General features: G+C 56.7%; 54 protein-coding genes and 1 pseudogene (1 of these 55 running past the window's edge). 39 read left to right on the top strand and 16 right to left on the bottom strand.

What is annotated here, in order from left to right; genetic code table 11:
* The 3 genes from H8E27_11860 to H8E27_11870 form a co-directional block, all read left to right on the top strand.
* The coding region (locus H8E27_11860; GenBank protein MBC8326308.1) for a glycosyltransferase family 4 protein at positions 1–570 on the top strand (570 nt) is incomplete at its 5' end.
* Entirely contained in the window at positions 567–1328 is a 762-nt protein-coding gene (locus H8E27_11865; GenBank protein MBC8326309.1) for a glycosyltransferase family 2 protein, read from the top strand. The genes H8E27_11860 and H8E27_11865, both read left to right, overlap by 4 nt.
* Positions 1325–3202: an ABC transporter ATP-binding protein gene (locus H8E27_11870; protein MBC8326310.1), complete on the top strand. Its 1878-nt coding sequence runs from the start codon at positions 1325–1327 to the stop codon at positions 3200–3202. The genes H8E27_11865 and H8E27_11870 overlap by 4 nt, the downstream gene beginning before the upstream one ends.
* Before the next feature lie 14 nt (positions 3203–3216).
* On the opposite strand, the gene H8E27_11875 is transcribed toward H8E27_11870, so the two are convergent.
* Positions 3217–4107: a serine/threonine protein kinase gene (locus tag H8E27_11875; GenBank protein ID MBC8326311.1), complete on the bottom strand. Its 891-nt coding sequence runs from the start codon at positions 4105–4107 to the stop codon at positions 3217–3219.
* Positions 4108–4423: 316 nt separating this feature from the next.
* Here H8E27_11875 and H8E27_11880 point away from each other — a divergent pair, with 316 nt between their 5' ends.
* The 10 genes from H8E27_11880 (at position 4424) to H8E27_11925 (ending at position 20015) form a co-directional block, all read left to right on the top strand.
* Positions 4424–6157 (top strand): TolC family protein, encoded by a 1734-nt coding sequence (locus tag H8E27_11880; protein MBC8326312.1) that lies wholly within the window; start codon positions 4424–4426, stop codon positions 6155–6157.
* A 19-nt stretch (positions 6158–6176) separates the two neighbouring features.
* Positions 6177–8459, top strand: a complete 2283-nt coding sequence (locus tag H8E27_11885; GenBank protein MBC8326313.1) for an efflux RND transporter periplasmic adaptor subunit — start codon at positions 6177–6179, stop codon at positions 8457–8459.
* Between the two features lie 16 nt (positions 8460–8475).
* Positions 8476–9204 (top strand): ABC transporter ATP-binding protein, encoded by a 729-nt coding sequence (locus tag H8E27_11890; protein ID MBC8326314.1) that lies wholly within the window; start codon positions 8476–8478, stop codon positions 9202–9204.
* Between the two features lies 1 nt (position 9205).
* Entirely contained in the window at positions 9206–10915 is a 1710-nt protein-coding gene (locus H8E27_11895) for an ABC transporter permease (GenBank protein ID MBC8326315.1), read from the top strand.
* Positions 10916–11091: 176 nt separating this feature from the next.
* Complete coding sequence (locus tag H8E27_11900) at positions 11092–12843, top strand: HlyD family efflux transporter periplasmic adaptor subunit (GenBank protein MBC8326316.1); 1752 nt, start codon at positions 11092–11094, stop codon at positions 12841–12843.
* Between the two features lie 96 nt (positions 12844–12939).
* On the top strand, positions 12940–14163 hold the full coding sequence (locus H8E27_11905; GenBank protein ID MBC8326317.1) for an ABC transporter permease: 1224 nt from the start codon (positions 12940–12942) through the stop codon (positions 14161–14163).
* Between the two features lie 68 nt (positions 14164–14231).
* Positions 14232–15923, top strand: a complete 1692-nt coding sequence (locus H8E27_11910; protein ID MBC8326318.1) for a TolC family protein — start codon at positions 14232–14234, stop codon at positions 15921–15923.
* 9 nt (positions 15924–15932) lie between these two features.
* Entirely contained in the window at positions 15933–17633 is a 1701-nt protein-coding gene (locus H8E27_11915) for an HlyD family efflux transporter periplasmic adaptor subunit (GenBank protein ID MBC8326319.1), read from the top strand.
* A 93-nt stretch (positions 17634–17726) separates the two neighbouring features.
* Positions 17727–18932 (top strand): ABC transporter permease, encoded by a 1206-nt coding sequence (locus H8E27_11920; GenBank protein ID MBC8326320.1) that lies wholly within the window; start codon positions 17727–17729, stop codon positions 18930–18932.
* A gap of 192 nt (positions 18933–19124) precedes the next feature.
* A complete protein-coding gene (locus H8E27_11925; protein ID MBC8326321.1) occupies positions 19125–20015 on the top strand; it encodes a type II secretion system protein in 891 nt (296 codons plus the stop codon).
* Positions 20016–20145: 130 nt separating this feature from the next.
* Here H8E27_11925 and H8E27_11930 read toward each other — a convergent pair whose 3' ends face one another.
* Positions 20146–20523, bottom strand: coding sequence for a hypothetical protein (locus H8E27_11930; GenBank protein ID MBC8326322.1), 378 nt, complete (start codon positions 20521–20523; stop codon positions 20146–20148).
* Between the two features lie 123 nt (positions 20524–20646).
* Here H8E27_11930 and H8E27_11935 point away from each other — a divergent pair, with 123 nt between their 5' ends.
* The 5 genes and pseudogenes from H8E27_11935 (at position 20647) to H8E27_11955 (ending at position 26933) form a co-directional block, all read left to right on the top strand.
* On the top strand, positions 20647–21492 hold the full coding sequence (locus tag H8E27_11935) for a sugar phosphate isomerase/epimerase (GenBank protein MBC8326323.1): 846 nt from the start codon (positions 20647–20649) through the stop codon (positions 21490–21492).
* A 19-nt stretch (positions 21493–21511) separates the two neighbouring features.
* A complete protein-coding gene (locus H8E27_11940; protein MBC8326324.1) occupies positions 21512–22213 on the top strand; it encodes a DUF1080 domain-containing protein in 702 nt (233 codons plus the stop codon).
* Between the two features lie 183 nt (positions 22214–22396).
* Positions 22397–23215 (top strand): annotated as a pseudogene (locus tag H8E27_11945) (ThuA domain-containing protein).
* A gap of 6 nt (positions 23216–23221) precedes the next feature.
* Entirely contained in the window at positions 23222–25726 is a 2505-nt protein-coding gene (locus H8E27_11950; GenBank protein ID MBC8326325.1) for an NPCBM/NEW2 domain-containing protein, read from the top strand.
* A gap of 100 nt (positions 25727–25826) precedes the next feature.
* Positions 25827–26933, top strand: a complete 1107-nt coding sequence (locus tag H8E27_11955) for a c-type cytochrome (GenBank protein ID MBC8326326.1) — start codon at positions 25827–25829, stop codon at positions 26931–26933.
* Positions 26934–26983: 50 nt separating this feature from the next.
* On the opposite strand, the gene H8E27_11960 is transcribed toward H8E27_11955, so the two are convergent.
* Genes H8E27_11960 through nrdR form a run of 3 tightly spaced genes read right to left on the bottom strand, consistent with a single transcriptional unit; the run spans position 26984 to position 28330 of the window.
* A complete protein-coding gene (locus H8E27_11960) occupies positions 26984–27322 on the bottom strand; it encodes a histidine triad nucleotide-binding protein (GenBank protein MBC8326327.1) in 339 nt (112 codons plus the stop codon).
* Complete coding sequence (locus H8E27_11965) at positions 27322–27879, bottom strand: hypothetical protein (protein ID MBC8326328.1); 558 nt, start codon at positions 27877–27879, stop codon at positions 27322–27324. Before H8E27_11965 ends, H8E27_11960 begins: the two co-directional genes overlap by 1 nt.
* Positions 27845–28330 carry a transcriptional repressor NrdR gene (gene nrdR / locus H8E27_11970; protein MBC8326329.1) on the bottom strand — a complete coding sequence of 162 codons (486 nt, stop codon included), beginning with the start codon at positions 28328–28330 and terminating at the stop codon, positions 27845–27847. Before nrdR ends, H8E27_11965 begins: the two co-directional genes overlap by 35 nt.
* A gap of 260 nt (positions 28331–28590) precedes the next feature.
* Here nrdR and H8E27_11975 point away from each other — a divergent pair, with 260 nt between their 5' ends.
* On the top strand, positions 28591–28971 hold the full coding sequence (locus H8E27_11975) for a DUF721 domain-containing protein (GenBank protein ID MBC8326330.1): 381 nt from the start codon (positions 28591–28593) through the stop codon (positions 28969–28971).
* A 21-nt stretch (positions 28972–28992) separates the two neighbouring features.
* On the opposite strand, the gene H8E27_11980 is transcribed toward H8E27_11975, so the two are convergent.
* The 3 genes from H8E27_11980 to mntR are packed head-to-tail and all read right to left on the bottom strand — an operon-like array spanning position 28993 to position 30675.
* Complete coding sequence (locus H8E27_11980) at positions 28993–29802, bottom strand: SDR family oxidoreductase (GenBank protein ID MBC8326331.1); 810 nt, start codon at positions 29800–29802, stop codon at positions 28993–28995.
* 1 nt (position 29803) lies between these two features.
* Complete coding sequence (locus H8E27_11985; GenBank protein ID MBC8326332.1) at positions 29804–30178, bottom strand: metallopeptidase family protein; 375 nt, start codon at positions 30176–30178, stop codon at positions 29804–29806.
* Positions 30175–30675, bottom strand: coding sequence for a transcriptional regulator MntR (mntR, locus tag H8E27_11990; GenBank protein ID MBC8326333.1), 501 nt, complete (start codon positions 30673–30675; stop codon positions 30175–30177). Before mntR ends, H8E27_11985 begins: the two co-directional genes overlap by 4 nt.
* Positions 30676–30742: 67 nt before the next feature.
* On the opposite strand from mntR, the gene H8E27_11995 reads away from it, so the two are divergent.
* From H8E27_11995 to atpC, 10 genes are all read left to right on the top strand, one after another.
* Complete coding sequence (locus tag H8E27_11995; GenBank protein MBC8326334.1) at positions 30743–31798, top strand: pentapeptide repeat-containing protein; 1056 nt, start codon at positions 30743–30745, stop codon at positions 31796–31798.
* Positions 31799–31801: 3 nt separating this feature from the next.
* On the top strand, positions 31802–32641 hold the full coding sequence (locus tag H8E27_12000) for an HDOD domain-containing protein (GenBank protein MBC8326335.1): 840 nt from the start codon (positions 31802–31804) through the stop codon (positions 32639–32641).
* A gap of 211 nt (positions 32642–32852) precedes the next feature.
* Complete coding sequence (gene atpB / locus H8E27_12005; GenBank protein ID MBC8326336.1) at positions 32853–33791, top strand: F0F1 ATP synthase subunit A; 939 nt, start codon at positions 32853–32855, stop codon at positions 33789–33791.
* 82 nt (positions 33792–33873) lie between these two features.
* On the top strand, positions 33874–34074 hold the full coding sequence (locus H8E27_12010) for an ATP synthase F0 subunit C (GenBank protein MBC8326337.1): 201 nt from the start codon (positions 33874–33876) through the stop codon (positions 34072–34074).
* 50 nt (positions 34075–34124) lie between these two features.
* Positions 34125–34670, top strand: coding sequence for a F0F1 ATP synthase subunit B (atpF, locus tag H8E27_12015; GenBank protein MBC8326338.1), 546 nt, complete (start codon positions 34125–34127; stop codon positions 34668–34670).
* Positions 34671–34681: 11 nt separating this feature from the next.
* The gene (locus tag H8E27_12020) at positions 34682–35074 is read left to right on the top strand and encodes a F0F1 ATP synthase subunit delta (protein MBC8326339.1); all 393 of its coding nucleotides are present in this window, start codon (positions 34682–34684) and stop codon (positions 35072–35074) included.
* 21 nt (positions 35075–35095) lie between these two features.
* Positions 35096–36628, top strand: a complete 1533-nt coding sequence (locus tag H8E27_12025) for a F0F1 ATP synthase subunit alpha (protein ID MBC8326340.1) — start codon at positions 35096–35098, stop codon at positions 36626–36628.
* Positions 36629–36636: 8 nt separating this feature from the next.
* A complete protein-coding gene (atpG, locus tag H8E27_12030) occupies positions 36637–37521 on the top strand; it encodes an ATP synthase F1 subunit gamma (protein MBC8326341.1) in 885 nt (294 codons plus the stop codon).
* A gap of 38 nt (positions 37522–37559) precedes the next feature.
* Positions 37560–39008 carry a F0F1 ATP synthase subunit beta gene (gene atpD, locus H8E27_12035; protein ID MBC8326342.1) on the top strand — a complete coding sequence of 483 codons (1449 nt, stop codon included), beginning with the start codon at positions 37560–37562 and terminating at the stop codon, positions 39006–39008.
* Between the two features lie 8 nt (positions 39009–39016).
* Positions 39017–39430: an ATP synthase F1 subunit epsilon gene (atpC, locus tag H8E27_12040; protein ID MBC8326343.1), complete on the top strand. Its 414-nt coding sequence runs from the start codon at positions 39017–39019 to the stop codon at positions 39428–39430.
* 5 nt (positions 39431–39435) lie between these two features.
* Here atpC and H8E27_12045 read toward each other — a convergent pair whose 3' ends face one another.
* Genes H8E27_12045 through H8E27_12065 form a run of 5 tightly spaced genes read right to left on the bottom strand, consistent with a single transcriptional unit; the run spans position 39436 to position 45814 of the window.
* Positions 39436–41238, bottom strand: coding sequence for a DUF4340 domain-containing protein (locus H8E27_12045; GenBank protein MBC8326344.1), 1803 nt, complete (start codon positions 41236–41238; stop codon positions 39436–39438).
* Between the two features lie 8 nt (positions 41239–41246).
* Complete coding sequence (locus tag H8E27_12050) at positions 41247–42722, bottom strand: GldG family protein (protein ID MBC8326345.1); 1476 nt, start codon at positions 42720–42722, stop codon at positions 41247–41249.
* The gene (locus H8E27_12055; GenBank protein MBC8326346.1) at positions 42723–43475 is read right to left on the bottom strand and encodes an ABC transporter permease subunit; all 753 of its coding nucleotides are present in this window, start codon (positions 43473–43475) and stop codon (positions 42723–42725) included.
* Positions 43472–44413, bottom strand: coding sequence for an ABC transporter ATP-binding protein (locus H8E27_12060; GenBank protein ID MBC8326347.1), 942 nt, complete (start codon positions 44411–44413; stop codon positions 43472–43474). The genes H8E27_12055 and H8E27_12060 overlap by 4 nt, the downstream gene beginning before the upstream one ends.
* Before the next feature lie 39 nt (positions 44414–44452).
* A complete protein-coding gene (locus tag H8E27_12065; protein ID MBC8326348.1) occupies positions 44453–45814 on the bottom strand; it encodes a trypsin-like peptidase domain-containing protein in 1362 nt (453 codons plus the stop codon).
* A gap of 89 nt (positions 45815–45903) precedes the next feature.
* Between H8E27_12065 and H8E27_12070 the strand changes: the two genes are divergently transcribed.
* The gene (locus tag H8E27_12070) at positions 45904–47325 is read left to right on the top strand and encodes a DUF2851 family protein (protein ID MBC8326349.1); all 1422 of its coding nucleotides are present in this window, start codon (positions 45904–45906) and stop codon (positions 47323–47325) included.
* Positions 47326–47383: 58 nt separating this feature from the next.
* Positions 47384–49099 carry a hypothetical protein gene (locus H8E27_12075; protein ID MBC8326350.1) on the top strand — a complete coding sequence of 572 codons (1716 nt, stop codon included), beginning with the start codon at positions 47384–47386 and terminating at the stop codon, positions 49097–49099.
* On the opposite strand, the gene H8E27_12080 is transcribed toward H8E27_12075, so the two are convergent.
* Complete coding sequence (locus H8E27_12080) at positions 49035–49832, bottom strand: hypothetical protein (protein MBC8326351.1); 798 nt, start codon at positions 49830–49832, stop codon at positions 49035–49037. The two genes, H8E27_12075 and H8E27_12080, sit on opposite strands and share 65 nt — an antisense overlap.
* A gap of 77 nt (positions 49833–49909) precedes the next feature.
* Between H8E27_12080 and H8E27_12085 the strand changes: the two genes are divergently transcribed.
* Positions 49910–50656: a prepilin-type N-terminal cleavage/methylation domain-containing protein gene (locus H8E27_12085; GenBank protein ID MBC8326352.1), complete on the top strand. Its 747-nt coding sequence runs from the start codon at positions 49910–49912 to the stop codon at positions 50654–50656.
* Positions 50657–50697: 41 nt separating this feature from the next.
* Here H8E27_12085 and H8E27_12090 read toward each other — a convergent pair whose 3' ends face one another.
* A complete protein-coding gene (locus H8E27_12090) occupies positions 50698–52050 on the bottom strand; it encodes a DUF839 domain-containing protein (protein MBC8326353.1) in 1353 nt (450 codons plus the stop codon).
* Between the two features lie 83 nt (positions 52051–52133).
* Here H8E27_12090 and H8E27_12095 point away from each other — a divergent pair, with 83 nt between their 5' ends.
* Positions 52134–52811: a hypothetical protein gene (locus H8E27_12095; protein MBC8326354.1), complete on the top strand. Its 678-nt coding sequence runs from the start codon at positions 52134–52136 to the stop codon at positions 52809–52811.
* Between the two features lie 48 nt (positions 52812–52859).
* Here H8E27_12095 and H8E27_12100 read toward each other — a convergent pair whose 3' ends face one another.
* The gene (locus tag H8E27_12100; protein MBC8326355.1) at positions 52860–53288 is read right to left on the bottom strand and encodes a hypothetical protein; all 429 of its coding nucleotides are present in this window, start codon (positions 53286–53288) and stop codon (positions 52860–52862) included.
* A 71-nt stretch (positions 53289–53359) separates the two neighbouring features.
* Between H8E27_12100 and H8E27_12105 the strand changes: the two genes are divergently transcribed.
* From H8E27_12105 to H8E27_12130, 6 genes are all read left to right on the top strand, one after another.
* Positions 53360–53704 carry an SEL1-like repeat protein gene (locus H8E27_12105; GenBank protein MBC8326356.1) on the top strand — a complete coding sequence of 115 codons (345 nt, stop codon included), beginning with the start codon at positions 53360–53362 and terminating at the stop codon, positions 53702–53704.
* Between the two features lie 233 nt (positions 53705–53937).
* Complete coding sequence (locus tag H8E27_12110; GenBank protein MBC8326357.1) at positions 53938–55401, top strand: glycine--tRNA ligase; 1464 nt, start codon at positions 53938–53940, stop codon at positions 55399–55401.
* 152 nt (positions 55402–55553) lie between these two features.
* Complete coding sequence (gene larB, locus H8E27_12115) at positions 55554–56312, top strand: nickel pincer cofactor biosynthesis protein LarB (protein ID MBC8326358.1); 759 nt, start codon at positions 55554–55556, stop codon at positions 56310–56312.
* Positions 56309–57289 (top strand): serine protease, encoded by a 981-nt coding sequence (locus tag H8E27_12120; protein ID MBC8326359.1) that lies wholly within the window; start codon positions 56309–56311, stop codon positions 57287–57289. Before larB ends, H8E27_12120 begins: the two co-directional genes overlap by 4 nt.
* Before the next feature lie 13 nt (positions 57290–57302).
* Positions 57303–57539 carry a hypothetical protein gene (locus H8E27_12125; protein MBC8326360.1) on the top strand — a complete coding sequence of 79 codons (237 nt, stop codon included), beginning with the start codon at positions 57303–57305 and terminating at the stop codon, positions 57537–57539.
* Between the two features lie 9 nt (positions 57540–57548).
* Positions 57549–57671, top strand: the 5' end (the start) of a protein-coding gene (locus tag H8E27_12130; GenBank protein ID MBC8326361.1) for a hypothetical protein. Its footprint extends 138 nt past the window's final position; only the first 123 of its 261 coding nucleotides appear in the window; it begins with the start codon at positions 57549–57551; the stop codon falls past the right edge of the window.

Here is a 57671-nt window from a genome sequence, read left to right on the forward strand (position 1 = left end):
TGGCGGCGGGGCGACCGCGAGGCTCAACGCGCTGAATGGGCGGTGGCGCCTGATGAGTTTTTATTGTTGTTCGCTGGTTCTGGCTGGGAACGGAAGGGTTTGTCCTTTGTGCTTTCGGCGTTGGAAAAATTGGCCGACCCACGTGTAAAACTGGTGGTGGCCGGCAAGGGACGGCCGCCTCGTGGTGTCCCGGCGGGCGTCCGGTTCGTGGGGCCCATGGCGGATTTGGAGAATGCGTATGCGGCGGCGGATTTGTTGGTGTTCCCGCCCATTTATGAGCCTTCGGCGAATGTGGTGTTTGAGGCATTGGCGGCGGGGTTGCCGGTGGTGACGAGTGCTTGCAACGGGGCGGCGGAGGTGATCGAGGAGGGGGTCAATGGCACGGTGGTGGAGGATCCCTCGGGCGTCGAGGGGCTCGTGGCGGCGATTGAGTCTTGGCGTGCGCGGCCCAATGCGCGGCCGGTGCCGGTGAAGGCGGACTTGAGTTTGGAGCGCAATGTGCGCGAGACTCTGGCGGTGTTGACGTTGGCGGCGGCGGAACGGGCAGCGGAGGCGGACGGAACGCGATGAAAATTTCTCTTTTTATTATTACCAAAAATGAGGAGGCGAATTTGCGGCGGTGTCTTATGAGTGTGGCGTTGGTGGTGGATGAGATTATTGTGGTGGATTCGGGGAGCACCGATGGCACGGAGTCGGTGGCGCGGGAGTTTGGGGCGCGGTGGGTGCATCAGGATTGGCCGGGGTTTGTGAAACAGAAAAATTTTGCGCTGAGTTTGGCGAGTCACGATTGGGTGCTCAGTCTTGATGCGGATGAGGCGTTGTCGGCGGATTTGTTTTCGGAATTGCTTTCGGTGAAGGAGGTGCGTTTTCCAGAGGGCATCACGGGTTTTAGTTTACCGCGCTGTGTGCTTTATGAGGGCAAATGGATTCGGCGCGGGGACTGGTATCCGGATCGGTTGGTGCGGCTGTTCAAAAATGGAGCGGCGAAGTTCACCGGCGGCAAGGTGCACGAGCGGTTGGAGCTGAAAGGGATGGTGCAGGAATTCGAGGGTGAATTAGAGCATCATTCCTTTCGCGATGCCGCTGATCACTGGGCGCGGTGTGAAACGTACGCTCAACTCTGGGCTGAGATGAAGCACGAGGAGGGGCAAAGGGCTCATCCGCTTGACGGGCCAATTCACGCGGCAGTGCGTTGGTTGCGCGGCTATCTGTTTCGTGGCGGGTTTTTGGATGGCGCGCAGGGTTGGCAAATCGCCCGCCTTAATGCGCGTGAGGTGAATTTGAAATATCGGTTGCTGCGGCAGATGAACATTGCCGCGCGGGATTGAGTGGCTTACAAGGCGGGCGCGTGGAAAATATCCGGAAAATTATTGGTTTTGGCTGGCCTTATGTGCGGCGGTACTGGGGGCGGCTGGCGCTGGGCATTTTATTGGGTGTGGCATTTGGTTTGTTTAATGCCACTTTTGTTTGGGGCACCAAAACGCTTTTTGAACGGCTGGAGCCGGTTGAGTCCAAGGTGGAAATTCCGCAGGCAGCTGCTGTGCCCGGGGCGTGGGAAGCAAAGCTCAATGATCTGAATGTGCGCGCGCAGGGGGTGGCGGATGGCTGGCTGCCGCGCGTTGGCGAGCCGCTCAACACGCGTCAAATCATTGGCGGACTGATGTTTCTTCCAATGTTGGTTTTGCTGCGCAGTGGGATTGGCTATGCCAGCGTGTATTGTCTGGGGTGGGTGAGCGAATATTCCGTGCGCGATATCAAGCTGGATGCCCATCAGAAATTGCAGGGGCTTTCGATGGATTATTTTCACGCGAAGCAATTGGGCGATCACACGATGTTAATCAACCGCGGCGCGGGGTCGCTGCACAAATGCCTCACCTACGGCGTGGCCGACGCGATTAAGGAGCCGTTCACGATTCTCGGTTTGGTGGTGGCGATGTTTTTGCTGGATTGGCAGCTCGCCTTGTTTGGCATTTTGTTTGCACCATTGAGTGCGATCCCAATTATTTTGGTGGGCCGCAAGCTGCGCCGCGTGGCGAAGGTGGCTTATACAAAGGGCACGGAGCAGGATAGCCTGATGGTGGAGGTGTACACTAACATGCGCACCATCAAGGCCTACGGGTTGGAACGGTTGCAGCAAAGTCGCTTTGCGGAGATTTATCAAAAGCTCGCGCGGGTGGGGATGAAATCGTTGCAGGCGCGGCATTTGCAAAATCCGGTTATTGAGTTGCTGAGTATGTTTGGCGCGGGCGTGATTATTTTGTTTGTGTTCCATACCGGAAAATCCGCGCCGCAATTGGTCGGCTTCCTCACGGGAATGATTATGCTTTATCAACCCATCAAAAAACTCGGTGGCATCAACGCGTATTACCAGGAGGCCTCGGTGGGCGTGGGGATGTTGCGGACGGCGTTTGATACTAAGCCATCGGTAGCGGAAGTGACGGAGGCGAAGGCGTTGCCGCGCTTGCGCGAGGGGCTGAAGTTTGAAGCGGTGGATTTCAGTTACGGTGATGAGCCGGTGTTGCGGGGGTTGGAGGTGGATTTGCCGAAGGGCACGAAGTTGGGTGTGGTGGGCGAAAGCGGTGCGGGCAAGAGCACGTTGGTGAGTTTGTTGCTGCGGTTTTATGATCCAACGTCCGGGCGCATCACGATTGATGGGGTTGATATTGTCGAGGGTTCATTTGAAAGTCTGCGCGGGCAGATGGCGTTGGTGAGTCAGGAGATCGTGATTTTTAATCAATCGGTGGCGGACAACATCGCGTGCGGGAAACTCGATGCCACGCGCGGGGATATCATCGCTGCAGCCAAGGCGGCGAATGCGCACGAGTTTATTGAGGGCTTGCCGCAAGGCTACGAAACTTCGTTGGGCGAACAGGGCACGCGGCTTTCGGGCGGGCAACGCCAGCGGATCGCCATTGCGCGGGCGTTTGCGCGGCAAGCGCCGATTTTGATTTTGGATGAAGCCACCGCGTCGCTGGATTCCAAAGCGGAGGCGGAAGTGCAGGGCGCGATCGATCGGCTGGAAGAGGGGCGCACGGTGGTGTGCGTGGCGCATCGGCTTTCGACTTTGCGCGGGATGGATCGCATCATCGTGCTCGATGCGGGCCGCGTGGTGGAGTCGGGCAACTTCGCGGAGTTGATGGAACGCGACGGCGCTTTTGCCACGATGGCGCGGAAGCAGGGAATTACTTCATCGGCGGGTTAAGCCTTCGGATTCTTTCAAGCGGGAATTGCTGTGGGCACACCCATTGCCTCCGGAATTCCATTGGGACCGTTGGGGATGATGGGCATTTGTTGCACGCCGAGGATGGTGTGCAGTTGGGCGTTGAGAATGGTCATGTTCGGGTAACGCTGATCCGGCGAATGGGCGAGGCAGCGGAGGATGAGCTGGCTGAGCGCGGCCGGCACGTCAGAGTTTACGCGGCAAGGGGGCTTCACGGGAAAGTTTTCATTGAGCTGATTACGGATTGCTTCATCGGGCGTGTGGCCGCCAAACGGTTTGCGGTGGGTGAGCAGTTCGTAAACGGTGGCGCCGAAGGCGTAGATATCCGCGCGCTGATCTATTTTTTCATTCTTCAACTGCTCGGGCGGCATGCACGAGGGCGTGCCGGATGAGCGGGAAAATTGCTTGGGCTTGCGGGGGATTTTTTGTGCGGTGTCAAAATCCAACAAACTCACGTGGCCATTGAGTGAAATCATCAGGTTCTCAGGTTTGATATCCAAATGCATCCAGCCGTGGTCGTGCAGGTGGTTGATGCCGTCGGCGGCTTGGATGATCACATCGGCCACGTTGTCCACGAGATGATCGTGATCGCGCAGAAGCAGTTCCTTGAGGTTTGCGCCTTGGATAAATTCCAGCACCATAAACGGCAGCCCATCGGCTTTGCCGTGGTTGATGTAGCGGACGATGTTGGGATGGGGCGCGAGCTTGCGCATCACGCTGAGGCCGGCTTTAAACAATTTGGGTGCATTGGACTGCTTGAGCACGCGTCGCCGCAGTCTGCGCACGGCGACGACGTTCTCGTATTCGTCGGTTGCGAGCCAAATTTCCGTGATTCCACCCTGATTTATGCAGTCGTGAAGCCGATATTTCCCAAATTTCTGTGCCATATTGTGATTTTGCTAACGAGTATCGTAGACGCTCTACTATATATTCGCGTTTCAACTATGTTTTCTTGCAAAAAAGTGAAATTATTTTTCCCAAAATCCGGGAAAATCCAAATTTCCCCGTAAAAGAGCGCGGAGCATACATTACGTGTCAAGCGGTACGCCCTCAATTTGCTCAAGTTGTGAATAACTCTGCCGAATAGTGAGTAACTAGGGTTCAGCGACTGATGCCAAGGTATTGTGTCATCGGAATGTTTGAAACACTTAGGAAATCTGGACGTCTACTCTACGCTGGGCGTGGGAATATTGCGTCCATTTGATGATGAACATCCAAATATCAAAGGGTTATGGAGGGTTACTCCGAAGTTTTGCGATTGGTGCGCTGGTCTCATTGGGCGTTCTGGGCTGTAAAAACGCGGGGGAACATCATGAAGCGGCCGATGCGGAGGTGTACGATATCCTCAACCTGCGGCATCAGCAGCTGTTCGGCGCGGAGAAGGAGTTTGCGGTGGAGACGCCCTATTCCAAGCGCGCGCCGGGCGAGATCCCTTCGGTGGAGATTATCCTCAACCGCTTTTCCGATGGCACCAATTTACTCACACTACCCGAAGCGTTGGAGATGGCAGTGAGCAGCAGCCGGGATTATCAACTGCAACGCGAGACGCTTTATCTCTCCGCGCTCTCGCTCACCGGCGAGCGGCATAAATTCGCGCTCAAACCTTCCAAAGCCAATCTCGACCTTAGCCGCAATCGCTCCAGCAGCAACATCAACACCACCGAATCCGACGCCACCCTGACTCTCAGCAAAGCACTGAAGACCGGTGGCACACTCACGGCCACGTTGGCCAATGACCTCACGCTTTTTTTTAATGGCGGCGGCCCCAAGATTCCGGACATCACCCTCGCGCTCACGCAGCCGTTGCTAAAGGATGCCGGCGCGAAGTTTGCCGAGGAATTGCTCACCCAATCCGAACGCAATTTGGTGTACTCCATCCGCACGTTTTCGCGTTATCAAAAAACCTTTCTCGTCGATCGGATCGCGGAGTACCTGCAGTTGCTTCAGAAAAAAGACGAGGTGCGTGTGCAATACCAGTTGTACCTGAATCGCATCCGGTTTCGGCAGGAACAGGAACTACGATTGCAGGGTGAGCTGATCAGCCAATTCGAATTGGATCAGGCGTTGCGTCAGGAATACTCCTCGAAGGTCAGCTACATTAACGCCATCGAATCGTATCAGGCGTTGCTGGATGATTTCAAAAAACAACTGAACCTGCCGCTGGGCGAAACCGTGGTGCTCGACGATTCCGAGCTGGGCAACCTCAAACAGTTCGGCCTGCGCCCTGTATCACTGAATGACAAACACGGATTCCAACTCGCGCTCACCAACCGGTTGGATATTTTGAATAACATCGACCAGTTCGAAGACAAAAAACGCAAGGTGGAAGTCGCCGCCAACGATTTGTTGCCCAGCCTTGCGGTGGTGGCGGATTACTCGTTGAAGGATCAGTTTTACAATCGCAACTCCTTTGACTTCGGCGAGTACTCCGGCAAGATCGGCCTCTCGCTGGATCTTCCGCTGGATAAACACACCGAGCGCAACGCCTACCGCAAAAGCCGCATTACCTTCGAGCAGCAACTGCGCAGCCTGATGAAAACGCTCGATGATTTGCGTGATGAGATCCGCACCAACGTCCGCACGCTTTCGCAGAATCAACAAACCTACACCATCAACCAAAAAGCGCTGATCGTCGCCATGCGCGAAGAGGAAAAGGCGCGGCTGGATATGCTGGCCGGCGAACGCGTGTCGCCCCGTGATATTCTCGAAGCCCAAACCGCCGTGGCCAAGGCGCAGAATGATGTCACCAAATCGCTCATCAACTTTCACACCCAACGCTTGAAATTGCTCAATAACACAGGCATTCTCAACACGGGTTTGAATGAATTTTGGGTGAAACCCCAGCCCGTACCGGGCGTAGTGCCGGCCGTGCCTCTGCCGCCGGGTTCGGGACAGGATGTGCCTGTACTTCCGCCCGCACAAATCTTGGGTAATTAACAACCAGCCTCCGCTCACTATGAAACACACACATCGATTTTCCGTCAGCGCCGTCGCGCTCGCCGCAGTGGCCTTGGCCGGGTGTAATTATTTTTCCGCCAAAGAGGAAATCTCCAGCGCATACGGCACGGAAAAAGTTGAGAATGATCAATTCATTGTGTCCTTTTCCGAAGGGGGCGAATTGGTGGCGGTGAATTCAGTGCAGGTGGAAAGTGAAATGGATGGGTCATCCACCATCGTCAGCATTGTGGAAGAAGGCACTTACGTCAACGGCCCGCGGCAGGTGCAAGCGGAGGCCGGCGACACTCCGGCGACATTGGCGGCACGAAACAAGGTAACCGAGTCAGATCTGGTTCGCGTTAATCCAAATCTAGAACAGGCGATCGCCAATAATGAGACGATTAATATTCCGGGCGATTTGTTGGTGGAACTGGATCCCGGTACGTTGAAGGATCGGATTCTCAGTCAGGAAATCTCGGTGCGTACCGCGAAAAATTCGGTAACCAAATCAGAGAACGATTTGGAAATCCAAAAGCTCAAGAACGAGCAGAATATTGATGACGCCAGGATCGCGCTTAATTTTGCCAGGTTGGATCTCAAGAAATTCAAAGACAGCGACGCGCAGCTCACGCGGGATGATTATGCCGGGCAACTGGCGAACCTCTCCAATCAGGTCTCCATTTCGGAGGCCAAGCTCAAATGGCTCAAGGAATTGGAGGAACGGAAATTTCTCTCCAAAATGTCTCTGCGCGAGGAGGAGCAAAAGGTGGCCGAATACCGCCACAAAATTAAGATGCTGGCGGGGGAGAGTGATGCTTATGAAAAGTTTGTGTACCCGAAATCGGAGCAGGATTATAACTCCAAAATCAAACAGGCCGAACTGGGGCTCACCACCGTGGAACAAACCGCCACCAATAATATGATCACCGCCACCGAAGAGGTGGACACCCAAAAACAGAAGCACACACTCGAAGAGGAAAAGCTCGCCGAGGTAAAAAATCAGTTAACCACGAGTCGGATTTTTGCCCCCGCCAGCGGGCTGGTGGTTTATCATGTGGGCGAGTCCTCTCGCTATGGCGGTTCTTCCGGCATCATTGAGAAAGGCACCACCCTGCGCAAGGGGCAGGACATCATTCATCTGCCAGATCTTTCGAAAATGAAAGTGGCGCTCAAGATTCACGAGAGCCGCATTAACCAGGTGAAGCCCGGCTTGCAGGTGCAAATCCGCATCGACACCATTGCCGAACGCACCTTCCGCGGTGAGATTACCTACGTGGCCCCCGTGGCCGCCGCCGCCGAGCGCTGGGGCAGTGATAAAAAAGTTTTCAAGTGCGAAGTTTCCATCGCCGATAAACTGCCTTCCTACATTCGCCCCGGAGCCTCAGCCACCTGCCGCATTTTTGTGGCCAACCTGCCTAAGGTGCGCACGGTGGATGGCAAGAAAGTCAAAACCCTGCGGGTGCCCATCCAAAGTGTCGTCACCACTGCCGAAGGCCGTCGTGTGTGTTTCAAGATGAACAAAAAAAATCAGCCCATGCCTGTGCGCGTGGAAACCGGCTATTACGATCAGACCCACATTCAAATTACCAGCGGTCTGGCTTTGGGTGAAGTCATCCTCAAAGCCCCGCTATTGCACGCCAAGGAGCTCAATGTCGGCGGTGGTCTCTTCGGCTACAAACAAATCAACGCTGAAGATTTTTTCGAAGATCTTCCCGAGACCATCCAGCCCGCCAAGCCGGTGGAGCCGGTGGGGCCGAACCCAACCGCTGCCCAAAAAGCGCCGCCCACCCAAGGAGGCCAAGGCAAGGGCCGGCCCGGCGGTAGTTCCGGGCGTTCCAGTGAACCGCCCGCCGAACTCAGCCTCACTGCCGAGCAGAAAACCCAATGGGCCGCCGCCGCGAAGAAGATGGCTGAAAAAATGACCGCCATGCGATCGAGCGGCGATTGGAGTGGGGCCGGCGCATTGCGCACGGATTTCCAGGCGGATCTCGCTAAATTTTTAAGCAAAGAACAGCTTGCCAAATATGCTGAGATGCGCGGCAATCGCTCCAGCAAGGGTGGTGGAGGTGGAGGGCGTCCCGGCGGAGGCGGTGGTGGCGGGTCATTGATGGATTTGGACACTGATACCGACGGCAATGTTTCAGAAGTGGAATACGCGAAAATGCCCGAGCGGATCCGGCAGATCATGGGTGAGTTCAGCGCGTTGGACGCCGATGGTGATGGCGGCATTAACAAGGAAGAGGCCGATGCTGCACGGCGGCGAATGATGCAGCGCTTTCAAGGCGGCGGAAGTGGCCGATAATTTCAAACATTCGAGTATGGAACCCAACTCAAACGGCAACGGTAATCGCAACGGCACCTCCATCATTCGCATCGAGGGGATGACGAAGATTTACGACCTTGGCGAGGTGAAAGTGCCGGCATTGGCGGGGGTGGACATCAACATCAAGGAAGGCAGCTACGTGGCCATCATGGGGCCTTCCGGCTCAGGCAAATCCACGATGCTCAATATTCTTGGATGCCTTGATCGACCCACTGACGGCCAATATTTTCTTGGCGAACAGGATGTGTCACTCATGAGCGACAGCGCCCTCTCCGAAGTGCGCGGCCAACGCATCGGATTTATTTTCCAATCGTACAACCTCATCCCGCAGCTGGACGTGGTGGAGAATATTCACGTGCCGCTTTTTTATCAGGGCAAACAACTCTCCGCCCATCGCGAACATTGCGAGGAATTGGCCCGGCTCGTGGGGCTCGGCGATCGGTTGGACCACCGGCCGCTGCAACTTTCCGGTGGCCAACAGCAGCGCGTGGCCGTGGCGCGGAGCTTGGTGAATGATCCGTTGATGATTCTGGCCGATGAACCCACTGGCAACCTTGATTCCAAAACCGGTCAGGAAATTCTCGAATTGCTCGACACGCTGCACGCGCAGGGCAAAACCATCGTGGTTGTCACCCACGGGCAGGACGTGGCCGACCGCGCCGATCGGGTCATTCACCTCAAGGACGGTCTTGTGGATCGTGATGTGACGAACACGCGCAACTGACATGTTTGTATTTCGCTCCATAATCCAAGGCTTCAAAAGCCTGATGCTCTATCCGCTGCGCTCAATGCTCACGATGTTGGGCATCATCTTTGGCGTGTGTTCGGTGATCGCGATGCTGGCAATTGGAGAGGGCCAAAAACAAAAAGCCGAGGAGGAAATTAAAAAACTCGGCGCCATCAACATCATCATCACCAGCCAAAAACCCATCGCGCAGGAAGTGCAGGGTCAGCGCACCGGCTTTGTGGCGGAATACGGCGTGAAGTACGACGACGCCGCGCGCATTGCCGATCTCCGCGATGCCGGCGTCATCCGCGTGTTGCCCGAGAAAATCCGGAGAGAAGATGTGGCCTTCGATCGATTTGTGAAAAAGGATCGCGCCGTTTATGGCACCACACCTTACTTCCTTGAGTTTAGCCAGGCCGAAGTGGTTATGGGCCGCTTCCTCAGCGAGGAGGATGAGATGACCAAAAACAACGTGTGCGTCATCTCCACCACGTTGGCCTCGGAATTGTTTGCGTACCAAAATCCGCTCACCAATGAAATCAAAGTGGGAAAATATTATTATCGGGTGGTGGGTCTCGTACGCACGCCGGCAGATTTGTTGCGCGATATCAAAGGGCAAAAGCAGCGCGTACTGGATGAGGCCGCGTTGCGCGAGGCTGCCGATCGGCTGAAGGAAGATTTGGCCGCGCAGCAAAAAATTATCGATCAACGCCGGGGCATGTTAAAGAACGGCACCGCCAAGGAACGGATGGTGGGCGAAGTGATCGCGCTTGAGGATTCCATCGACAACGCAGATATTTTGAAGCTCAACGAGCTGCCGCCCATCGTGTTTCAGGAACGCCTGGATAATCAGGACACCCCGGAATCCAAATGGTTTGCCGATCAATCCGGCCAGGAATTTTTTGTGACGCCCAACAACTGGGTGTACGCCTACGAAAGCGGCACGGCCAAACTCGCCGGTCACCTCGCTCACGGGCGCGTGATGCGCATGGCGATGGAGGCGGACATGGGGAATCAGGAAAGCAACCTCGGCAAGGCCAATGAATTTTATGGCGACGTGTACGTGCCCTTTCACACCTTGCGGCAGGATTATGGCGACCGCGAATTCAAGCGCCAATCCGGCGGGATTTCCGCCAAGGAAGTGCAGATTGATCGGCTGCGCGTTCAGTTTGATCATATGAGCCACGTCATCCCCGGCGCCAAAATGCTCGAGCGCACGATGCGTTACGGGCACAAGGATGTTGAAGACTTTATTATCCGCGTGCCGCTTGACGAGCTGGCCACCGCGCGCAAGATCAACCTCATCTTCACCATCGTGCTCGCGACCATCGCATCCATTTCGCTGCTCGTCGGCGGCATCGGCATTATGAATATTATGCTCGCGACCGTCACCGAACGCACCAGCGAGATTGGCGTGCGCCGCGCGTTGGGCGCGAAGAAGCTGCATATCATCCGCCAGTTCCTCGTGGAAACCAGCGTGCTCTCGGTGGCCGGCGGGTTGCTGGGCATTGCAGTCGGCTTGTCCGCGCCGCTCTTGGCGCAGTGGATCCTCGCGGAATATTACCAGTACGAACTGGCTATCCTATTCACCAACTGGTCCGTGGCGCTGGCTTTTGGAATTTCAGTGTTTATTGGAATCATTTTTGGAATTTACCCTGCCTTCCGTGCGGCAAACCTTGACCCAATCGAGGCGCTGCGCCACTCCTAATGCCGTTGACCATTCTCGGCTTTTGGAAATAGGAAAACAGAAACGAGGTAACATGGGCGGCATATTGGCTGTATGAATGATGGGCTAATTAGTTAGGAAAAATGGGAAATTCAGGTAAAGTAAAGTCAGGTTTCGTTAGGTGAAAATCTCTGCGATGGCTGCGACTTGTTGGAGCAATGACAATCAAAAAACCACATCAATTTAGTGCGACCCAAGGCGGATTCACGCTGGGAAAAATAATCGGCTTGATGGCAGTCATTGGCTTGGTGGTGGGGGGTGTCTGGGGCGGGCGGCATTTGTTGGGTCAGAAAAACGAGACCGCGCGGCAGGACACATATTGGACCGCGGAGAAAGCTGATTTTCAGGTGACGGTCAAACTCACGGGCGAATTGGAATCGACCGATGTGGTGGAAATCAAGTGTGGGCTGGAAGGCACCACCACCATCGAGTGGATTGTGGAGGAGGGCACCGAGGTAAAAGGTAATTCCCTCTACACCCTCAAACCCGGAGACACGCTGGAATCCATCGCCAAGTATCACGACAAGGACGCGCTTTCGATTCGCTTGTTAAATGAGAAACGGATGTTGGACTGGGATCTTTTGCCGGCAGACGAGGAAATTGAACTTCCCGGTGACCTCTTGGTGCAGCTCGATCCGCTGGGGCTGGAAGAACGCATCAGCAATCAGGAAATCGCCCTGCAAAATGCGGAGAACAATCTCAACCGCGCCAAAGGCAACATGGAAATTTTGAAATATTCTACCGCTCTGGCAGATAAGGTGGCGAACAATTCTTACACCAACGCCCTGCTCGATCTCGACAAAGCGCGCAACAGCACGGTGAAAAATCACGTCAAGGATTTGAAGGGGCAAATCACCAACCTCACCAACAAAGTTTCCATTTCCGAGGCCAAGCTCAAATGGCTCAAAGAGTTGGAGGCCAAGCAGTTTTTGTCGAAGATGTCCCTGCGCGAGGAGCAGCAAAAAGTCGCTGAGTTTCGCCACAACATTGAGATGGCCCAGGCGCAACTGGATGCGTACGAGAAGTACGACAAGATTTCACTGCTGAGCATCCGCGGGCTGGCCGTGGCCGAGGCCAAGGTGAACATCGAACGTACCAAGGTCAAAAACATCGCCGACTTACGCGATGCCAATTCCACCGTGTTTACCATGGTCAAAACCCTCGCCTTTCAGCACAAGAAACTTGAAGACCTCAACGAGCAAATGGCCAACACCAGAATCTATGCACCCTCCGGCGGGCAAGTTGTTTACTTTGCCGAGAGCTACAAGGAATTCGGCCCCATTATGAATGGCGCGCGCGTGCATCGTGGTCGCAATTTACTGAAGCTGCCCAAGACCCGCTCCCTGAAAATCACGCTCGACGTGCCCCAAGCCAAGCGCCGCCAACTACGCCGCGGCATGAAAGCCTGGGTAGAAATCGAGGGCGTCACAATCCCCGGCGTCCTCTCGGTGCTCGGAGCCACGGTGGATACCAACAAACGCCGCCACAGCGAGACGATTGTTTTCAACGGCGAAATCACCTTCGACAGCAGCCTGCTCCCCAGCACCGCTTCCGAAGGGATGAGCGCGCGTGTGGAAATTGAGGTCATCAACCTCATCGGTGAAAACCAGCGCGTCAAAGTTCCCAACCAATGCGTCACCACCCGCGTCCGCAACGGCCTAGCCGAGCAGGGCTGTTGGGTGCTCAATCTCACCACCCAAAAACCTGAATGGCGGCCGGTCACCATCGAGTATCATGATGAACAATTCATCGCCATCAAGGACGAGCCGGGCACTGGGCGCGGATTGCAGCCCGGTGAACGGGTTCACCTTTCACCCTTGTCCGAGGCAGAAAACCTGAACCTTGAGGAAGGCGTAGGCAACAAGAGCTCCCCTCAACCCACCGCTGCCCAAACCCCTGCCGGCAATTAGCCGAAGCCTTCGAGGATCGTTGTGCACGGACTCATCCGCATCATCGCCGTCGGCTTCAAAAGCCTGAAACTCCATTTGTTGCGCAGTGCCCTGACCATGCTCGGCATGATTATCGGCGTGTGGGCCGTCATCACCCTCGTCGCCATCGGCGAAGGCGCCAGCCACGACGCGCAGGAAGCCATCAAGGCGCTCGGCGCGAAAAACGTCATCATCCGAAGCGTCAAGCCATTATCCGACAAGATTCAAATTCAGGGCCGGGAACACGAATGGGTGGCCACTTACGGCCTCAATAACGCCGATGCCGCGCGTATTCGCGACACTGTACCCGGCGTGCAACGCGTGCTGCCCATTCTCACTCAGCGCAAAAATGCCATGCACGGTATGCGCAGCCACGACTGCCAACTCATTGGCACCTTCCCCGACTATCCCGCTTTCACCCAGGCCCGCATAAAGGCCGGGCGCTTTTTGAGTGAATTTGAGGAATTAAATCGCATCTCCTCCTGCGTCATCACGTTGGAATTGGCGGAAAAATTATTTGTCGGCCAAAACCCGCTCATGCAAAAAATTGTCATGCGCGGTTTTGAATCCGCGCAAGTATTTCAAGTGGTCGGCATATTACAGGAACGCACTGACAGCGTGAAGCGCACGCAAACCAAGGACGCCTCCGGCCGCACCACCGCTTCCAACGTGTACATTCCCCTCTCCACGTTTAAAGCACTGTACACCACCAAGAACATCGACCGCAGCCCCGGCATGCTCAAGGTCGAGCGGGTGGAGCTTACAGAAATTCGCGTAGAATTTGCCTCGGAGGCGCAGGTCATCTCCAGCTTGCCGCGCCTGCGCGATGCGCTCGATACCACCCGCAAAGGCATCGTCGATTATGAAATCCAAGTTCCCATTGACGAGCTCAATACCCTCAAAGTACAGAAGGCGCGCGACACCCGCATGCTCATGTACATCGCCTGCATCTCGCTGCTCGTCGGCGGCATTGGCATCATGAACATCATGCTCGCCACCGTCACCGAGCGCACCCAGGAAATCGGCGTCCGCCGCGCGTTGGGCGCCACGCGCGGCGATATCACCGTGCAGTTCCTCACCGAAACCCTCATGCTGTGCCTCATCGGCGGCGGCATCGGCGTGCTCGGTGGGTGTGGATTTGCAGCCTTCCGCCATCACATTCTCGAATCCACCACTCTCGTCACGGACTGGTCAGTCCTGCTCGCCTTCGGTCTCTCGGTATTGGTCGGGCTGATCTTTGGGATGTACCCCGCCCGTCGAGCCGCTTTGTTGGACCCCATCGAGGCGCTGCGCCATTCATAGTTGAAGTCATTGGAGTAATTGAATCTTCGCGCGGGGTGTGCGTCGAACTTCTCCTTGGAAAAAGTGAAATGAAATTTTTATTGTGCAAATCGGTTTGCGGCTTAGCCTTGGCAGCATTGTTATTTGGTGGCTGTGAGGCGGCCAAGTACCGCGATGCGGCGGATGCCGAGGTGTACGATATTTTGAAGCAACGCGCCACCGACGTGCTGGGTGCAGAACAGGATTATGACATCCGCACTGCTTGGAGTGGGCGCGCGCCGGATGCGATTCCGCCCGCGGAAATTATTACCGAACGCTTCAACGATAACGCCCGCGTGCTCACCCTCGAAGCTGCGCTGGGCATGGCGGTGACGAACAACCGCGCGTATCAATTGCAGAAAGAATCACTGTATCTTGCCGCGCTGTCGCTCACGGGCACACGGCACAAATTTGTGTGGCAGCCCACCAAAAGCACGGCGGATCTCGGCATCGTTCGCGAGGCGGATCACGGGCTCAAAGGGGATTCAGATCTCGATCTCACATTCAGCAAACTATTCAAAACCGGCGGAACGCTCACCGCCACTTTGGCAAATGATCTCGTGCTGTACTTTAACGGCAAACCGAAAGTGCCGGACATCACGCTCAAACTCACCCAACCGCTGCTGCGCGGCGCGGGGCGGGCCATCGCCGAGGAGGTGCTCACGCAGGCGGAGCGTGACGTGGTGTATGAGGTTCGCAATTTCAGCCAATACCAAAAGACCTTTGCCATCGAGACGGTGTCCGAGTACTTCCGCATTCTGCAAAAAAAGGATTCGGTGCGGAATAGTTACAGTAACTATCAAAACCTGCAGGCCTCGCGTGCGCGCGCGGAGGCGATGGTGGAGGCGCAGCGGTTACCGAAGTTTCAGGTGGATCAGGCACGGCAAATGGAATTTTCTTCGCGCGTAAAATATTTAGCCACCGTGGAGAGCTATCGCGCCGCGCTGGATAGCTTCAAGCAACGGCTCGGCCTGCCTTTGGGAGAGGATCTTAAGCTGGATGACCTCGCCCTGCGCGAGCTGGTGCAGGAGGGCCTCACGCCGTTGGAGCTTAATGCGCGCAATGGCTACCTCATTGCCGTTACCAATCGGCTGGATATGCTCAACCAAATTGACAAATACGAGGATTCCCAGCGCAAAGTGCGCGTGGCGGCGGACAACCTGCAGCCGAGCCTCAATCTGGTGGTGGATGCTAAATTGACTGACCAATTTTACAGCTCCTTTTCGCCGGAAGATTTCTCTGCCAACGCCGGTTTGCAACTGGGTTTGCCGCTGGATCAATTAACCGAGCGCAACGCGTACCGCACCAGCCTGATTAGTTTCGAAAAACAACTGCGTACGCTGGCCACCGAACTGGATGGCTTACGAGAGGAAATCCGGCAGGGTACACGGCAACTGGCGCAGGAACGCGAAAATTATTTCATCCAGCAAAACGCCCTGGCCCTCGCCCAGCAGCGCGTAAATGTGATGCCGCTACTGCTCGATGCCAACCAGGCAGACATCCGCGACCAACTCGAAGCGCAGGCCGACCTCGTCAGCGCACAGAACGCCGTCACCGGCGCAATGGTCAATTACCACGTGGCTCGGTGGAATTTATTGAAGAATTTGGGCATAATGCGCGTCGGAACTGGACAATTTTGGCTTAAAAACCAACCACTTCCCGGTGTGTCCGCGGCAATTAACACCGGAGCCGCGGCACAGTTGCCCAGCGTGGTGACGCCGAAAGAGGTATTTGGGGAGTAATCATTTAACATGGCGAAAGCGAAGGCATTTATTAAAAAGTATCCGGCGTGGACGACGGTGATCATCGTGCTGCTTGCCGGTGTATTCATGGGTGCCAAATGGCTGGAGCCCGCAGTTGATCCAACTGCCACGATGCAGTTTGCCACCGTCCAGCGCGGCAACCTGCGCGTGACGGTGTCCGAAGGTGGCGCGCTCGATTCCACCCGCAAGCTCAACCTCCGCTGCGAACTCGACGGCGGCGGCACCATCGTGGAGCTGGTGAACGAAGGCACTTACGTCAAAGGCCCCCATACCCATCAGGCGGAAGAAGGCGACACGCTGCAAAGCCTCACCGAAAAATACCTTACTCTTGCCCAAACCCCCAGCAACACCGATCACCCCACCAAGCTGCAAATTAAAGCGCTCGAGCAATCCATCCAGAGGCTTAACCCCGATGTGGATTGGGAAAACCCGACCCTCGGCGAAACGCTGCATTTACCCGGCGACCTGCTGGTAAAGTTTGAAGACGGAGTTTTGCGGGAGCGAATTTTTGGGCAGGTCAAAGCCGTGGAGGACGCCGAGCGGGATTTGGCCAATTCGGAAAAAGATTTGGCGCTGCGCAAAATTGAAACCGCCGAGGCGGATCGGCAGGCGGAACTCGACGTGGAATTTGCCGAGCAAGATTTGGCAAAATATATCGAGGGCACCGCGCCGCTCGCCAGACTGGCATTGAAGGGCGACATCGATATTGCTGAAGAGGAAATCAAGCGTGCCGAAGACCGCCTCGTCAGCACCAAGAAACTCCGCGCCAAAGGCTATGCCACCGATCTCGAAGTGCAGGCTGATGAGCTGACCATCCAAAAGCAAAACAACCTCATTACCAAGTACAAGAAACAAATGGATTTGCTGGAGCGGTTTGATATCCCGCAAATGACCAAGCGCCACCAATCCAAACTCTCCCAAGTGCGCGTGAGCGAACAGCGCATGATTGAGAAATCCAAAGCCATCGTCGAAAACCAAACCGAAGTGGTCGCCCGCCGAAAAGCCGGGCTGCAAGCCCAGCGTGACAAACTGGACATGTACCGTGACCAACTCACCAAGACCGAGCTGCGTGCGCCGCAGGACGGCCTTGTAATTTTTGCGCGCAGTTCCTCGCGATACAATGAATCCTACATCAAACTTGGCGCGGATATTCGCAAAGGCTACAACGTCATCGATTTACCGGACGTCAGCGAGCTGATGGCCGTAGTGCAGGTGCACGAATCATACGTGCGCCACCTTCGCACCGGTCTCCAGGCGGTGGTGAAAATTGATTCACTTCCGGAACAGGAATTTACCGGCGTCGTCCGCAAGGTGGCCCCCACGCCGGATCAGCGTCGCAGCTATTATGAGAATATATCTGTGTACGATACGCACGTGTGGATCGTGGACAAGGAAGGCCGATTGCCGTCGGATCTGAAGCCGGGCGTTTCCGCGCGCGCCGAAATCGTCATTGCCGAGCTGGAAAGTGTACTTAAAATTCCCGTGCAATGTGTCACCACAAAAGGTGGCAAAAAAGTGGTGCAGGTGAAACGCGGCGAGACGGTTGAAATTGTTCCTGTAGAAACCGGTCAGTTCAGCGACCGCTTCATTGAGATTCGCAGTGGCCTTATAGTGGGCGATCAAGTTTCGTTGTCGCCACAGATTGCAGAGCCCACCAAAGGTAAAGCGCAAGCGGCGGTTGGGCAGTAACCGCGCCCAATGCGTATGAACCTTTCCCTCATTCGTGTCATCCATCTTGGCATCAAAAGTTTGATGCTGCACAAAATGCGTTCGCTGCTCACGATGTTGGGCATAATTTTCGGCGTGTGTTCGGTGATCGCCATGCTCGCCATCGGTGAGGGCGCCAGCTATGAGGCGCAGGAAGCCATTCGCGCGCTCGGCAGTCGCAACATCATCATCCGCAGCGTGCCGCCACCCAAAGGGCAAAGCACCGCCGACGCTGTGCAAACTTACACCGCCAACTACGGCCTCAAGTTAGCGGACATCAAGCTTCTGGAAGAAACGCTTCACCCGCGTATCACCGCTACGCTTGCCAAACGCCGTTACCGGATGAGCGTTCGCGTCGGGCGCGTGGAATTGCCCGGCACCGTTTGGGGCACGCAACCCAATCACCTGCGTATGAGCCAAATGGAATTGCTCGCGGGTCGCTTCCTGCTACCTTCCGATGACCGCGCCAACGTGTGCGTGATCACTGATTCGATGGCGGCAAAACTATTCCCCATTTCCGATCCGCTCAATGGAGAAATCAAATTCAACAATCGGCAGGTGTTTCGAGTGGTTGGCGTGGTGCGCGAAACCGCCGCGGCCAGCGCCCGCGCCCCGGGGCAGGACTCCGCCGGTCAGGCGCTGGACGCCAACCTTTACATCCCGCTCGCTGCCGCCCACGCACGGCTGGGCGTGCTGTTCACCGAGCAATCTTCGGGCAGCCGGGTTCGCGAACGTGTGGAGTTGCACGAATTAGTCGTTGAACTGGCCTACGAAGATAAAGTCGAAGCCACCGTGCCGGCCATCCGCGCCGCGTTGAAGACGTCGCACAAAAAGATGGATTACGAAATCATCGTGCCCCTTGAGCTTCTGCGGCAGGCGGAAGCCACCAAACGCATTTTCAACATCGTGCTTGGCTCCATCGCTGGCATCAGCCTCATTGTCGGCGGCATCGGGATTATGAACATCATGTTGGCCACCGTCACTGAACGCACGCGCGAGATCGGGATTCGGCGCGCCCTCGGCGCGCAGAAGGGCCAAATCATCACGCAGTTTTTAGTGGAGACAGTCGTCCTTTCAATCGCCGGTGGTTTGGTTGGCGTGGTGCTCGGTGTGGCGCTGCCATTTGCAGTGGAGCATTTCGCCGAGATGAAAACCATTGTCACCCTCCCTGCCGTTCTGCTGGCCTTCGGTATTTCTGCGGTAGTCGGCGTAATCTTTGGCGTCTACCCCGCCCGGCGGGCCGCAGAGCTCGATCCCATCGAGGCGTTACGCCATACTTAAGGTTGCTCACCCAATTGTGGCACGTCAATTGCTTTAGCTGTGTCATTGAAAACAGAGATGAAAATCACTGGTTTTCTTGAGTTTGGCGACTGAGTCGGGTGCGATTTTACGCAAAATGCGTAGGATTCACGCAACTCGAATCGCCACGGTAAATGCAAATTCAATGAACATTGTTTTAAAAGGATCATTAAAATGAAGAAAACCACCCCCATCAAAGGATTTACACTCATCGAGCTTCTGGTTGTGATCGCCATCATTGGTATTCTCGCCAGTATGTTATTGCCTGTCTTGGCCAAGGCTAAGCAGAAAGCGAATGACGTGAAAGCGATGTCCAACCTCAAACAGGTGGCTCTCGCCATGCAACAATATATTGGAGATAATGACGAAACGTTTCCCAAGGTATACGGCGGCAACGGAAATGCCGGTAAGCCGATGTGGTTAAATTATCGTTACCCCAAGGAAAGCCAAATCCTTCAATACCTTGGCAGTCAGGACGTGGGCGAGCTGGAGAAAATGTTCGTGCACCCCAAGGACAAATTCTACAAGCGCCGCGGATATAAATACAGCTACTCGATGAACGCGCGGCTGAATGACCGTCCGGCGGTGTTCAACAGCGCGCAAAATATGGCCGTACTGTTAGAGGAAGCTTGCCAGCACGATCCTGCAGATCGCGTGAACGCCACCGATGGCTCACAAAATAGCAGCGGTTATCGCTGGAGTTGGACGGCCGATGCGATTGTTGCCAAAACCGGCCAATATAACGCGGGCCAAAGCTGCCGAGAGGTTCCCATTAACGATCCCTACATGCTCGCTACATGGAATAGTCGTCTCCAGCTTTGCGATCCCGATACGGTGACGTTTCGCCACATGGATGATTTCCATTTGTTGCGCGAAGATTTGAAAGCCGGTCGGCTGGATAAAGCCCGAATCCTTGAGGTTTGCAACACGCCAAGTGCGCATGTGATTTTTGCGGATTACCATGTGGGCCGCGCCTCCCGTACCGAGGCCAAAAACCCTGGCTACATGGAGCCGGAATTAAACACCGCCGATTTGCCCAACATCGGATACGAGAAGTCGCGCTAAATTTCAGCATCCTGTCCACGGCGGTCTCGCAATGCGGGGCCGCCGTTTTTCGTATGCGTTCACATTATAGAGGCAAAAAAAACGCCCGCACTGCGGGCGTTTGAATCTTCCCATTTGACCTTATGGTTTATTATTTAGGAAATCCGTCTCGGATGGATTTGATTTGGTTTTCGGCATTGGCTTTATCTGCAGCGCTCACCGAGCGATCCAATTCAGACAATGCCGCCATCAAATCTGCGGCACTTTTCAACCCCTCGTCCTCCGACGCCAGCGTCAGCCAAATCAAGGCCATCAGGTTATCCTGTTTTACGTCCTCGGTGCCCTGATAATAGGTCATGCCTAAATTCATCATTTCGTTGTGGTTGCCTTTGCGGGCGGCTTGCTCGGATTGTGCGAGTGTGTCGGCTGCGCTCGGCGAATCTTCAACTTCCGTGCTGTCGCCACCACAACCAGTCCAAAGTGCCGCACTCAGGCATGCTGCACCGAATATGTGTAAGGGATGTTTCATACTTCGCTCATTATCCCCAAACCCCCGCGGCTGACAAGAAAAAGTGAAACGTTTGTGTCAGTTTTTGACTTTCATTGGCATTGACCCACCCCGCCCCATTGCCTAGCATCGCCGCTTCACGTTATGAGATTTGGCATTAACTCCTTTTTATTCACTTCGCCGTTTACGACGAAATCCACCAGCCTCTTTCCCAAGTTTGTGAAATGGGGATTCGACACCATCGAAATCCCCATCGAGGCGCCCGAACACATCGACTCGGTGAAGGTTCGCAAGGCTCTCGACAAACACGGGCTCGCGTGCGGCTCGGTCTGCGCGTGTATGGGACCGGGGCGCGACTTTCGCGGCAGCGCGAAGGACCAGCGCGAGGCGATGAAGTATTGCAAGGCGCTCATCGACCATATGGTCAACCTCGGTTGTCCGTCGCTCATTGGCCCCGTATACAGCGTCGTCGGCAAGGCCGATGCGGTGGAGCCGAAGGAACAAAAACGCGAGTTCGCACTCGTGGTCAAAAACCTCAAAGTGCTTTGCGCTTACGCTGAGAAAAAGGGCGTGCAGATTTGTGTCGAGCCACTCAACCGTTTTGAGACCGATTTTCTCAACACTTGCGACAAAGGCCTGCGCCTCATCAAGGCCGTCAACAGCCCCGTGCTCAAGCTGCACCTCGACACGTTTCATATGAACATCGAGGAGAAAAACCAAGCCGCCGCCATTCGCAAAGCCGGCAAATTGCTCGGCCACTTTCACGCGTGCGGCAGCGACCGCGGCACCCCCGGCAACGATCACATCGATTGGCCGCCCATCGTCAAGGCGCTCAAATCTATCCGCTACAATGGCGATGTCGTCATCGAGAGCTTCACCACCGATGTGAAAGTCATCGCCCGTGCCGCGGCCATCTGGCGCCGCATGGAACCCACCCGCGAAGAAATCGCCGTCAAAGGCCTCAAGTTTTTGAAGAAAGCATTCAAGTAAACCATCCAATTCAACAACCATGAAAAAACTCATCACGATTCTGTATGTCACCGCCCTGATGTTTCAGGCTACTGCCGAAGAAAAAGGATTTGAAAAAATCTTCGACGGCAAAACCCTCAAAGGCTGGGACGGCAACCCCAAATTTTGGAGCGTCAAAGATGGCGCCATCACTGGACAAACCACCAAGGACAACCCAACCCAAGGCAACACCTTCATCATTTGGAAAGCCGGCAAGACCGCGAATTTCATCCTCGAACTGGAATACAAAATCAACGGCGGAAATAGCGGCATCCAATATCGCAGTTTTAAAAAGGGCGGCAAAAATGACGGCTGGCGCATCGGCGGTTACCAAGCCGACTTCGAGGCGGGCGATCGTTACTCGGGTATTTGCTACGGCGAAGCCTTTCGCGGCATTCTCTCCGACCGCGGCTTTCAGACCACGCTTTCCTTGAACGACAAAGGCAAGCTCCAGAAAAAATCTGAGAAATTTGGCGACTCCAATGAAATCGGCAAAGCCATCAAGAAAGGCGAGTGGAACAAATATCGCATCGTCGCCGAGCGCTTCCATTTCGTGCACTACATCAACGGCGTCAAAACGATGGTGCTCATCGACAACGACGAAAAAGCCCGCCGCCCCGACGGCTTGCTCGCACTGCAACTGCATCAAGGCCCGGCGATGACCGTGCAGTTTCGGAACATTCGGATTAAACATTTGAAGTGACAGGAAAAATGTCCAACACCCTAACCCCAATGACCAAGGAATGACCAAGGAATGACCAAGGAATGACCAAGGAATGACCAAGGAATGACCAAGCTCAAATGACCAAAGCCAACTTCTTGGGCATTGGTTATTGGGATTTCCTTGGAGTTTGGTCATTGGTCATTGGAAATTAAAAGCAGCTTTATGAAAAAACTAATCTTCCTCCTCGCCTTTTCCCTCTCCGCCTTCGCCGCACCCAAAAAGGTCGTGATGATCGCCGGCAAGCCGAGCCACGGTCCATTGTCGCACGAGCACAATGCCGGCATCCAGCTCCTCGCCAAATGCCTCAAGCAAGGCGCCAGCGATCTTGTTGCGACCACCGTCGTGCTCAACGGCTGGCCGAAGGACAATTCAGTTTTCGAAGGCGCCGATGCGGTGGTGATTTACAGCGACGGTGGCGGACGCCACCCCGCGTTGCAGGGGAAAAATCTGGAACTGCTCGGCAAGCTTATGGACAAGGGCGTTGGCTTTCTCACCATCCATTACGCCGTGGAGCCCACCACGGACAAGGGCAACAAGGAATTTGTTGCGTGGCAGGGCGGTTGTTTTGAGACCCATTTGTCAGTCAACCCGCACTGGACGGCCAACTTCAAAACGCTTCCCAAGCATCCCATCACGCAAGGCGTCAAGCCCTTCAAGGCCAACGACGAATGGTACTTCCACATGCGCTTCGCGCCGGACATGAAAGGCGTGACACCCATCCTCTCCGACGTAGCCCCCGCCGACACAATGAAACGCGGCGACGGAGCGCACAGCGGCAACCCGACTGTGCGCAAATCAGTCGCGGCGGGTGAGAGCCAGCACGTTGCGTGGGCGTTCGAGCGCGCCAACGGTGGGCGCGGCTTTGGATTCACCGGTGGGCACAATCATCTCAACTGGGCCAACGACGATTTTCGCAAGACTGTCCTCAACGCCATCGTGTGGGTCGCCAAAGCCGAAGTGCCAAAAGCCGGTGTACAAAGCAAATTAGTGGAAAAAGATTTGTACGATAACCTCGACAAAAAAGGCGGCCGCCGTCCCAAGCCCAAAAGCAATCCCGGCCCCAAACCCACCGGTAAAATAACCGGCCCCAAAGCAGCAGCAGTTTCCAAAGTGCTGACCCAAAAAACCGGCCCCGCCAAGCTCGAGGCCAACATCGCGGGCGCGCAGGAATTGCACCTTGTCGTCACCGATGGCGGCGATGGTTTCAGCTGCGATTGGGCCGACTGGGCCGAGCCCACGCTCATCGACGCCGCCGGGATGCCCACGCGCTTAACCTCGCTGAAATGGAAAACCGCCTCCAGCGGATTCGGCAATGTGAGTGTGGATAAAAACGCCGGCGGCAAACCAATGCGCATCGCGGGCAAATCGGTGGCTTACGGCCTCGGCACGCACGCCAATTCGCTCGTCAGTTACACGCTGCCCAAAGGCCACAAGTTTGTGAAATTCAATTCCACCGTCGGCCTCGATAACGGCGGCACCGACCAAGGCAACTGCGGCAACCAAGCCAGCGTGCAGTTCCACGTGTTCACGGAAAAACCAAAATTTGTGGCGGCCGCATCCGGTGGCGGCCAAGCCGCTGGCGGGCGCACTCCCGAAGAGGCGCTGAAAAATCTCGACGTCCATCCCGCGTTGCAAGTCGAGCTATTCGCCGCCGAGCCGATGTTGCTCAGCCCGTCCAATATCGACATTGATCATCGCGGCCGCGTGTGGGTGTGCGAGGTCATCAACTATCGTGGCCACCGCAACAAGCGACCCGAAGGCGACCGCATTCTCATTCTTGAAGACACCGACGGCGACGGCAAGGCGGACAAAAGGAAAGTGTTCTATCAAGGCCGCGACATCGATTCCGCGCACGGCGTGTGCGTGCTCGGCACGGTGGACGGCAAAAACACGCGCGTCATTGTCAGCGCGTTGGACAAAGTGCAGGTGTTCACCGACGTGGACGGCGATGATAAGGCCGACAAAAAGGAGACGCTCTTCAGCGGCATCAGTGGCGCGCAGCACGACCACGGGATTCATCAATTTATGTTCGGGCCAGACGGCCGTTTGTATTTCAATTTCGGAAACTCCGGCAAACAGTTGAAGGACAAAAACGGCAAACCCGTCATTGATCTTGCCGGCAATGTGGTGAATGACAAGCGCCAGCCGTATCAGGAAGGAATGGTGTTTCGCTGCAAACTTGATGGCAGCGAAGTTGAAACGCTCGGCTGGAATTTCCGCAACAACTGGATGGTTACTGTCGACAGCTTCGGCACGATGTGGCAAAGCGACAATGACGATGACGGCAACCGCGGCGTGCGCATCAACTACGTGATGGAGTACGGCAACTACGGCTACAAAGATGAATTCACCGGTGCGGGTTGGCGAACCTCGCGCACCAATATCGAGAAAACCATCCCGCTGCGCCACTGGCATCTCAACGACCCCGGCGTGATGCCCAACCTCCTCCAAACCGGCGCGGGCTCGCCCACCGGCATTTGCGTTTACGAGGGCGACTTGCTGCCGAAAATTTTCCACGGCCAAATCATCCACTGCGACGCCGGCCCTAGCATCGTGCGCGCCTACCCCGTCAAGCCCAGCGGCGCGGGCTACACCGCCACCACCGTCAACATCCTCGACGGCGCCAAGCGCGACAAATGGTTCCGCCCCTCCGACGTGAAAGTGGCCCCCGATGGCTCCCTCATCGTCGCCGACTGGTACGACCCCGGCGTCGGCGGCCACCGAATGGGCGACCTCGACCGCGGCCGATTGTTCCGCATCACGCCCAAAGGTCACAAGGGATACAAACAGCCGAAGTTAGATTTTAAAACCGCAAAGGGTCTCGTGGCTGCGTTAAAGAATCCAAACAACTCCGTGCGGCAAATTGCATTTACAGAATTAAAGAATCGAAAAGAGGCCACCCCAACTTTGTTGAAGCTGTTTGAGGATGGCTCTCCACATCATCGCGCACGTGCCCTTTGGTTGCTCGCCCAGAACAAGGGCATCCGCACCCCTTTGCTAATCAAGGCCGCTGTTGATAGAGATGAAAATATCCGGGCATTGTCCATTCGCATTTCGCGTCAATTGAAGCTCAACACATTAATTTCTATCCGAAATAAGGCCGACGATAATAGCCCGGTTGTCCGCCGCGAATGCCTCATTGCTCTGCGGCATCACAAGAGTCCGGAAGCCCCCGCGCTGTGGGCGTATCTGGCCAACGCGCACGATGGCAAAGACCGTTGGTATCTCGAAGCCCTCGGCTTGGCGGCGGACAAGCAGGAAAACAAATTCTTTGACGCGTGGCTGAAGGCATCGCCCAAGCTCAACACCCCCGCCGCGCGCGACATCATTTGGCGTTGTCGTGGCACGCACGCGGCGAAGTATCTCGCCGACATCATCCTCGACAAATCTATTGCCGAGGAAGACAAACCCCGCTACCTCCGCGCCCTTGATTTCACCCCAAAAGGCAAGGAACGCGACGAAGCCCTCGCCCGTATTGCGCTGGGGTTGTAGCGCATTTTACAGACACGGATTTTCACGGATGTTTTTTAATCTGTGCGAATCCGTGTAATCCGTGTCTTTCATTTTCAAGACACTCCATTACAATGCCCGTGTGAAACAGTTCATCGCCATTTTATTTTTGGTTGGCAATTTATCCGCTGCGGAGCCGTTGCCGCCGGCGAAGGTGAACACGTTGATTGAGGCGTTGGGGCGGTTGAAGCCGGCTTTGGTGAATTCAAATGCCGCGCTCAAGGAGAAGCTGAATCAAGTGCTTGATTCGGTGCGGGGCGAGGCACGTTCGGTGGCGTTGATTAAAAAATTCCAAGTGAAAGGCCGCGAAGTGGATTTGTTGGTCGTGGCGGTGAAGCACCCCAATGACCCCGCCGGTGTGGAGGCGTTGGGAATGGTGTTGGCGGGTGACGGGAAAAAAGCCGTGGCTGCGTTGCTCATCGGTAAGGATGCCAAACAAGCCGCCGCCGTGGCGCGCGCATTGGGGAACAGCAATAACCAAAAAGTCATTCCGCTGCTCGTGCCTTTGGTGACCAACGCCGAGGTGCACGTCAATGTGCGCAAGGAAGCGGTGAAGGGTTTGGCGAATTTCGAGGCTGGCGCGAAGCAATTGCTGGCGTTGGCGAAGGCGGGGAAGTTGCCACTGAGCGCGAAGTTCACTGCGAGTCTTGCATTGAGCACGGTGCGTTGGCCGGCCATCAAAGCGGAAGCGGCGAAGGTGTTGCCGCCGCTTTTGGGCGCGAATGCAACGCCGTTGCCGCCGGTGGCGGTGTTGGCCAAGCGCAAGGGCAACATTGGCAATGGCGCGAAGATTTTTCTGCGCGAAGCGGTGCAGTGCGCGCGTTGTCACAAAGTGGGCGATGCGGGAATCGAAGTGGGACCGGCATTAACGGAGATTGGTGATAAACTGCCGAAGACGGAATTGTACGCGTCCATCCTCGATCCGAGCGCGGGGATTGCCTTCGGTTACGAGGCGTGGCTGGTGTTAATGAATGACGGCAATGCCGCCTTCGGCATCATCGAAAGCGAAACGGACGATGAAATTTCAATCAAAGGCCCCACCGGCGCAGTGACGAAACACGTGAAGGCGAATATCAAAAGCCGCGCGCAACAGCCGGTTTCGCTCATGCCGCCGGGATTGCATTTGACGTTGAAGGAAGCGGAGTTGGTGGACTTGGTTGAGTATTTGGCTTCGCTGAAGAAAAGGTAGGGCGAGCTCTCCGAGCGCGCCGCGGCGGTTTCGGAGAAACCGCCCTACCCTCACCCCGGCGGCCAAGCCATCGCTCTCCCGCCCAAAATGTGCAGGTGCAAATGGGGGACGGTTTCGCCTCCGTCTTTGCCGTTGTTGATGACGAGGCGGAAGCCGTTTTCTTGGAGGCCAAGGTCGTCGGCGATTTCGCGGGCTTTCAAAAGTAGATGACCGAGGACTTGATGATCTTCGGGCTCGGCTTCGGCGATACGGGGGATTGGTTTTTTGGGAATCACCAACACGTGCACGGGCGCTTGCGGGTTGATGTCGTTGAAGGCGAGGACGAGGTCGTCTTCGTAGACGATGTCGGCGGGGATTTTGCGGGCGATGATTTTCTCGAAGAGGGTCATCACACAATCATCAGCGTGAGCTTCGCTTGCTGTTGATGCTTGGAAACGATGTGGCGCAGGTAATCGACAATTTGATCATTGAGCTTCTGGCAGCGCGGGCTCCATTGTTTTGCGCCGGTGAGTTTCTTGACCGCCTCGCGCAGTCCTTTTACGCGGAGCAGTTCGGGTTTGCCGTGGAGGTCGGCGTGGATTTGGTCGCGCAGGGTGCAGAAGAAAACCATCTCCAATCCTTCGCCGGCTTGATGGGCGAGATCGTGCAGATTGGTTTCGGCGGCGTCGTCATTTGAAATTTCATCATCGTCGGCCATTACTTTGAATCCAAACCCGCGCAGAATGCGTTCGAGTGCGAGCGTGAATTCACCGACCGAAACGGAGGATTTATTTAGATCTACTTTGAAATGAAAGAGTACAGCTTCGGCCGCTTCGGTGACCATAAAGGGATCCAGCTCGTGCGCGGCATCGCCGAGTAACTCGACGGTGACGTCCTGCGCGGAGCAAGGGATGGCTTCGCCATCGGAGGTTTCAAAAACCAGGCAGTCGGTATGTAGCTGAATCATGCTTTGTCTCGAGTTTCTTCACGGCTTGGACGAAGTCATCGGCCTCCTCAAAGCGGCGGTACACGCTCGCGTATCGCACATAGGCCACTTGGTCAATTTCGCGGAGGCCGTTCATCACCGCCTCGCCAATCGCCATTCCGGGCACCTCCTCGGAGTATTCTTCTGAAATCGAATCATAAATACCCTGCGTGAGGTCCTCAATGACCTGTTGACTGATGGGGCGTTTTTGGCAGGCCTTGGAAATACCCGAGAGCAGTTTGTCCCGCGCAAATTCTTCACGACGCCCATCCCGTTTCACCACCATCAACCGTTGGTGTTCAATCTGCTCGTAGGTGGTGAACCGATGCGTGCACTGGGCACACTCGCGGCGGCGGCGAATAATTGCCCCCTCCTTGGACGAGCGCGAATCAATCACCTTGTCCTCAATACATTCGCACTTAGGACAGCGCATCAGTCAAATATTCCAAACCTCCTTGGCAGAAAGGCCACATATTGTGGCCAGCAAAGAAGTACCACACAGCAACTTGTGCGGTCAAGCATTCAAGCGTTGTCTCTTATTAACAGCGTGCTGATTTGTTCGCGCCTATTCGCAGTTTGCTCCCGTGAAGTTCCCGCCGAATTGGCAATCACAAGTTTGAATAACGTGAGCTTCGCGAAGAAAGAAAGTTGGCCGACACTCGGCGCGTTGTGCAAACCAAACGAACTCAACCGATGAGCGCGTCACCGCCCACCCGGGCGGCACGAAGCGTGCTCGCCGCGTGGCGGGGTATTGACCTCAGCGAACAAGAGCGCGCTCGTTCTGACCGCGCGCGGTCTCCCGCCCACCTGATGCCTAACGTGATGAAACGGTTGGGGTTGGACCAACGTCGGCGCGAGGCGGAGGTGGCCAAAGTGTGGCGCAACCTCATCGACCCCAGCGTGACCGCGCACGCGGAGCCTGCCGGCATTCACAAAGGCACGCTGTTTGTAAATGTGGACAGCAACGTGTGGCTTAGCGAAATCGTGCGCTACCGTCGGCACGAAATTTTGGAACGGTTACAAAACGCATTCGGAGCAGAATTCATCGCGCGTATTTCGTTCCGTGTCGGGTAGGGCGTGGTCTTTGGATCCGGCCTATTCTTCACGGATTAAATTTTCGTACCCCTCACGGAACGTCGGGAACCGCAACTTCCATCCCAGTGCCTTGAGTTTCGCATTGCGCACGCGCTTGCTCGTGGCCACCCGCTTGCGGGAAACCCGTTCCCCTTCCGGTGGCATGGATTTTTCCAAGCGCGATGCGAGCCATTTGAAAAACGCGAGTTGCGTGACCGGTTCGTCATCGGCCACGTTGTAAATTCCCGGCGCCAATTTTATCGCGGCGAGGATGGCGCCCACCACGTCATCGCGGTGGATCATATTAATCCAACGTTTGCCGCCTTCGGTGAGCACGGCTTCGCCTCTCAAGAATTGTCGAAAAAGATATCCCCGTTTCGGTCCGTAAATCCCCGCCACGCGAAGCACGGTGGCGGCTTGCGTGGCGTTGAGAAATAATGCTTCTGCCTCGCGCAACACCGGCCCGTCAACGGGGCTAGCTTCATCTACCCACGCGCTGTCGGTTTGGGGATACACGCTCGTGCTGCTGGTGAAGAGCACGCGTGTTGTTGAGTCGCCCAGCCAATCAAGCAGGTTTTTTGTGCCGTCCACAAACACCGCGCGATGCGTTTCGGCATCACCGCGAGCGGAGGATACGGTGTTGATTACCCAATCAAAATTACGCGGCAACGCATCGAGTGCACCGGCCTCGGTGATGTCGAGCGCGTGCGACGTGATGCCTTCGGCGGTGAAATTCGTTCGCCGTACGCCGTGGACTTCGTGGCCCATTTCGGCTAGAGCCTTTCCTAATGGAAGGCCGACGTAGCCGCAACCGATAAGGAAGATTCGCATTTCAGTCTAAGTTCCGTTCTTCGAGGTCATCCTCGTCGAAGCCGAAGTAGTGGCCGAGTTCGTGGAGGTAGGTGATGCGGACTTCGTCGAGGTAAACGGCTTCGTCGTCCCCGGCGAATTGCCAGAGGTTTTCGAGGAAGAGAATAATTTGCGTGGGTTGTGGATGGCTGCTGGGCGGGTCAGCCATGGATTCGCCGAGAAAAAGGCCGAGGGTGTCCGGCGCGATGCCGTCGGCGACGAGGCCGTCGTTGGGGAGGGGTTCAAGGGTGACGACCACGGCTTCAGCGGCAGGGCGCAGCGTGTCGGGCAGTGTGTCGATGGCGGTTTGCACTTCGGTCCGCGCGAGGTCGAGCAGGCGGTCGAAGTTGGGAGTCATGGCTTCGGGGAGGTTTTGCCGGAGTTACGGGAAGATTGAAACCGGGTGAGGGTTTTGGGGTTTTGTTGGAAAAATTCAGTGAGGTCGGCGAAGGTTTTTAGGGTGTCGGGGCTGAGATGATGCTCGATGCCTTCGATGTCGCGCGCTTGGGTTTCGTCGTCTAGGCCGAAGAGGGTGAAAAAACTGGCGAGCACGATGTGGCGATCGCGAATGCGCAGGGCCACGGCGCGGCCTGCATCGGTGAGGGTGATGGAACGGTATTTTTCGTAACGCAGATAGCCGTCGTCAGCGAGTTTTTGCACCATACTGGTGACGCTCGGCTGGCCGACGTTGAGCGATTGGGCGATGTCGGCCACGTGCGCGGAGCCTTTGGCCTCGATGAGCTCGTGGATGCGCTCGAGATAATCCTCGGCGCTTTGGCTGGGCTTGGTAAGGCTGGCTGGCGTGGCGGGCACGGGTGGAGGGTAAGTTACGTGGGCGAAGCTGGCAACGTGCATTTTGCTTGAGGAAATGGCGGGTCGGGTATAGGTTAATTGAAAGGGGCGGCAGTATCGTCCCGCAGCGATGGAGGCCACCCAATCAGCGGAAGACATCATTGGCGCGTTGCGGCGTGCCAAGGAAACAGGTGAGCCGTTGGGGCCGGAGCTGCTTGATTTGCGTGGGGTGCGGTTTACCGATGCGGATCTTTCGGGGCTGGATTTGACGGGTTGCAATTTTTCCGATTGCGAGATGAGCCGGTGCAATCTTTCCGGCGCGTGTTGCCCGAGCGCAAACTTCAACGGGGCTAAACTTTACAAGGCTACCTTGGATGGCGCGGAATTTCTCGGCACCACGTTTCGTGGCGCGAACCTCACTGAATGCAAAGCGCTCAAGACGGGGTTTGGCATGACCGATTTCACGGATGCCAATTGCTACCACGCGAAAATGGAGGACGCCACATTCGTGGAGGCACAAATTCGAAACGTCGATTTCCGCGCAGCCAAGATGGCGCGCACGCGATTGTACGAGGCGGATCTTGAGCGCACGGATTTTGACCAAGCCGACCTCAGCGATGCGGACTTGCGGGCGACCAACATCGAAGGCGTAAATTTCCGCAACACCTCATTGCGCGGCTCGCAGCTGCGCGAGGTGCAAAACTACACGCGCGCCGATTGGATTGGCGCGGACATTCGTGACATCGACTTCGCCGGCGCGTATCTCGTGCGCCAGCACATTATCGATGAAAATTTTCTGTACGAATACAAACACCAAAGCAAGATCACGCGCTGCGTTTACTATGTCTGGAAATGGACCAGCAACTGCGGCCGCAGCCTGACGCGCTGGGGATTGTTCCTCACGCTGAACGTGCTGCTCTTCGCCTTCATTTACTGGGCGCTCGATCAATGGGCCAAGCCGGCTGGCGGCGGCAGCCATCTTAAAGGCATTGAGGAATTGGGCGGCGACTTTATTCCGTACCTTTATTATAGCGTGGTCACCTTCACCACACTCGGCTACGGCGACGTGTCGCCCACTTCGGCGATTGGGCAGGGAGTGCTGATTGTGCATATTGCCTTTGGCTATTTGGGATTGGGCGCGCTATTGTCTATCCTTGCTACTAAATTTGCCTCACGCGGACATTGAACGATGTTTTCCTTTTTCAAAAACAAGGATCCCCACGCGCGGCTGCACGAAATTCTGGGTGACTACGAATTGCCCAAGTTTCGCAAAACCGTTTTGGAAGCCTTGCGCCGCCTGCGCGATCCCGGTGCTTCCTCCGCGCACATCGCCGAAGTCATGGCGCTGGATCCCGACCTCACCTCGCGCGTGATGCGCACGGTGAACTCAACCGCCTACGCCCCGCGCACCCCCATCAAAAGCCTCGACCACGCCGTGACGATGCTTGGCAAATCCGAGCTCGAACGCATTGTGATGATGCTCGGCGCAAAATTGGCCGTGCCCGGCAACGTACCCAAATATTTGGACATGACCGCCTTTTGGCAACGCGCCGGACGGCGGGCCGTCATTGCCCGCGAGCTGGCCGATATGACCGCGCCGCCATTGGCCGGCCTGTGTTTCTCCGCCGGTTTCTTGGAAGACTTTAGCGTGCCGATCATCGCCGCCAGCAAAGGCCGCGAGTACGCTAGAATTTATCAAGCCTCCGCCGAGAGCGAAAAGCCGTTGCACGAATTGGAGAAGGAAGCCTTCGGCTGGGACCACGCCGAGCTGGGCGCATTGGTGTGCAACGAATGGGAAATGCCTGAAGACATTGGCGCGGCTATCAGCGCGCAGAACGATCCGGACAGTGAGATGCGGCCTGACCCGATTTTTTATGTGCACGATCTGGAAACGCAGGAAGACGAGACGTGGCGCGATCATTTCAAGCAACAAGTCCTCACCCAATACGACGTGACCGAAAAGGCATTGAACCGGGTACTCGATGACGCAGAGACCAAAGCCAGAGATTTGGTGCGGTTGATTGCCTGAGTGCCATCAGCGCCTCCTTTAATCCGCGCCAAAAGAGCCGGTTCGGGCTGCATTGAGGGCTCGCTTCAAAAGGTCCGAAAAAACTGGCCTCAAAACTAATTTTCAATTTTTTCAGAAAAAGCTTGTGAAAAGTTTCACACACCCTATTTTGGCCGCGCTTTAGATTGTTTTCCCGCCCGTTTTGGGCGCAAAAAGCACTATTTTGATGCAAATGCAGAGGATATTGGTCGCCCTATTCCTGTTTCTCGCGATCCCTCTGGCTCTGGCCGAAAAACCGTCTTCCGACGAAAATCAGCCCGTGAGCCACGAGGAAGGCCATTCTGCGTCCGCCCACGGCGAGCACGCCGAAGGGCTTTCAGCTCACGCACCGGTGATTTATGAGGTGGGGCCGCTGCAAATTACTAACTCTATGTTTGTCACGATGATCGTGGCGTTGGGGATTATCATTGTGGCGCAGCTGGCTACGAGAAAAGTGCGGCTGATCCCTGCCGGCCTGCAAAATTTTGTGGAGTATCTTGTGGAAGGGCTTTACGGATTTTTCGAAAGCATCGTGGGGCCGCAGATGGTGAAGCAAACGTTTTGGTTCTTCGGCACGATCTTTATTTTCATTTTATTTTCCAACTGGTTCGGTCTCATTCCCGGAATGGGCACGATGGGCTGGGGCTTGGATGATCACGGCCACTTCGCCGAGCCGCTGATGCGCGGGGTGAATGCGGATCTCAACATGACCCTCGCGATGGCCGCGCTCTTTATGATTCTGTGGCTTTATTGGAGCCTCAAAGCGATTGGCGCGGGTGGGTTTTTGGGCCACATCTTTAATGTCAAAGGGCACGGATCGGGCTTCTTTGGAGTATTCCTTGTGATTGTGTTCATCTTTGTGGGCCTCATCGAGGTGGTCTCCATTGGCGTGCGGCCGGTGGCATTGACCTTCCGGCTCTACGGCAACGTGTTTGCCGGTGAAAATATTTTGGAAACAGTGATGAAGCTTGGCGGGCCGTACTTTGGTTGGCTGGCGGTGTTGCCGTTTTATCTGCTGGAAATTTTGGTGGGCCTCGTGCAGGCGCTTGTGTTTGCTCTGCTCACCTCGGTGTTCACCGCGCTGATGTGCGAGCATCACGACGACGACCACAGCGAGGAACACGCGCACTAACCAATTTCGGCGGTCGGACCATGCACGTCTGTGGAGGCCATCGGGAACAACTAAAAACCGAAACAACAGAAGGACAAAGACTATGTTTGCAGTAATTACTGGAACACTTCACGTGGGTCTTGCGGCCCTCGGCTCCGCCATCGGCGTGGGCTTGGTGGGTATGAAAGCCGCCGAGGCCACCGGCCGCAACCCCGGCGCCGCCGGCGAAATCCGGACTCAAGCGATCATCTTCGCCGCGTTGGCTGAAGGTATTGTGTTTATTGCGATCTTCCTCGCGAAGTAACGCATCAACTGCCGGACGGGTTCGCCCGTCCGGCAAACTGAATTTTTGAAATGGAAAACTTGATCTTACTAGCCGCGCAAGAAAGCGGCGGAGCCGCAGCGCAAATCGCCAAAGATTTTGGCGTCAATTGGCAGCTTTTCATATCGCAGTGCATCGCCTTTTTGGTGGTGGCGTTGGCGTTGAAAAAGTTTGCTTACGGGCCGGTGCTGAAGGTGCTGGAGGATCGCAAGCAGAAGATTGCCGAGGGCATTGAGAATGCCGACAAGATTAAGGCCGAACTGGCGAGTACGCAGGAGGCGAAGGATCAGATTTTGTCTGACGCCAATGCGAAGGCGCAGGAATTGATCGATGAAGCGCGGGCGGCTGCTGAGAAAGTGGGCGAGGCCAAAGCGCAGGAGGCGGTGAAGCAGGCGGAGGAAATTATCCGCAAAGCCCGCGAAGCCACCGAGGCGGATCGCGAAACGATGATGGCGGAATTGAAAGCCGAGATTGGCCGGTTGGTGGTGGAGACCACGGCAAAGGTCAGCGGTAAAGTGCTCACGAGCGAAGATCAGCAACGCTTGATCGATGAGACGAACAAGGAATTGGCCGCTTAATTTTTAGTTTGATGAAAGGCAGTAAACAATCACGGCGTGAAGCGAAGCAGCTTTTTAAAAGCTGCCGCATCGATGGCGCGTTGGACGAAGGGCGCGTGCGGCAGGCGGTGACGTTGGTGATTGAGAAAAAGCCGCGCGGGTATTTCGGCATTTTGCAGGAGTTGCAGCGTTTGGTGAAGCTGGATGTTTCCAGCCGCAGCGCGCGCGTGGAAAGCGCGGTAACGCTGAGCGATGCCCAACAGCAGAGCGTGCGCGAAAGCCTGGGCCGATTGAAGGACGGCGAGGTGGCAGTTGAGTTTGCGGAAAACGCGGATCTTATCGGCGGGATGCGGGTGAAGATTGGTGATGATGTTTTTGACGGCAGCGTAAAGACGCGTTTGGCCGGTTTGAGTGAAAGTTTTTAATCAGTTTAACGACGAAAAATTATGAGCAACCTACTGCAGGATATTGAAGCCCAAATCGCGGGCGCGAAAACAGATGTGGCCCGCGAGAACGTGGGTGTGGTGCGCGAGATCGGTGATGGCGTGGCGAAAATCGAAGGCCTCACCGGCGCGATGATGAACGAGATGCTCGACTTCGGCAGCGGCGTGATGGGCCTCGCACTGAACCTCGAGGAAACGGAAGTGGGCGCGGTGATTCTCGGCGACCACACCGGCATCGCCGAGGGCGACGAGGTGAAGACCACCGGCAAGCTGCTCTCCGTGCCTGTGGGCAAAGCGCTGCTCGGCCGCGTGGTGGATGCGCTCGGCCGGCCGATCGACGGCAAAGGCGACATCGCCGCCGAGGCAAATTATCCCGTTGAAAAAATTGCGCCCGGCATCATTAAACGCAAATCCGTTAGCCAACCAGTGCAGACCGGCATCATGGCGGTGGACGCGATGATCCCGATTGGCCGCGGCCAACGCGAGCTGGTGATCGGCGACCGCCAAACCGGCAAAACGGCCGTGTGCATCGACGCCATCATCAACAACGCGCGCATCAATAAAGAAGGCCTTGAAAGTGGCGATCCGAATTTCCGGCCGCTTTATTCCATTTACGTGGCCATCGGCCAAAAGCGCGCCAACGTGGCGAAGGTCATTCAAGACCTCGAGGAAAACGGCGCGCTGGAGCACACCATCGTGGTGGCTGCCACGGCGAGCGATTCCGCGACTAATCAATTCCTCGCTCCGTTCGCAGGCGCTTCAATGGGTGAGTGGTTCATGGACAACAACATGGATGCGCTGATCGTGTACGATGATTTATCCAAACACGCGGTGGCGTACCGGCAAGTATCGCTCGTGCTCAAGCGTCCGTCCGGTCGCGAGGCGTATCCGGGCGATGTGTTTTACCTGCACAGCCGGTTGCTGGAGCGCTCAGCGCGTTTGTCTGAAGATGCAGGCGGCGGTTCGCTCACTGCCCTGCCCATCATCGAAACGCAAGCGGGCGACGTTTCCGCTTACATTCCGACCAACGTAATTTCCATCACCGATGGCCAGCTCTTTTTGGAAACCGATTTGTTTTATCAGGGCGTGCGTCCGGCGATTTCCGTGGGCCTCTCCGTGAGCCGCGTGGGTTCCGCCGCGCAGATCAAGGCGATGAAGCAGGTGTCCGGCACCATCAAGCTGGACCTCGCGCAGTTCCGCGAGCTGGCGGCGTTCGCGCAATTCGGCAGCGACCTCGACGCCGCCACCAAAGCCAAGCTCGAACGTGGCAAGCGCATTGTGGAAATATTCAAGCAGGCGCAATTCAAGCCCGTGCCCGTGCCGGTGCAGGTGAGTATTTTGTGGGCCGTGCAGAACGGTCATTTCGATGACGTGGACGTTGAAGAGATGGACGCCACGCAGGACGCCATCACCGCCTATTTGCAGGATCGCAAATCCGATTTGTTAAATAAAATCACCGCCGAAGGCAAACTCGATGACGCCCTCGAGGCCGACCTCAAGTCCGCCATCGAAGATTTCAAATCGGCGAATAAGTAACGCACTCAATGCCCAGCACCCGAGACATCCGGCGACGGATCACATCCGTCAAGAAGACCGCGCAGATTACCAATGCGATGGAGAAGGTGGCGCAGGCCAAGATGGCGCGGGCGCAACAGGCGGCGATTGGCGGGCGACCATACGCCGAGCTGATGAATCGGATGCTCGGCGAGGTGGTGACGCACGCGGGTGATTTTGAACATCCGCTGATGGAATCGCGTGGTGGCGATCGGCGCGCATTAATTTTGGTGACCACCGACAAGGGAATGTGCGGCGCGTTGAACACGAATTTGCTGCGGCTGGTTTCCGATGAATTTATCAAGGACGACACGCGTGTGATTTCCGCCGGCCGCAAAGGTGCGCAGCACGCGACGCGGGCGGGTTGGGATTTGGCGGCGGAATTTTCGTATGCCGATCGACCGACCTTTGCCGAGGCACGGGCGATTACGAAAATGGCGGTGGGCCTGTTCGAAAGCGGCGAGGTGGATCACGTGGACGTGGCCTTCTCGAATTTCATCAACACCATCACGCAAAAACCGGAGGTGCAGACGCTGCTGCCGATCACGGAAATCAAAGGTGTCAGTGCCGGCGTTGAGGGTGAGGAAATGTCCACTGAACTGCCGGGCGGCACTACGGAATTTTTGTTTGAACCTTCGGCGGGCGGCGTGTTGGGCGAGTTGCTGCCGCATTATTTAAATTTTCAGATGCACCAGATTTTGCTGGAGGCCAAGGCGAGTGAGTTCAGCTCCAAGATGGTGGCGATGAAGAATGCCACCGATAACGCGAACAATCTCATCAAGGATCTCACGCTCACTTATAACAAGATGCGTCAGGCGGCGATTACCAATGAGCTGTTGGAAATTACCACGGCTCAGATGGCCCTCGGGAATTAATGCAATTTAAGGAATAATTTTAACCAGATAATCACGAAATGAATAAAGGCAAGATTGTACAGATCATTGGACCGGTGGTGGACGCGGAGTTCACCGACAGCCTGCCCGCCATTTACAACGCGCTCACCGTTGAGTTCGACGTGGACGGCAAGACCACCAAGCTGACGCTCGAGGTGCAGCAGCATTTGGGCGACAACTGGGTGCGCGCTGTGGCGATGAGCTCCACCGAGGGCTTGCGGCGCGGAATGGAACTCACCGACGCCGACGCGCCCATCAGTATGCCCGTTGGCGATGCGGTGATGGGCCGCGTATTCAACGTCACCGGCGAGGCCGTGGATGAGCAAGGGCCGGTTGAGGCCGACACGTTCAACCCCATTCACCGCGCAGCACCACCGCTCACCGAGCAATCCACTTCGCAGCAGGTGCTGACCACCGGCATTAAGGTCATCGATTTAATTTGCCCGTTCCTGAAGGGCGGCAAAGTTGGCGCGTTCGGCGGTGCGGGCGTGGGCAAGACGGTGATCATTATGGAGCTGATCAACAACATCGCGAAGCTGCACGGCGGCATTTCGATGTTCGCCGGCGTGGGCGAACGCACACGCGAAGGCAACGATCTTTACAACGAAATGATCGAGGCCGACGTCATCAAAACTGAGAAGGACGAAAACGGTCACACGAAATTTAATGATCGCGGTTTGCCGGTGCTCGCGCCCGGCTCGCGGATTGGGCTGGTATACGGCCAAATGAACGAACCGCCCGGCGCGCGTTTGCGCGTGGCGCTTTCGGCATTGGCGGTAACCGAATATTTCCGCGACGAAAAAAATCAGGACGTGCTGCTTTTCGTGGACAACATTTTCCGCTTCTCACAAGCCGGTTCCGAGGTGAGCGCGTTGCTGGGGCGCACGCCGTCGGCCGTGGGTTATCAACCGACGCTAGCCGCCGAGATGGGTGATTTGCAGGAACGCATCACTTCCACAAAGAAAGGTTCCATCACCTCTTTCCAGGCGGTGTACGTGCCGGCGGATGATTTGACCGATCCCGCACCCGCCACCACGTTTGCGCACTTGGACGCCACCATCGTGCTCGAGCGTTCCATTGCCGAGCTGGGCATTTATCCGGCGGTCGATCCGCTGGCGTCCACTTCGCTGGCGCTCACGGCGGACATCGTGGGCGAGGAGCATTACCGCGTGGCGCGCGGCGTGCAGGCGGTGCTGCAACGCTACAAAGAATTGCAGGACATCATCGCCATTCTCGGCATGGACGAACTTTCGCCGGAGGACAAACAAACCGTGTTCCGCGCGCGTAAAATTCAGCGTTTCCTTTCGCAGCCCTTCAGTGTGGCGGAAGTGTTCACCGGCACGCCCGGCAAACAGGTGGACGTGGCGGATACCGTCAAAGGCTTCGCCGAAATTCTCGATGGCAAACACGACGACGTGCCGGAGAGCAATTTCTATATGAAGGGCGGCATCGACGAGATTCAGGACTAACATCGAAGATGGCCGACACGCTCAAACTTGAAATCGTCACCCCGGAGGCAGTGATTTACTCCGAGGACGTGGAGATGGTCACCCTCCCCGGCAGCGAAGGCGACACGGGCATTTACCCGAACCACGTTCCATTGATGACCAAAGTGCAGGCGGGCGAACTCATCGTCAAAAAAAGTGGTGCTGAGGATATTCTGGCTGTGGGCGAAGGCTTCGCGGAAATCACCGGCGACCACGTGGCCATCCTCACTGACAACGCCATCGGCAGCGCAGACATCGACGAAGCCGCTGCCGAAGAAGCCTTGGCCAAAGCCGAAAAGAGACTCGAAGAAGGTGGCGATTTGACCGAAGACGAAGCGAAGGCACTCAACCAAGCCATCCTTTACTCCGCCGCCCAACTCAAGGCGAAGCGATCCAGACGATAAACTTGCTAACGCGTTTGCGTGAGCTTGAAGAGGTCGAACACCGCGTTTTCAAATATTTCCGAGGGGAACTCAAACACCACTGGTTCCTGTTTCAACGGATCCGTGGCCATCGCATACGGATTGCGCCTGGGGGATCGCCGACCGAATTCCAGTTTGCGTTCAACCGTTTCACCACCGCGCCGGAGCTGCAACGTTAGCATTTTTTTCTCCTCAAGAATTCCGTACACCCCGCGCTTGTCATCACCGCGTGCAGTCCAATCGTGGGCCTTGAATCGCCCGAGTTGATTGATCGCCAGGTTGATTTCGCCGGATTCTTTCGCTGAAAGCTGCAGCCCCGGTTGTGTCCATTGGCCGGCGTTGTTGCGCTCGAGCGTGGCTATTTTGTCGCCGAGGGTTATGGTAAATTTAACCACGTCCTTGCCGGTGAAATTCCACAACTGCCGGTCGCGCAATTGATACGACCACGAAGGCAATCGCTGTTGATCTGCTCGAGCCACAGTGTAAGCCGTGTCTTCGTCGTGGCGGCGAGCGTACAGTTGGTCGCTATTGTTAACGGGCGAGCCGAACGAAATTTGCGAGCGGATCGTGTTTGTGCCGCCGCGATTGCGCAGGGTGAAACTGGCGCTTGGCTGGGCGAGCCCGTATTCGTCAAAGTTGGCGACCACTTCCGCAGCCCGATCAACGGCTTGGAGTCGGCCGAGATTTGCGAGTAATTCAAACACCAATTCCTGATCTGCCGGCAGCGGTACGGGCGCGGTTAGGCTCCACACGCTATTGGTGTTTTGCGTGAGGGTGAAGGGCTCGTTGGCCATCACTTCGATGCGGGCGAGTTCGCTGGGCACAAACCGGCTGGCGAGGTGGCGGTCACAAAAGGTCCAATCCTTGGAGCGCAGGGGCTCTAATTCAGCGCGGGCCACGATGACCACGTTGGAATGGTTCATCAGCCGCGCATATACCAGTCCTGGTTGGTTGGTGGGGCTGTGGCCGAATTGCACCCAAGCTAGGCGGTTGGTGCCTTGCCGCAGTTCCAGCTCCGCCGCAGGCGGGCGTAAGCCAAACGCTTCGAGTTGGGCCGCGTGCCGATCGGGAACAAAATGCTGTACTTCCCATTGCCATAATTGCGTGAGCACTTGCTGGATATATTGGCTGTTGCCGCGCTTCACCGGTTTGGGTTGGGTGACGCTCCATATTCGGTTGGTGGCCGGGCGGTTTAGTGTCATCCGCAGTGGGCCGTTACGCATCATCACCGTATCGATTTTTGCTTCGCGTTGGCTGAGATGAAACACCAGGCGATCGCGCCACACATGATTGCCTGCCGGGAAGTAATTGAGAAATTCTTTGGGCAAAACAAACACCCCGTCATTGCCTGAAGATTGTGCGTAAATGGAATGGCTCAACAGGACTTCACTGCCCAGCCGTAGCTCCAGCGGGTTGCCGCCATCGCGTTCCAGGTGAAGAATGACTTTGGGTGGAGCCAGTTCGAATTCAGATAAATGGCTTACTTCGCCCGGCTTCAAATAATCGGTGGCGGTCAGTGCCGCGCACGCTTGCAGCAGCGCCAGTACCGGCTCGGCTTGCGCGGGATAGTGCATCGGTTCGGTGAATCGCCATTGGCCGGCATCCTGTTCGAGGCGGAAAGAGTTGGTGCCATAAGAAATGCGCAGGGCGCGAATGTTGTTGGGCTTGAACGCTCCCCAAAGCTCCGGCACTTCGGAAGGGCTCGGCGCCGCCTCGCGTTCGAAGGCCCAAATATAGCCGAACATAATCACCACCGCGCCCAGCAGCCACATTGTTTGTTTCGTAATCATGGGTTCATTCAGGCTCGCCTTCGCAGCCACACCATTGCGCCCAGTAACAACGTGCCGGCGGGCAATATGCCCAGCAGCAGTGCGAACATCCGGTGTTTTTGCGGTTTGGTATATTCAAATCGATATTCGCGAATGGGTTTGGGCCCGATGCCCTTGAGCAGCGAAGCGCGGTTGAGCAGCCAGTTGATCGTATGCCATGCAAACTCGCGATTGGCGTCCGTATCCATTCGGTCATTTCGCAAGAACGCGGAGTCGCCCACCACCACCAGCCGCGTAAGCCGTGTGGCATTTTGTGCCTGTACGCCCGGGATGGCACCCTTCTCCACCGCTACCGCCACCGACAGTGAACCCGAACGGGTGATGCCTGCCGGTCCGTTGGCGCTGGTTTCCCGCGCGGTGGCGGTGGGGCCGGTAACCATCAGTGTTGTGGCTTGGGTGCCTTCTGCGGCCAGCGCGCTGTTGGTGTTCGCTTCCACTCCGCGCGGCATCAGAAGCCGCACCGCGAGTTCTCCTTTTTGCAACGCGCGCACGGAGGGATGCGACATAAATTGTTGCACCCGCAAAGTGCCATCGCCCAACGTGTTTTCAGGATCGAGGATCACATCGTTGTGCGCGGTCACCGCCCAGCGTTCGAGTAAATATTCCAGGCCCGCGCGTGAATCGCGGTTGAGCAACACCATCATCCGTCCGCCATTTTGCAAATATTGCTCCAGCTTGGCGCGTTCAGTGGGGCCAATTTCCGTGCGCGGTCCGGCCAGCACCAGCAACCGGCAATCGGTGGGGATGCCCGTGTTTCGATTGAGCTGAAGCGGGGACGCCACCGCGCCAAGGTCCGTCAACAGCCGCAGACATTTTGTGTAGCCGGCATTGCCCGTGTTCGTGGGGCTATGCTCGCCGTGGCCGGTGAGAAAATACACCTGCGGCTCGACCGGATTCGACACCGCGTTGATTGCGGAGGTAAAATGTAATTCGCCAAGAAACGCCGTGCGCTTAAATACCAATTCGCCTTTCGGAGTTCGGCCGGCCACATCCATTTTTGTGAGTTGTCCGTGAGTGATAATTTGCATCCGTTGATTGGCCTCGAAGATCACCAGGTTGCGCGCCTGCTCCGGGAGTCGACAGCGCCGGATCACTTCCCGTGCGCGGGCCGGTTCGCGTAACGGATTGACCGTCGTGAAGCGTATGAGTGGATTGGCGTGTTGATATTTTTTTAACAGTTCCAGCACCAACACCCGCGTGGATTCTTCCTCGTCATAAAACACCGTCACGGTCACGGTATTGTCCAATTGCCGCAGCATCACCTCTGTGCGCGAGGAAAATTTGAGGTCGATATTTTCTGCTACGGACGCTCGGGAATAATTTCGATACGACAGGTAATTGGCCATTGCCGTCAGCGCCAACACCGAAAGCACCGCCAGCGTGCAGTTGATCCACCCGCTCCAACGGCGGCCGGTCGAGTAGCTTTCATTTCCGGGTGTGCTCATTTATTTCCAGCGTCGGCTGCCGATGGATTGGCAGGTGAGGAACAAAAACACGGCGGTGAGGCTCAGGTAAAAAATCACGTGCCGCGTATCGATGATGCCCGAGGAAAAATCCTTCATGTGTTCCAGTACCGAAATGTGTCGCAGCGCGGTGTACATCGGGGTGTCGGTCGGCGGGCTGATTTCTCCCAGTAACCCGATCATAAAAATTCCAGTCCCCAGCGTGAAGCTCGTCATCGCCGCGACGATTTGGCTGCGCGTGAGGCTGGAGGTGAAGCACCCCAGCGCCATATAAAATGAACCAATCAACGCGATCCCCAGAAAAGTGCTCGCCACCGGCCCGGCATCCACCTGTGGGAAAACCGCCGCATAGTGCTTGAGAATGAACGGAAATGCCGCCATCGGCAAAAACGTCAGCAAATAAAAACCGAATGCACCGCTGAATTTTGCCAGCACCACTTGCAGGTCACTCACCGGCGTGGTCATCAGTGTCTCAAACGTGCCGGTGGATTTCTCGCGGGCGAAGGTGCGCATCGTGATCACCGGCGTCACGAGCAGCAGGACCAGCCAAAACAATCCCGTGCTTGGGAATTTTTCTGTGATCGGTAAATCAAATGGCCGGTTGTTCAGCGTGTCCACAATGAGCAACAAACTCAGCCCCAGCAAGAACTGCACGCCCGCTAAAATCACATAGCCGCGGAAGGACAAAAAATGTCCTGCCAATTCGCGCCGCGTGAGGGTGATCAACGTGCTCATTCGTCTTCGTCCTTTTGTGTGATATGAACAAAAATATCCTCCAACGTGTGGCGGTCACGCGTCAGTTCGCGCAACGGCCAGCCACGGGTGCGCGCAAGCGCGGCAATTTCCGAACGTAAATCTAGCCCGTCGCGCGGCGTCAAGCGGCAGCGCTGGAAGCGCCCTTCCGCCGGTGTGATGCGGTGGTGTTCCACTTCGGCCATTTCTTCCCAAGCCGTTTCCAAAACATCCGGCTCCGCTTCCAGTTCCACGGTGATGCGCTGCTGCCCGCCCAGCTTGCGCTCCAAATTGGCCGGAGTGTCTGTGGCCTCCACGCGTCCCTCGTGGAAAATCATTAGCTGTGAACACGTCACTTCCACCTCGGGCAAAATGTGCGATGAAATCAATACCGTATGATTTTCCGCGAGCTGTTTTATGCACTGCCGCACGGTGCGCACTTGATGCGGATCGAGCCCAATGGTGGGTTCATCGAGAATGATCACTGCCGGCTCGTGTACGAGTGCATCGGCCAAGCCCACACGTTGGCGGTAGCCCTTGGAGAGTTCGCCAATCATTTGCCGTGCGGCATCGGCGAGATTGAATTGTTCGATCACCGCATCCACGCGATCGCGGCTGGCTTGTTGCCCCAGCCCTTTGAGCCGTGCGCGAAATTTCAGATATTCCCGCACACGCATATCTGTGTGCAGCGGGTTGTTTTCCGGCATAAACCCCACGCGCCGCCGCACCTCCTGCGAGGCTCCGGCGACGTCGTAGCCGGCGATCCGCACGGTGCCTTCGGTGGCGGCCAGAAATCCGGCGAGGATGCGCATGGTTGTGCTTTTGCCCGCGCCGTTGGGGCCCAGGAAACCGACAATTTCACCGCGCCCCACGGTAAAGGAAATATCGCGAATTGCCGGACGGCTGCCGTAAAGTTTGGTGAGGTTTTCCACCTCAATCATTGGCTTGGGCGCGGGGATGTCGTGAGTGTTGTCCGCCATCTAACGTGCCTTCAATGTTGCTTCGCCGCTATGCCGTTGGAGGAACGCTCCGCGGCGGATTTCCCAAACGACTCCCAGTCGCACGGCTTCGCCGCGTTCCAATCCGCGGATCATTCGCGCAAAGGCCACCACATTGGGCGGCGTAAGTCCGTTAACTTCGCGAATCGTGCTGCCGTGTTTTAGATTCGCCAATGCCCCCGGGCCATCGGCTTCCACTTCGGTAATTAAGTAACCGCCAAAAAACGAAAGGCCCGTTTGTTCTGCCACTGCGCGGGTGAGGGGTCGCACTGTGAGGCCGAGGCGTTGCTTGATGAGCTTGGCGTTAAATACTTTTTCCTCCGGCTGCATCGTGACGGTCACCGGGTGTGCGCGTCCGCCGCGAAAGATGCGAATCTCTGCTTTGATGTTCTGGTTCGCACCGCCTGTAGTAATGGCCTTGGCCCAGTTCACAAACCCGTCTACGGCCTTCCCGTTGACTTCCAGCACCGTATCGCCGGCGGACAGTCCGGCGTGGGCAGCGGGGCTGCCCGGTTCCACGGTCGCCAGCCGCAAGCGGTCGCCATCCACCCGCACCCGCGCGCCCAGCCAGAGGCCGCGCAGATATTCCGGGGTAAAAAAATCGCCGAGCGCCGCGTTCACGCGCTTAATGGGAATGGAAAAGCCGAGGCCCTGTCCCTGCCGGTGGATGGCCACATTGATGCCGATGAGCTTGCCATCGAGATTGACGAGCGGGCCTCCGCTATTTCCGGGGTTGATGGCCGCGTCGGTTTGCAGCCAGTTGGCGATATCGAGTACGGCGTTGGCCTCGGGTGCACGGCGGGCTTTGCTGCTGAGAATGCCGCGGCTGACTGAGCCGCCGAGGCCGAATGGATTGCCGAGCGCAAGCACGGTTTCGCCGAGCAACAAATCGTCATCGCGCGCGAAGGTGACGGCTTTGAATTGCGTGCCGGGCTTGGCTTTGAGTTTGAGCAACGCCAAATCAGCGCGCTGGTTGTATGCCACGCGTTCGGCCTCCAACTCGCGTCCGTCGCTGAGCCGAACTTGGATGCGCGTGGCGCGGCGCACCACGTGGTCGTTGGTCAGCAAATAGCCTTCGGGATCAATGATCACGCCCGAGCCGAGGCTTTGGCGTACATCGCGGTGTGGTTGCCCATGTTGCCCATGATAGGGATTCCAGAAATCGCGAAACAATTCCGCAAAGGGATCGCGGATTTCCATCACCGTCTCGGTGCGGATATTGACTACCGCGGGCATCACTTTTTCCACCGCGCGCACGACGGCATCGCGCCTCGGGCCGTCCGCCGCTGTGGCGTGCATGGTCAGTGCGAACAGTGCAAATATAATATTGACGATTTTTTTCATGAGATTAGGGTTTATTCAACCCCAGCGCGCGCAGTGTCCAACGCCAATCTGGCAGAAAAATGAGCCTCGTGCAACGGCAAGCCGATTGAATGACAGGCAGCTTTTATTCACAATGGCGCGCCCAATCTGTGGAGGCGCAAGTTCGCGAGACCGCCGGAGACACACCGCCCGAGCGGCTAATGCAGTCCATTTGGCAGCACCAACGCCTTCGGCGTGAGGCGCTGCTAACCACCGATGGCCGCCCGGTGCGGGTGTTACATCCGGGTTTTTGGAATCACGAAGCCGGCCCGGATTTCCAGCGCGCCGTCATCCAAGTGGGCGATGTAGTTCCCGCCTGCGGGGATGTGGAAGTGGATTCCACCGGCGCCGATTGGCGCGCGCACGGTCATCACACGAATCCCGCCTTTGGAGGAGTCATTTTTCACGTCATTTGGAATGGCCCCGCCAAAATCGCCCTGCCTACGTTGCGCATGCAGCCTCATATCGATGCCCCGCTTGCCGAGCTGGCTGATTGGCAGGCGGCGGAGCCGTGGTTGCCGTTGCAGTTTGCCGGTAAATGCCGCGCGCCGCTGGCTGAATTAACCATTGAACATCAAGAGACTCTACTTAGTGAAGCGGCCGCCGTGCGGTTGGGAGAAAAGGCTGACACCCTCGCCCGGCACGCGCGACGGCACGGTTGGGAAAGTGCCCTTTGGCACGGGTTGTTCCGCGCGCTTGGTTACAAGAATAACACGTGGCCGATGCAACACCTCGCGGATCATCTGCCCACACTGCGCGCCATCGGGACTGCCAATGCAATGGGCTGGCAGGCGCGTTTGCTTGGCGTGGGCGGATTGCTCACCGACAATTTACCTGCACAAACGCCCGCTGCCCGCAAACACCTCCGAGCGCTTTGGGATTGCTGGTGGCGCGAACGTGATGCGTTTGAGAACATCATTTCCCCCAAAACGGTTTGGCGCTTTGGCGGCTTGCGTCCGGCCAATCATCCCATCCGTCGCCTCGCCCTGCTGGCTCATTGGTTGGCGCGCGCTGACTTGCTGGCGCGCTTGGAGCAGTGGTTGCACATTGACTTCCCTAAAACCAAACTTGCATCTTCATTAACCGAAACGCTCGCCGTGCAGCCGGAGTCATTTTGGAAACATCACTGGACTTTTCGTAGCCCGCCTCAGCCCAAGCCCTGTGCCTTGCTCGGCACCGCGCGCGTGACGGACCTTGCCATCAACGTCATTCTCCCGTGGTTCCATGCGCGAGCCGTCGCCGGCAACAACTCTGAAATGCAATCCCGTATCGCTGCCCGCTATGCCGTGTGGCCTCCTTCGCAGGATAACGCCATCCTTAAACTCGCCCGCCAACGGCTCTTCGGCACTCCGCGCCGTCTCGCCAATGCCGCCGCCCAGCAGGGACTCATCCAGATTACCCGTGATTTCTGTGACCACGCTCCGGCCACCTGCGAGGGCTGCGCTTTCCCCGATCTCGTGCGAGGCTGGGCGGAAAATTTTGATTTAAAATAAATCGACACGTTGAGGCATTTCTCGTTTCCTTTGGGCGTTCGCTGAACACTATCTGGCCATGGAAACACTGCTTGCTGCCGCTACTGAACCTGTCGATTACACGCCCTTCTGGATCCTCGCCGCTGGCGTGGTCTTTGTCATCCTCAGCATTGTCAAATTTCGACTGCACCCCTTTCTGGGTCTGACTTTGGGGGCCGTGCTGGTGGGCGTGCTCACTCCGCAGCTGCCGGACAGCTACAGTGAAAAACAGGCCCAGCTCATGGAAAAGTTGAAGCAGTATGATACCACCGGAGAAAACGAAAAACCGGATGGCTATTTCAACGCCACGGAGCAACTGGCGATTCCGGAAGCGGACCGCCAGGAGATGACCAAGAATCATTTGCGCCCGGACGGCAGTGTGAATCATTGGGGCAAGGCGGTTTCGTTGTCCATGGCTGGGTTTGGCAAATTGGTGGGAGGCATCGGGTTCGTGATCGCCATGGCGGCGATTATCGGCATGTGCATGATGGAAAGTGGCGCGGCGGACCAGATTGTGCGGCGGTTGATGAATACCTTGGGCGAGGACCGCGCGGCTTGGGCGATGTTGATCAGTGGATTCATCCTATCGATTCCTGTGTTTTTCGATACGGTTTTCTTTCTGATCATTCCGCTGGCGCGGGCGTTGGCGTTGCGGACGGGCAAAAACTACACGCTTTATGTGTGTGTGGTGGCCGGCGCGGGCGCGATTACCCACACGATTGTGCCGCCCACCCCCGGGCCGTTGATGATTGCCGAAAACCTCGGGCAATCTGCGGGCGCGGCCATCATCGCCGGATTGTTCGCCTCCATCATCCCAGTGGCAATCGTGATGTGGCTGGCCAAGCGGTTTAACGAAAAGCTGAACATCCCGCTCCGCGAGACGCGCGGTTCCTCGCTGGAGGAGCTGGGCAACATCGTAAAAAAGAAGGCGGACGAGTTGCCGGGGTTTGGCATTTCCCTGCTGCCGGTGGTGTTGCCGGTGGTGTTGATCGCCATGGTGACGTTCGTGGATTTTCTGGGTGAACTGGATGGGGTGAGCCTGCATGTCCCCGCGGCCTTGATGGGGGTGCTGGAATTTTTGGGGAACAAAAATGTGGCGATGTTTCTCGCGGCCTTGATCGCCATGTACACGCTGGCCAAGCAACGGGGATGGACGCTCGACAAACTGGGTGAGTCTGTCAATTCCCCGCTGGAGGTGGCCGGTGTGATCATCCTCATTACGGGTGCGGGCGGCGCGTTTGGCAGCATGATCCGGGAAACGGGCATTGGCGACACTATCAAGCAAATCGGGGTCAGTGAGGGCGGCACGGCGGGCATGTTGTTCATGGCGTGGCTGTTGACGGCGGTGATTCGCGCCGCGCAGGGTTCGGCCACGGTTTCAATGATCACCGGCTCAGGCATCATGGCCCCGATTTTGGCCGCGATGGCCGCCGACGGATCGCTTGGGTGTCATCCCATTTATTTTTGCCTCGCGATTGGGTTTGGGGCGTTCCCGCTTTCGTGGATGAATGACAGTGGGTTTTGGGTGGTGCAGCGGATGAGTGGGTTCACCGAAAAAGAAACGCTGAAGACGTGGACAGTGATGCTCACGGCCATCGGTGTGGCGGGCATCATTCAGGTGATGGTGATGGCCTCGGTGTTCCCCTTGAAGCCAGACAAACCGGCGGCGAAACCAGAGGCCGCCGCTCAGGTCAGTTTAATTCCAACGTCGGATTTAGTAGTGCCTGATGAGCTTCGGCTTCATCGGCGAAGATGACGCGGATGGACTTAAAGCGGTTCGTGCGCCAGTGATCTTCTTTGAGTAGCCATTCTTTCACAAAATTCGCCACCGTGTGGCGCGCTTCTTCGCGCACCTGTCTCACGTGATTTTCCTGCTGCGCATAGCTGTTGAAGCGCGGGGTGAGTGAGCGCTCCAGCGCGGCCATTTGTTCATCGGCATTCCAGCGGCCCCAGCCTTGTTCGGAGCGTTTAGACATTCGGTCGGTGTGGATAGCCACCGGCAGTGAGGCGCGCAGGCGCGGGGCAATTACCACGCATTGCTGGTCGTGGACTTCGAGTTTCCACGGATCACTCAGGCGTAGGTGATAACGAAACGTAGCGGGTACTTTGATTTCAGTGACGGTGGTTCCGAGGCTGATTTGTCGCCACAAAATGGTGCGCTTGTTGGTGCGTTTAATGGTTTCGGTGTACTTGATCGTGGCCAATTCGAGGTTGCCTTCGCCGGTGCCTTTGACTTCGGGGATGGATTCTTCAAAGGTATGTGTGATTTTCGTTTGCTGAAAACGATCCGCAATATCCGACACTTTACGGAAACTTTTCTCCACTGCGCCTGCTGTTTCTTTCACCGTGGCGAGGGTGGTTTCCTTTGCGGTGTTAAGCGATTTGATAAATGCCCCCAAGGCAATCAACGCCAGCATCAGAATCACAATCGGCCATCGCCATTCGCTGAAGTTACTGGGGGTTTCCTGCAAAGATTCATCTGTTCCCATGCCCTCAATATAACATTCAGCAGCCCGTCTGGCGAGCCTGCAGTAACCAGCGTTGTCCGTTGCACGTCTGTTGAACTATGAATACGGACCGGCTTGCCAAAGTCCGTGGGGGCCCAAAGGGCTCCCGGGCGTTTACCCTCATTGAGTTGCTCGTGATCTTTGCGCTCATGGCCATGATGCTCTCGATGATGGGCCCGGCCTTTGTGAAGGTGCGCGACAAGGCGCAGGAACTGCAGTGCCTGAACAATACCCGAAATCTTTCCATCGCGCACACGATTTATTCCAGCGATCACAACGACCAACTTGTTCCACATGCCGTGTGGCGTCCGCCTCACAACGGCGCGCTGGTGCCCACGGTGAACCTGACTTTCTGGCCCGACCTCCTGCAAGCCTATGTGGGTGATGACCGCGTTTTTCGCTGCCCCTGTATGCACTGCGGTTCAGAGCGCGCCATCGGCTATGGTATGAACCTGCAAGTATCCGGCGCATTTCTTGTGCAATCGGAATCCGACACCCCGTCCTTGGCGGAAATTCAACGGCCTTCGCAAACCGTATTGTTTGCCGACGCTGCATTCGTGACACGCGCCACAATGAACCGCCCGATCAATGAATGGCAGGAAGACGCCACCCGCCCACGTGGCTGTTGGACGCTTCGTTCGGCTGCGGATCCACTTTGGTATTTTGCTCCTGCACGGTTGATGCCCCGCCATCTTGGTCGAGCGAACAATGCCTTTGTGGATGGCCACGCCGAGACGCTCACGCCTGCCCAGCTTGGCTATGGATTGCCATTGCGGCATCCAAACAATTTATGGGATCGGTATTGAACACAGTGATTTATCCTGTATCCGTGTTCACATAAACCTGCTTATCCCGTCCGCCGCCACGGACCGGTGATGGCGAGAGTAAACCCTTGGCGCTGGATGTTCACGAAGAGCGTGGTGCCATCAGGCGAAAAAGTGGCCCCGGCAAATTCGCTGTTGCTCGCGGCGTTGCGGGCGATTTTATAAAAACCGCCCTGCGGCGAAATGCCGGAGAGAAATTGCTCGCCCGGGCCGTCTTCGCACAACACCAAATCACCCCACGGCGCGACTGTGAGATTATCCGCGCGGTCGATGATCGCCTGATCATTCGGCTCCGCGTAGAGTTCCAGCGTGCCGGTGGCGGGGAGGTATTTCCAAATTTGGCCGTACTGTTTTTTGCCGCCATTGGTGCAGACGAAATATACGCTGCCATCCGCCCACCACATCCCTTCGCCCCGCGCGAATTTCGCTGCGCCTTTGGCCTGCGCCTGCAGTCGCAAATCATTCTTGGGAGATTCCACCTCATTGAGGTCCACCCACGTGATTAAATGCTTCGCCCCGACGCGCACGATTTGCTCCTTCCAGTTTCGTGTGTCTAAAGCAAATGAATCGCGCACCACCAGCGCCTGCAATTTTCCGCCCGCGGCGAGCGTGCCGGGGGTCTTGGGGATAAACCGATAAATCGCGCTGTCGCCCAGATCTTCCGTTTGATAAACGATGCCTGTTTTGGGATCCACCGCCACCGCTTCGTGCCGGAAGCGCCCCATCGCCTTCAACGCCACCGCGTGCGCAAGGCTCGGCTGCGTGGTGGCCGGCACTTCAAAATTATAACCGTGGTCGTGCATCAACGTGCCGCCCGCGCGATCCGCGGTTTCCTCGCAGGTGATCCAGCTGTTCCATGGCGTGGGCCCGCCCGCGCAATTGCGCACCGTGCCGGCGAGACTGAGAAACTCCCGCACCGTGCGTTCGCGTTTGGTGTCGTACACCACCGTCGTTGTGCCGCCGAGGCTGGGCGGCACTTGCTTGCCTTTGTGTTGCCCGCCGGCGTCATACATTTTTGCGCGGATTTTATCCGTGAGTTTTTTATTACTTTCACCAAAGGGCCCGGACGAGCCGGTGATCGCCGGATTCAATTCGTGATTCCGCACCAACACCGTCAACCCATTCTCCCCCGGGAACGCCGCCATTCCGTCTGGCGCACCGGGAACTTGTAAACCATCAGCCATCCGCGAGCCCGCTTTGGAAATCACGCGATATGAGAACCCTTTCGGCAAATCCAGAATCTTTTTTGGATCCGCCAGCAAAGTCCCGTACCCCTTCACTGCCCGCGCCCCAGCCGTGTTTGTAAGCAATTGTAATCCGCCAAACCCCGCCGCCAACGCGGCCCCAGTTTTCAAAAAATGTCGCCGTGTGTTCATTTCGATTAATCGCCGGGCAAGGCTATCGCGCCTACGCCGGAAAAGAAACTCGATTAATTTTACACATCCGTTTCAATGTCCGCGTGAAAGCGATTTTGATCTTTGCGCTAATGTGTTTGTTTGGCATCGGCTGCGCTTCGCCGTCCACACCAAAAACTGCACCGTTTACCACAGCGCTCAATTGGGTGACAAAATCCAGCGAGTACCGAGCCGTCTGCCAACAAACCTACGCTGCCGCTTGGGAAAAGGTGGCACCGGCCGCACGTGCGGCAAACGGCCCGTGGGTGATCGTGATGGATTTGGATGAAACGGTGCTGGATAATTCCAATTATCAGCGGCAACTCGAGGCCAGCGGCCAAGGCCACAGTCAAGCTGCGTGGGCCGCGTGGGTGGCATGTTCGGATGCGGGATTTGTGCCGGGGGCGAAGGAGTTTATCGCCAAAGTCCGCACGCTCCCGCGCGCGCGCATTGTTTTTCTCAGCAACCGTTTTACGACCGGCCTCGATGCGACGCGCGCCAATTTAAAAAAACTGGGGCTCACGGCCGACTCCAATATTTTTCTGCTGCGCCGCGAGAAATCCGACACCAAGGCCATCCGCCAGCGGGAAGTGCTCGAGGGCAGTCGGCGCATGGCCCCGTATGGGGCGCAACGGGTGGTGGCGTGGTTCGGCGATGCGGCGCACGATTTTCCGGATGACCTCAAGCTGAAATGGGGCGCGCAGAAATTTATGCTGCCGAATCCAGTTTACGGAAGCTGGTGATGTTCGTCACCGGAATCGTGCGCGTACGGGCGGGCAGGTTACGCTTGGTCAGTCATTTTTCTTTATCGGGAGCAATACCGCGCGCGGGACGAGGGCCATGCTCGTGGGCGTGTAGTTGCAGGTGCAACCGCCGGAAAGGTTGGGGACGTTGAGGACGCCATTGGCAGGAAAGATGTTGTTGCTGCAGGCGGCGCGGAGGTTCCAAATGGGTTGAAACTTTTGGGTGTCGAGATCAATGACCGCGGCATTGCCTTGGTAGCGGGTGGTGGCGAGATAGGGGCTGGTGCGCAGAGGGGTGCAACCGCGGCGGAACCACTTGAGCGGTTTACCCAGCTGCGCGCCGCTGGTGAGATCGTACATTTTATAATTATCCGATCCGCCGACCAGCAGGCTGTCACCGGCGATGTGGCTGCCGCTTTTATAATTCCATTGATCCAGCTGGGGATCGGCCAGCTTGGCTTGGCGATGAAGGTCCATTGGTGCCCGCCGTCCCCTCAGCCAGAAAAGAAGTTTACACCCACTCGCCAATACGCTTGAATCTGGGCACGATGAAAATAGCACTAATTATATTAGGACTATGCCTGTGCCTGCTAGCATCCTGCGCGGACAAGGACAAGGCGTTGTCGAAGGATTTCAAGGCACTGAAGGCCTTGGTAGAAAAAAATGATGCAAAGGCGCAAAGTGCTCTGGGGGACAAATATTATACTGGCAAGGGCGTGCTGAAAGACCATGTGACTGCCTATGCTTGGTGGAACATCGCTGCCTTCAGCGGCGACGCGGATGCAAAGAAAAGCAAAGGCATCATCGCCAAGAAAATGACTGAGGAGCAAATCGCTGAAGCACAAAAACTCTCCAAGGAAATGCTCAAGAAAAATCCGAAGCTGGCGAAGTGAAGGTAGGGCGGTTTCTCCGAAACCGCCAAGGCGCGCTCGGAGAGCACGCCCTACCTGCAAAGTTCCCGGCGGCTCTGAAATGTCCAAGACTCATTTCCAATCTCAAAATCCCAAGTTGGGTTTTTGGGGGGTGGTCATTGGACCTTCCCCCGCCCTTGCCTTGACTTCTCCGCCGGTTTACCCGATACACTCGCCGCCTTATGGGTAAGGACAAGGCTAAAGATAATTCATTGATGGATGCCATTGTGTCGTTGTGCAAGCGGCGCGGGTTTGTTTTTCAATCCTCCGAAATCTATGGCGGACTGCGCGGCCTGTGGGATTACGGCCCGCTGGGGGTGGAGTTGAAACGCAACATCAAGGAGGCGTGGTGGCGCGATATGATCACCACACACGACGAGCTGGCCCAGCCGGAGGGCACGCCGAGCACGTTCCAAATGGTGGGCATCGAGTCGAGTATCATCATGCATCCGCGCGTTTGGAAAACGTCCGGCCATTACGATTTGTTTGCGGACCAAATGGTGGATTGCCGGACGTGCAAGAGCCGGTTCCGCGCCGATCACGTGTCCACCAGTGAGTGCCCGCAGAAGCCGAGCAAATGCCCGGGCGACCACGAGGCGTGCGACCTGACGGAGCCGCGCGATTTTAACCTGATGTTCGAGACGTACGTGGGCGCGTTGCGCGATGAGGAGAACAAGGCGTTCCTGCGGCCGGAGACGGCGCAGGGGATGTTCGTGAATTTCAAGAACGTGATGGACAGCAACCGCGTGAAGATCCCCTTCGGCATCGCGCAACAGGGCAAAAGTTTTCGCAACGAAATCACCCCGCGCAATTTCACCTTCCGCACGCGGGAATTTGAGCAAATGGAGATGGAGTTTTTCTGTCATCCCGAGGAATCGCCCAAGTGGTATGCCTACTGGCGCGACCGGCGTTTCAAGTGGTACACGGATCTGGGCATCGATCCAGCGAAATTGATTTTGCGTGACCACGATGCCGATGAGCTTTCGCATTACTCCGTGGGCACGGCTGATGTGGAGTACGCATTTCCGTTCTGCGAGGAAGGCGAGTTTGGCGAGCTGGAAGGGATCGCCCACCGCGGCGATTTTGATCTGCGCTCGCACATGGAAGGCAAGCTCGTGCGCGAAGGCGATGAGTTGGTGGTGGAAAAAGGCGAGGACGGCAACCCGAAATATCCCGGCAGCGGCAAGGACATGACCATCCTCAACGAGGAAACCAAGGAACGCTACGTGCCGCACGTCATCGAGCCGGCCGCCGGCGCGGACCGCACGGTGCTGGCGTTCATTTGTAACGCCTACCACGAGGAAACGATCACCAACGAAAAGGGCAAGGAAGAGACGCGCGTGGTCATGAAGTTTCACCCGCGCATTGCGCCGTACAAGGTGGGCGTGTTCCCGTTACTCAAGAACAAGCCTGAGCTGGTCGCTAAAGCGCGCGAGGTGTGCAATCTGCTCCGCCCGCACATGGCGGTGTTTTATGATGAAGGCGGGGCCATTGGCCGGCGTTATCGGCGTCAGGACGAGGCCGGCACGCCTTACGGTGTGACCATCGATTTCGATACGCTTGGCGAAAACGGCGATGAGGCCAAGGACACCATCACCCTGCGCGGTCGCGATACCATGGAGCAAACGCGAATGCCCATCAGCGAGCTCCTGCCGTTTCTGCTGGAGAAAATTCGGTAGAAAATAACCAAGGGACAATGACCAATCCCCAAGGAATTCCCAATGCCCATGGAGATTGTGGATTGGGCATTCCTTGGGCTTTGGAATTTGGGCCTTGGTCATTCCCCCATCTTCATCCTTGAAAAATGATTATGGAAAACTGAGTATTCCCCATGACCCCCACCGAAGCGACTCAGCTGCTTGAGGATTTCCGCGCTGGCAAAATCAGCCAGGCGCAGGCGCTTGCTGCTCTTGGTAAGGAACCGGTCACCGACCTCGGCTTCGCACAGGTGGATCAACACCGCGCCCTGCGGCAGGGCTTTCCTGAGGTCATCTTCGGGGCGGGCAAAACCCCCGTGCAAGTCGTCAAGATTGCCGGCGAAATTCTCAAGCAAAGCGATCGCGTGCTCATCACCCGCACCACGTCCGCCCACGCCAAGGCGTTGTCGAAAAAATTCAAAAAAGCCGTTCACCACGAAACCGCTCGCTGCGTGGTGATCGAAAAGAAAAAATCCAAACCCCAACGCGTCGGCACTATCGCCATCCTCTCTGCCGGCACCAGCGATCTACCCGTGGCCGAGGAAGCCGCGGTCACCGCGGAGACGATGGGTAACCCTGTCCAGCGCCTGTTCGATGTCGGTGTCGCCGGCCTGCACCGGTTGCTGGCGCGCGTGGAGGATTTCCGTGAGGCCAACGTCATCATTGTCGTGGCCGGCATGGAAGGCGCCTTGCCCAGCGTGGTGGCCGGTTTGGTCGACAAACCCGTCATCGCCGTGCCCACCAGCATTGGCTACGGTGCCAGCTTCGAGGGCGTGGCCGCGCTGCTCGGCATGTTAAATTCCTGCGGCAGCGGCGTCACCGTCGTCAACATCGACAACGGCTTCGGCGCCGCCTACGCCGCCAGCCAAATCAATGCGCTGACCGATTCATGAAATACCTTCGACTCACAATCGCGACCCTCTTGGGGGTTGTTGCTTTGGGCGAGATGGGCTGTGTCGCCCCTATTCCATCAGCGGCGGCGGTTTATGAGCGGGTCGAGCCGGCGGCCGTGGAGATTCTGGTAAACGGTCGCATGGCCGGTTCGGGCAGTATTGTGGATGCCGGCGGTAGCGTGCTGATCGCCGCGCACATGTTGCCCAATGCGTCCGAAACCGACGTCAAACTGGAGGCGCATTCGCCGGCGTTGGGGCGGCATCCAGTGCAGTGGGTGGCGCTGGATCGCGGGCACGATCTGGCCTTGCTGCAATTGCCCGCGCGCGAAACGGCGTATCCGCATTTGCAACTGGCCCGGCGCGCGCCGCGGCCGGGCGAGCCAGTGTATCTTTATGGCGCTCCGGTGTTTCGCCACGACGTCATGATTGCCGGCCGCGTGGCGCGCGCCCGGCCGACGTATGAATTTTACGACGGCGCCTTTCGGGAGATTGTGCACATCTCCGCCATCTCGCCCATCGGCACCTCGGGTGGGCCGTGGGTGAATGCGCGCGGCCGAATCTTTGGCGTGCAAAGCGCGGCCATGACTATCAAGGGCGGGCATCAAGGCATCGCCTACGCCGCGCCGCTGGCGTCTCTGCAAACCCTGTTGGAAACCCGCCGCGATCAGGCCACGCCGACTCTGCAAATGGGCGTGGAGGAATTGTGGTCGCAGGATCCCGGCTTTCTGAAACCGCTACCCGGCAGCCTGCGCGGATTGGTCGTGCGCCAGCTGCAACCCAACGGCCCGGCCGGCCGCGCGGGTTTGAAGGAGTGGGATATCATCACCACGCTGGACGGCTGGCCAGTGGAGCGCACCGAGGATTATGTGAACGCCCTGCGCCGCCATCGGCCCGGCGAAACAATCCGCATGCGCGCCACCGATCGAACCGGAGAAAACCCCCGCGACCTCACCATCCGGCTGGTGCCGATTCAATAACTCCCAATGATCGATGGGTTCTCGCCAACTAAATGAACGGAAGTTTCCGGAATGGGAGGAGTTGCCTTCAGGGGGGCGGCTTTATCGTCGGGAGGTGAAAGGGCGGTCCGGTTGGACGGCGCGTTATTTGAAGGAAGTGGATGCACAGGAAAACACCGTCAAGTTTTGGCAGGAGATCCATGACGCCCAAGGCCGGTTGAAGGAAGTGCACGAGAAATATCCGGTGGATAAAGGCCACCGGAAGTTGTAAGGTGAATCCATGACCATTACCAAACAGGTCATCGCTGAAAAGCTCACCGCGTATTTGCGCCATGAATGCACGTCAGCCGAATTGGTCAGCTGGGCGGAAACGGCGTTGATGGACAGCGATGTGGATGAGTCG

The organism is Limisphaerales bacterium, assembly GCA_014382585.1.
Classification (GTDB): Bacteria; Verrucomicrobiota; Verrucomicrobiia; order Limisphaerales; family UBA1100; genus JACNJL01.

Excerpts from the sequence above, each read along its gene's own strand:
- H8E27_11865 (MBC8326309.1), top strand. The coding sequence starts at position 567 with ATGAAAATTTCTCTTTTTATTATTACCAAAAATGAGGAGGCGAATTTG.
- H8E27_11875 (MBC8326311.1), bottom strand. The coding sequence starts at position 4,107 with ATGGCACAGAAATTTGGGAAATATCGGCTTCACGACTGCATAAATCAG.
- H8E27_11880 (MBC8326312.1), top strand. The coding sequence starts at position 4,424 with ATGATGAACATCCAAATATCAAAGGGTTATGGAGGGTTACTCCGAAGT.
- H8E27_11885 (MBC8326313.1), top strand. The coding sequence starts at position 6,177 with ATGAAACACACACATCGATTTTCCGTCAGCGCCGTCGCGCTCGCCGCA.
- H8E27_11890 (MBC8326314.1), top strand. The coding sequence starts at position 8,476 with ATGGAACCCAACTCAAACGGCAACGGTAATCGCAACGGCACCTCCATC.
- H8E27_11895 (MBC8326315.1), top strand. The coding sequence starts at position 9,206 with ATGTTTGTATTTCGCTCCATAATCCAAGGCTTCAAAAGCCTGATGCTC.
- H8E27_11900 (MBC8326316.1), top strand. The coding sequence starts at position 11,092 with ATGACAATCAAAAAACCACATCAATTTAGTGCGACCCAAGGCGGATTC.
- H8E27_11905 (MBC8326317.1), top strand. The coding sequence starts at position 12,940 with ATGCTCGGCATGATTATCGGCGTGTGGGCCGTCATCACCCTCGTCGCC.
- H8E27_11910 (MBC8326318.1), top strand. The coding sequence starts at position 14,232 with ATGAAATTTTTATTGTGCAAATCGGTTTGCGGCTTAGCCTTGGCAGCA.
- H8E27_11915 (MBC8326319.1), top strand. The coding sequence starts at position 15,933 with ATGGCGAAAGCGAAGGCATTTATTAAAAAGTATCCGGCGTGGACGACG.
- H8E27_11920 (MBC8326320.1), top strand. The coding sequence starts at position 17,727 with ATGTTGGGCATAATTTTCGGCGTGTGTTCGGTGATCGCCATGCTCGCC.
- H8E27_11925 (MBC8326321.1), top strand. The coding sequence starts at position 19,125 with ATGAAGAAAACCACCCCCATCAAAGGATTTACACTCATCGAGCTTCTG.
- H8E27_11930 (MBC8326322.1), bottom strand. The coding sequence starts at position 20,523 with ATGAAACATCCCTTACACATATTCGGTGCAGCATGCCTGAGTGCGGCA.
- H8E27_11935 (MBC8326323.1), top strand. The coding sequence starts at position 20,647 with ATGAGATTTGGCATTAACTCCTTTTTATTCACTTCGCCGTTTACGACG.
- H8E27_11940 (MBC8326324.1), top strand. The coding sequence starts at position 21,512 with ATGAAAAAACTCATCACGATTCTGTATGTCACCGCCCTGATGTTTCAG.
- H8E27_11960 (MBC8326327.1), bottom strand. The coding sequence starts at position 27,322 with ATGACCCTCTTCGAGAAAATCATCGCCCGCAAAATCCCCGCCGACATC.
- H8E27_11965 (MBC8326328.1), bottom strand. The coding sequence starts at position 27,879 with ATGATTCAGCTACATACCGACTGCCTGGTTTTTGAAACCTCCGATGGC.
- nrdR (MBC8326329.1), bottom strand. The coding sequence starts at position 28,330 with ATGCGCTGTCCTAAGTGCGAATGTATTGAGGACAAGGTGATTGATTCG.
- H8E27_11975 (MBC8326330.1), top strand. The coding sequence starts at position 28,591 with ATGAGCGCGTCACCGCCCACCCGGGCGGCACGAAGCGTGCTCGCCGCG.
- H8E27_11980 (MBC8326331.1), bottom strand. The coding sequence starts at position 29,802 with ATGCGAATCTTCCTTATCGGTTGCGGCTACGTCGGCCTTCCATTAGGA.
- H8E27_11985 (MBC8326332.1), bottom strand. The coding sequence starts at position 30,178 with ATGACTCCCAACTTCGACCGCCTGCTCGACCTCGCGCGGACCGAAGTG.
- mntR (MBC8326333.1), bottom strand. The coding sequence starts at position 30,675 with ATGCACGTTGCCAGCTTCGCCCACGTAACTTACCCTCCACCCGTGCCC.
- H8E27_11995 (MBC8326334.1), top strand. The coding sequence starts at position 30,743 with ATGGAGGCCACCCAATCAGCGGAAGACATCATTGGCGCGTTGCGGCGT.
- H8E27_12000 (MBC8326335.1), top strand. The coding sequence starts at position 31,802 with ATGTTTTCCTTTTTCAAAAACAAGGATCCCCACGCGCGGCTGCACGAA.
- atpB (MBC8326336.1), top strand. The coding sequence starts at position 32,853 with ATGCAGAGGATATTGGTCGCCCTATTCCTGTTTCTCGCGATCCCTCTG.
- H8E27_12010 (MBC8326337.1), top strand. The coding sequence starts at position 33,874 with ATGTTTGCAGTAATTACTGGAACACTTCACGTGGGTCTTGCGGCCCTC.
- atpF (MBC8326338.1), top strand. The coding sequence starts at position 34,125 with ATGGAAAACTTGATCTTACTAGCCGCGCAAGAAAGCGGCGGAGCCGCA.
- H8E27_12020 (MBC8326339.1), top strand. The coding sequence starts at position 34,682 with ATGAAAGGCAGTAAACAATCACGGCGTGAAGCGAAGCAGCTTTTTAAA.
- H8E27_12025 (MBC8326340.1), top strand. The coding sequence starts at position 35,096 with ATGAGCAACCTACTGCAGGATATTGAAGCCCAAATCGCGGGCGCGAAA.
- atpG (MBC8326341.1), top strand. The coding sequence starts at position 36,637 with ATGCCCAGCACCCGAGACATCCGGCGACGGATCACATCCGTCAAGAAG.
- atpD (MBC8326342.1), top strand. The coding sequence starts at position 37,560 with ATGAATAAAGGCAAGATTGTACAGATCATTGGACCGGTGGTGGACGCG.
- atpC (MBC8326343.1), top strand. The coding sequence starts at position 39,017 with ATGGCCGACACGCTCAAACTTGAAATCGTCACCCCGGAGGCAGTGATT.
- H8E27_12045 (MBC8326344.1), bottom strand. The coding sequence starts at position 41,238 with ATGATTACGAAACAAACAATGTGGCTGCTGGGCGCGGTGGTGATTATG.
- H8E27_12050 (MBC8326345.1), bottom strand. The coding sequence starts at position 42,722 with ATGAGCACACCCGGAAATGAAAGCTACTCGACCGGCCGCCGTTGGAGC.
- H8E27_12055 (MBC8326346.1), bottom strand. The coding sequence starts at position 43,475 with ATGAGCACGTTGATCACCCTCACGCGGCGCGAATTGGCAGGACATTTT.
- H8E27_12060 (MBC8326347.1), bottom strand. The coding sequence starts at position 44,413 with ATGATTGAGGTGGAAAACCTCACCAAACTTTACGGCAGCCGTCCGGCA.
- H8E27_12065 (MBC8326348.1), bottom strand. The coding sequence starts at position 45,814 with ATGAAAAAAATCGTCAATATTATATTTGCACTGTTCGCACTGACCATG.
- H8E27_12070 (MBC8326349.1), top strand. The coding sequence starts at position 45,904 with ATGACAGGCAGCTTTTATTCACAATGGCGCGCCCAATCTGTGGAGGCG.
- H8E27_12075 (MBC8326350.1), top strand. The coding sequence starts at position 47,384 with ATGGAAACACTGCTTGCTGCCGCTACTGAACCTGTCGATTACACGCCC.
- H8E27_12080 (MBC8326351.1), bottom strand. The coding sequence starts at position 49,832 with ATGGGAACAGATGAATCTTTGCAGGAAACCCCCAGTAACTTCAGCGAA.
- H8E27_12085 (MBC8326352.1), top strand. The coding sequence starts at position 49,910 with ATGAATACGGACCGGCTTGCCAAAGTCCGTGGGGGCCCAAAGGGCTCC.
- H8E27_12090 (MBC8326353.1), bottom strand. The coding sequence starts at position 52,050 with ATGAACACACGGCGACATTTTTTGAAAACTGGGGCCGCGTTGGCGGCG.
- H8E27_12100 (MBC8326355.1), bottom strand. The coding sequence starts at position 53,288 with ATGGACCTTCATCGCCAAGCCAAGCTGGCCGATCCCCAGCTGGATCAA.
- H8E27_12105 (MBC8326356.1), top strand. The coding sequence starts at position 53,360 with ATGAAAATAGCACTAATTATATTAGGACTATGCCTGTGCCTGCTAGCA.
- H8E27_12110 (MBC8326357.1), top strand. The coding sequence starts at position 53,938 with ATGGATGCCATTGTGTCGTTGTGCAAGCGGCGCGGGTTTGTTTTTCAA.
- larB (MBC8326358.1), top strand. The coding sequence starts at position 55,554 with ATGACCCCCACCGAAGCGACTCAGCTGCTTGAGGATTTCCGCGCTGGC.
- H8E27_12120 (MBC8326359.1), top strand. The coding sequence starts at position 56,309 with ATGAAATACCTTCGACTCACAATCGCGACCCTCTTGGGGGTTGTTGCT.
- H8E27_12125 (MBC8326360.1), top strand. The coding sequence starts at position 57,303 with ATGGGTTCTCGCCAACTAAATGAACGGAAGTTTCCGGAATGGGAGGAG.